Annotated in this window: 47 protein-coding genes and 1 pseudogene (2 of these 48 only partly in view); 23 read left to right on the top strand and 25 right to left on the bottom strand. The window is 70.5% G+C overall.

Translation table 11 applies throughout. From position 1 onward, the window contains the following. On the bottom strand, positions 1-161 hold the 5' end (the start) of the coding sequence (locus tag H566_RS0115155) for an NAD-dependent protein deacetylase (RefSeq protein ID WP_245591381.1). The gene continues 604 nt to the left of window position 1, outside the view; only the first 161 of its 765 coding nucleotides appear in the window; it begins with the start codon at positions 159-161; its stop codon lies beyond the left edge, outside the window. A 206-nt stretch (positions 162-367) separates the two neighbouring features. Beyond that, a complete protein-coding gene (locus tag H566_RS0115160; RefSeq protein WP_156924451.1) occupies positions 368-940 on the bottom strand; it encodes a hypothetical protein in 573 nt (190 codons plus the stop codon). 186 nt (positions 941-1,126) lie between these two features. On the opposite strand from H566_RS0115160, the gene H566_RS25495 reads away from it, so the two are divergent. Next, positions 1,127-2,299, top strand: coding sequence for a cation diffusion facilitator family transporter (locus H566_RS25495; RefSeq protein WP_051378819.1), 1,173 nt, complete (start codon positions 1,127-1,129; stop codon positions 2,297-2,299). 77 nt (positions 2,300-2,376) lie between these two features. On the opposite strand, the gene H566_RS29120 is transcribed toward H566_RS25495, so the two are convergent. The 4 genes from H566_RS29120 to atzD all read right to left on the bottom strand — a co-directional run bounded on the left by H566_RS29120 (position 2,377) and on the right by atzD (position 5,497). Then, entirely contained in the window at positions 2,377-3,219 is an 843-nt protein-coding gene (locus tag H566_RS29120; RefSeq protein WP_156924452.1) for a hypothetical protein, read from the bottom strand. Continuing rightward, complete coding sequence (locus H566_RS28480; RefSeq protein ID WP_084545145.1) at positions 3,158-3,628, bottom strand: phospholipase D-like domain-containing protein; 471 nt, start codon at positions 3,626-3,628, stop codon at positions 3,158-3,160. The genes H566_RS29120 and H566_RS28480 overlap by 62 nt, the downstream gene beginning before the upstream one ends. An 86-nt stretch (positions 3,629-3,714) precedes the next feature. Further along, positions 3,715-4,272 (bottom strand): hypothetical protein, encoded by a 558-nt coding sequence (locus H566_RS27600; protein ID WP_051378820.1) that lies wholly within the window; start codon positions 4,270-4,272, stop codon positions 3,715-3,717. Between the two features lie 133 nt (positions 4,273-4,405). Next, positions 4,406-5,497, bottom strand: a complete 1,092-nt coding sequence (gene atzD, locus H566_RS0115175) for a cyanuric acid amidohydrolase (RefSeq protein WP_028312100.1) — start codon at positions 5,495-5,497, stop codon at positions 4,406-4,408. Between the two features lie 95 nt (positions 5,498-5,592). Here atzD and H566_RS0115180 point away from each other — a divergent pair, with 95 nt between their 5' ends. Beyond that, positions 5,593-6,177, top strand: coding sequence for a rhomboid family intramembrane serine protease (locus H566_RS0115180; protein ID WP_034411880.1), 585 nt, complete (start codon positions 5,593-5,595; stop codon positions 6,175-6,177). 127 nt (positions 6,178-6,304) lie between these two features. On the opposite strand, the gene H566_RS0115185 is transcribed toward H566_RS0115180, so the two are convergent. The 4 genes from H566_RS0115185 to H566_RS0115200 all read right to left on the bottom strand — a co-directional run bounded on the left by H566_RS0115185 (position 6,305) and on the right by H566_RS0115200 (position 13,374). Then, positions 6,305-8,194 carry a potassium transporter Kup gene (locus H566_RS0115185; RefSeq protein WP_051378844.1) on the bottom strand — a complete coding sequence of 630 codons (1,890 nt, stop codon included), beginning with the start codon at positions 8,192-8,194 and terminating at the stop codon, positions 6,305-6,307. Positions 8,195-8,606: 412 nt separating this feature from the next. Next, a complete protein-coding gene (locus H566_RS0115190) occupies positions 8,607-9,047 on the bottom strand; it encodes an acyl-CoA thioesterase (RefSeq protein ID WP_028312103.1) in 441 nt (146 codons plus the stop codon). A gap of 5 nt (positions 9,048-9,052) precedes the next feature. Then, the gene (gene folE / locus H566_RS0115195; RefSeq protein WP_028312104.1) at positions 9,053-9,622 is read right to left on the bottom strand and encodes a GTP cyclohydrolase I FolE; all 570 of its coding nucleotides are present in this window, start codon (positions 9,620-9,622) and stop codon (positions 9,053-9,055) included. Positions 9,623-9,873: 251 nt separating this feature from the next. After that, complete coding sequence (locus H566_RS0115200) at positions 9,874-13,374, bottom strand: pyruvate carboxylase (RefSeq protein WP_028312105.1); 3,501 nt, start codon at positions 13,372-13,374, stop codon at positions 9,874-9,876. A gap of 389 nt (positions 13,375-13,763) precedes the next feature. On the opposite strand from H566_RS0115200, the gene H566_RS25505 reads away from it, so the two are divergent. Continuing rightward, positions 13,764-15,671: a glycoside hydrolase family 17 protein gene (locus tag H566_RS25505; RefSeq protein WP_051378821.1), complete on the top strand. Its 1,908-nt coding sequence runs from the start codon at positions 13,764-13,766 to the stop codon at positions 15,669-15,671. Here H566_RS25505 and H566_RS0115210 read toward each other — a convergent pair. Further along, entirely contained in the window at positions 15,584-15,982 is a 399-nt protein-coding gene (locus tag H566_RS0115210; protein WP_028312106.1) for a hypothetical protein, read from the bottom strand. The two genes, H566_RS25505 and H566_RS0115210, sit on opposite strands and share 88 nt — an antisense overlap. 197 nt (positions 15,983-16,179) lie before the next feature. Between H566_RS0115210 and H566_RS25510 the strand changes: the two genes are divergently transcribed. After that, a complete protein-coding gene (locus H566_RS25510) occupies positions 16,180-18,828 on the top strand; it encodes a glycosyltransferase (protein ID WP_051378822.1) in 2,649 nt (882 codons plus the stop codon). An 89-nt stretch (positions 18,829-18,917) separates the two neighbouring features. On the opposite strand, the gene H566_RS0115220 is transcribed toward H566_RS25510, so the two are convergent. After that, the gene (locus H566_RS0115220) at positions 18,918-19,394 is read right to left on the bottom strand and encodes an AtaL-like protein (protein ID WP_028312107.1); all 477 of its coding nucleotides are present in this window, start codon (positions 19,392-19,394) and stop codon (positions 18,918-18,920) included. 389 nt (positions 19,395-19,783) lie between these two features. Between H566_RS0115220 and atzF the strand changes: the two genes are divergently transcribed. The 5 genes from atzF (at position 19,784) to H566_RS25520 (ending at position 26,078) form a co-directional block, all read left to right on the top strand. Beyond that, complete coding sequence (gene atzF, locus H566_RS25515) at positions 19,784-21,949, top strand: allophanate hydrolase (protein WP_084545147.1); 2,166 nt, start codon at positions 19,784-19,786, stop codon at positions 21,947-21,949. A 115-nt stretch (positions 21,950-22,064) separates the two neighbouring features. Further along, positions 22,065-23,477: an AtzE family amidohydrolase gene (locus H566_RS0115230; RefSeq protein ID WP_028312108.1), complete on the top strand. Its 1,413-nt coding sequence runs from the start codon at positions 22,065-22,067 to the stop codon at positions 23,475-23,477. Positions 23,478-23,616: 139 nt separating this feature from the next. Beyond that, positions 23,617-24,012 carry an oxalurate catabolism protein HpxZ gene (gene hpxZ / locus H566_RS0115235; RefSeq protein WP_028312109.1) on the top strand — a complete coding sequence of 132 codons (396 nt, stop codon included), beginning with the start codon at positions 23,617-23,619 and terminating at the stop codon, positions 24,010-24,012. A gap of 174 nt (positions 24,013-24,186) precedes the next feature. Further along, on the top strand, positions 24,187-24,918 hold the full coding sequence (locus H566_RS0115240) for a GntR family transcriptional regulator (protein WP_028312110.1): 732 nt from the start codon (positions 24,187-24,189) through the stop codon (positions 24,916-24,918). Between the two features lie 23 nt (positions 24,919-24,941). Next, entirely contained in the window at positions 24,942-26,078 is a 1,137-nt protein-coding gene (locus tag H566_RS25520) for a hypothetical protein (RefSeq protein ID WP_051378823.1), read from the top strand. Between the two features lie 13 nt (positions 26,079-26,091). Here H566_RS25520 and H566_RS0115250 read toward each other — a convergent pair whose 3' ends face one another. Together H566_RS0115250 and H566_RS25525 are read right to left on the bottom strand one after the other, a co-directional pair. Next, positions 26,092-27,252, bottom strand: a complete 1,161-nt coding sequence (locus tag H566_RS0115250; RefSeq protein ID WP_028312111.1) for a methyl-accepting chemotaxis protein — start codon at positions 27,250-27,252, stop codon at positions 26,092-26,094. A gap of 184 nt (positions 27,253-27,436) precedes the next feature. Continuing rightward, a complete protein-coding gene (locus H566_RS25525; RefSeq protein ID WP_169732543.1) occupies positions 27,437-28,603 on the bottom strand; it encodes an MFS transporter in 1,167 nt (388 codons plus the stop codon). Positions 28,604-29,014: 411 nt separating this feature from the next. Between H566_RS25525 and H566_RS25530 the strand changes: the two genes are divergently transcribed. From H566_RS25530 to H566_RS25535, 4 genes are all read left to right on the top strand, one after another. Next, positions 29,015-29,476 carry a CidA/LrgA family protein gene (locus tag H566_RS25530; RefSeq protein WP_051378825.1) on the top strand — a complete coding sequence of 154 codons (462 nt, stop codon included), beginning with the start codon at positions 29,015-29,017 and terminating at the stop codon, positions 29,474-29,476. Further along, the gene (locus H566_RS0115265; protein ID WP_028312112.1) at positions 29,473-30,198 is read left to right on the top strand and encodes an LrgB family protein; all 726 of its coding nucleotides are present in this window, start codon (positions 29,473-29,475) and stop codon (positions 30,196-30,198) included. The genes H566_RS25530 and H566_RS0115265 overlap by 4 nt, the downstream gene beginning before the upstream one ends. 212 nt (positions 30,199-30,410) lie before the next feature. Continuing rightward, on the top strand, positions 30,411-30,776 hold the full coding sequence (locus H566_RS0115270; RefSeq protein WP_028312113.1) for a response regulator: 366 nt from the start codon (positions 30,411-30,413) through the stop codon (positions 30,774-30,776). Next, positions 30,773-31,858: a sensor histidine kinase gene (locus tag H566_RS25535; RefSeq protein WP_051378826.1), complete on the top strand. Its 1,086-nt coding sequence runs from the start codon at positions 30,773-30,775 to the stop codon at positions 31,856-31,858. Before H566_RS0115270 ends, H566_RS25535 begins: the two co-directional genes overlap by 4 nt. Before the next feature lie 75 nt (positions 31,859-31,933). Here H566_RS25535 and H566_RS0115280 read toward each other — a convergent pair whose 3' ends face one another. After that, the gene (locus tag H566_RS0115280) at positions 31,934-32,461 is read right to left on the bottom strand and encodes a DUF2867 domain-containing protein (protein WP_034411881.1); all 528 of its coding nucleotides are present in this window, start codon (positions 32,459-32,461) and stop codon (positions 31,934-31,936) included. 8 nt (positions 32,462-32,469) lie between these two features. After that, complete coding sequence (locus H566_RS0115285; protein ID WP_028312115.1) at positions 32,470-33,294, bottom strand: nitroreductase family protein; 825 nt, start codon at positions 33,292-33,294, stop codon at positions 32,470-32,472. Between the two features lie 183 nt (positions 33,295-33,477). Between H566_RS0115285 and H566_RS25540 the strand changes: the two genes are divergently transcribed. From H566_RS25540 to H566_RS0115305, 4 genes are all read left to right on the top strand, one after another. Beyond that, positions 33,478-33,861: a thioredoxin family protein gene (locus H566_RS25540; RefSeq protein WP_084545151.1), complete on the top strand. Its 384-nt coding sequence runs from the start codon at positions 33,478-33,480 to the stop codon at positions 33,859-33,861. Positions 33,862-34,107: 246 nt separating this feature from the next. Beyond that, positions 34,108-35,361, top strand: a complete 1,254-nt coding sequence (locus H566_RS25545; RefSeq protein ID WP_084545153.1) for an NAD(P)H-dependent flavin oxidoreductase — start codon at positions 34,108-34,110, stop codon at positions 35,359-35,361. A 196-nt stretch (positions 35,362-35,557) separates the two neighbouring features. Next, positions 35,558-36,421, top strand: a complete 864-nt coding sequence (locus H566_RS0115300; protein ID WP_028312116.1) for a hypothetical protein — start codon at positions 35,558-35,560, stop codon at positions 36,419-36,421. Between the two features lie 28 nt (positions 36,422-36,449). Continuing rightward, positions 36,450-36,650 (top strand): heavy-metal-associated domain-containing protein, encoded by a 201-nt coding sequence (locus tag H566_RS0115305; protein ID WP_028312117.1) that lies wholly within the window; start codon positions 36,450-36,452, stop codon positions 36,648-36,650. A gap of 160 nt (positions 36,651-36,810) precedes the next feature. Here H566_RS0115305 and H566_RS0115310 read toward each other — a convergent pair whose 3' ends face one another. Next, complete coding sequence (locus H566_RS0115310; protein WP_028312118.1) at positions 36,811-37,476, bottom strand: hypothetical protein; 666 nt, start codon at positions 37,474-37,476, stop codon at positions 36,811-36,813. A 271-nt stretch (positions 37,477-37,747) separates the two neighbouring features. Then, entirely contained in the window at positions 37,748-41,623 is a 3,876-nt protein-coding gene (locus H566_RS0115315; RefSeq protein WP_156924453.1) for an ATP-binding protein, read from the bottom strand. 253 nt (positions 41,624-41,876) lie between these two features. On the opposite strand from H566_RS0115315, the pseudogene H566_RS25550 reads away from it, so the two are divergent. Beyond that, a pseudogene (locus H566_RS25550) lies at positions 41,877-42,986 on the top strand (glycosyltransferase family 4 protein); the annotation flags it as partial. 3 nt (positions 42,987-42,989) lie between these two features. On the opposite strand, the gene H566_RS30135 reads toward H566_RS25550, so the two are convergent. The 4 genes from H566_RS30135 to H566_RS0115335 form a co-directional block, all read right to left on the bottom strand. Continuing rightward, complete coding sequence (locus tag H566_RS30135) at positions 42,990-44,309, bottom strand: phage holin family protein (RefSeq protein ID WP_245591375.1); 1,320 nt, start codon at positions 44,307-44,309, stop codon at positions 42,990-42,992. Positions 44,310-44,316: 7 nt separating this feature from the next. Then, complete coding sequence (locus tag H566_RS0115325) at positions 44,317-44,691, bottom strand: glycine zipper domain-containing protein (protein ID WP_028312120.1); 375 nt, start codon at positions 44,689-44,691, stop codon at positions 44,317-44,319. Between the two features lie 38 nt (positions 44,692-44,729). Further along, positions 44,730-44,933 (bottom strand): hypothetical protein, encoded by a 204-nt coding sequence (locus tag H566_RS0115330; RefSeq protein WP_028312121.1) that lies wholly within the window; start codon positions 44,931-44,933, stop codon positions 44,730-44,732. A gap of 143 nt (positions 44,934-45,076) precedes the next feature. Beyond that, entirely contained in the window at positions 45,077-46,471 is a 1,395-nt protein-coding gene (locus tag H566_RS0115335; RefSeq protein ID WP_051378827.1) for a CHASE3 domain-containing protein, read from the bottom strand. Positions 46,472-46,870: 399 nt separating this feature from the next. Between H566_RS0115335 and H566_RS0115340 the strand changes: the two genes are divergently transcribed. Both H566_RS0115340 and H566_RS0115345 read left to right on the top strand, forming a co-directional pair. After that, positions 46,871-47,416, top strand: a complete 546-nt coding sequence (locus H566_RS0115340) for a ferritin-like domain-containing protein (protein ID WP_028312123.1) — start codon at positions 46,871-46,873, stop codon at positions 47,414-47,416. A 123-nt stretch (positions 47,417-47,539) separates the two neighbouring features. After that, positions 47,540-48,181: a response regulator gene (locus H566_RS0115345; protein ID WP_034411882.1), complete on the top strand. Its 642-nt coding sequence runs from the start codon at positions 47,540-47,542 to the stop codon at positions 48,179-48,181. 226 nt (positions 48,182-48,407) lie between these two features. On the opposite strand, the gene H566_RS0115350 is transcribed toward H566_RS0115345, so the two are convergent. The 3 genes from H566_RS0115350 to H566_RS0115360 form a co-directional block, all read right to left on the bottom strand. Next, the gene (locus H566_RS0115350) at positions 48,408-48,851 is read right to left on the bottom strand and encodes a response regulator (RefSeq protein ID WP_245591376.1); all 444 of its coding nucleotides are present in this window, start codon (positions 48,849-48,851) and stop codon (positions 48,408-48,410) included. 363 nt (positions 48,852-49,214) lie between these two features. After that, a complete protein-coding gene (locus tag H566_RS0115355) occupies positions 49,215-50,906 on the bottom strand; it encodes an MFS transporter (protein ID WP_028312126.1) in 1,692 nt (563 codons plus the stop codon). Positions 50,907-51,302: 396 nt separating this feature from the next. After that, positions 51,303-52,367: an acyltransferase family protein gene (locus H566_RS0115360; RefSeq protein ID WP_028312127.1), complete on the bottom strand. Its 1,065-nt coding sequence runs from the start codon at positions 52,365-52,367 to the stop codon at positions 51,303-51,305. Between the two features lie 304 nt (positions 52,368-52,671). Between H566_RS0115360 and H566_RS0115365 the strand changes: the two genes are divergently transcribed. The 3 genes from H566_RS0115365 to H566_RS29715 form a co-directional block, all read left to right on the top strand. Beyond that, a complete protein-coding gene (locus tag H566_RS0115365; RefSeq protein ID WP_051378828.1) occupies positions 52,672-54,867 on the top strand; it encodes a patatin-like phospholipase family protein in 2,196 nt (731 codons plus the stop codon). Continuing rightward, positions 54,864-56,183 (top strand): VIT1/CCC1 transporter family protein, encoded by a 1,320-nt coding sequence (locus H566_RS0115370; RefSeq protein WP_084545156.1) that lies wholly within the window; start codon positions 54,864-54,866, stop codon positions 56,181-56,183. The genes H566_RS0115365 and H566_RS0115370 overlap by 4 nt, the downstream gene beginning before the upstream one ends. A 91-nt stretch (positions 56,184-56,274) precedes the next feature. Beyond that, positions 56,275-56,434 carry the start of a pentapeptide repeat-containing protein gene (locus H566_RS29715; RefSeq protein WP_028312130.1) on the top strand. It continues 1,709 nt past the right edge of the window, so 160 of the gene's 1,869 nt are visible here — the first part of the coding sequence; it begins with the start codon at positions 56,275-56,277; its stop codon lies beyond the right edge, outside the window.

Genomic DNA, 56,434 nt, shown 5'->3' on the forward strand with positions numbered 1-56,434 from the left:
GTCCAGCCGATCGCGCTGCGCGCCCAGTAGCGCGCGCGCACCAGCGGATCGCGCATGAAGTCGCGGAAATCGACCGGCGGCTTGCGCTTCCAGGCGCCGGCGGCGTCGCGGTAGTCGGGGATGCCGGAATCGGTGCTGACGCCAGCGCCCGTGAGCACCATCCAGCGTCGGCTGCGCGCGAAGGCGTCGCGCAGGCGCGCGAGTTCGAGCGCGGGATCGGCCGGCGCGAGTGGCGCGGCGACGGGCAGGCCGAGCGTGGCGGCGTCGATGGCGGGCGAGCGGGCGGGAGCGGCGCCGGTCGGGGCGGCGGCGGGTGGATCGGAGGTAAGCGGGTCGCGCATGGGGCTGGGGATCGAAGGCGTGGAGGTCAGCGCTTCGCGCCGGCGCTGCCGGCGTCGGGCGGCGTGCCGTGGCTGGCGCCGTCCTGCCTGATGCCGGCGCCGTCGTGGCGGGTCGTGCCGGGGCCAGGCGCGTCATGCCGCACGGTCGGCCGTTCGCGGCCGCGATGGCGGTCTCGCGGATCGACCACCACCGCCATCGGCGGCTGGGCCTCGGGCCGCGTCAGCAGTGCGTCGAGCTCGCGCTGGCGCTCCAACTCGGTGACGAGGCGGTCGCGGCCCGCGCTGCGCTGGTTGGCCGTGGACAGCAGCTGCTCGCCCGCGCGATGGCTGCTGGCGCCCGGCAGGGTCGAGACGATGTCGGCGCCGCGCTCGGGTTCGGGCGCGACGACGGCGGGCGCGGGCGCTGGCTTGCGCGCCTGCGTGGTGGCGGTCGCGCGCCGGGGCGGGTCATCGGTTGCGCGGGCGAGCGGTGGCGCGGCGAGCAGCCCGGCCAACGTGGCCGTGAGCAGCCCGGCCAACGTCGTCGCCAGCAGCAGCGCGCCGCGCGCCGTCGTGCCGCCGCGCCTGCCGGTCGCTGCCGGTTCCATCCGTCCGTCCATGCCTGCCTCCGCTCGTCTGTCTTCGTCCGCGTCGCGCCGGACCGTCCGCCGCGCCGCGCGCGCCGTCCGCCTGCCCGTGTTGACGATAGCGCGCCACCGCGCGGCATGAGACCGCGAACAGCGGCCTTCGTGCCGCGCCCGCCCGCTACCATTTCGGCCTCCCCAGCCAGCCCCAAGCGGTCAGCCATGCATGCCGAACTGCCCACCCACGCCCATCTGCCCGACGACGACCATGTGCGCCGCGTCGCCCAGCGCAGCACCCTCGTCAGCGTCGCCGTCAACGTGGTGCTCGCGACAGTGCAGGTGTTGATCGGCGTGCTCGCGCATTCGGCCGCGCTGGTGTCGGACGGCGTGCATTCGCTGTCCGACCTCGCGTCCGACTTCGTCGTGCTGCTCGCCAATCACCACAGCCGCCGCGAAGCCGACGAGGACCATCCCTATGGCCACCTGCGCTTCGAGAACGCTGCCTCGCTCGCGCTCGCGCTGCTGCTCGCCGCCGTGGGCGCCGGCATGCTCTGGGCTGGTGTGCACCGCCTGTTCGGCCCGCCGCCTGACCCGGCCCATGTGCCCGGCGGCGCGGCGGTGGCCGTGGCCGTCGTGGCGCTCGTCGCCAAGGAAGGGCTGTTCCGCTACATGCTCGCCGCCGCCCGCGGCGTGAAGTCGTCAATGCTCGAAGCCAACGCCTGGCATGCGCGTTCGGACGCCGCCTCCTCGCTCGTGGTGGCGCTGGGCGTGGCCGGCTCGATGGCCGGCTGGGGCTTTCTCGACCCGCTCGCCGCCGCGATCGTCGGCCTGATGATCTGCAAGATGGCCTGGGAATTCGGCTTCGGCGCCATCGCCGACCTGACCGACCGCGCCGCCTCGGCCGAGGAGGTCGCCGCCATCCGCGAGACGCTCCAGGCCACGCCCGGCGCCCGCGATCTGCACCGCCTGCGCACCCGCAAGATGGGCGACCGCGTGATCGTCGATGCCCACCTGCTCGTGGACCCGCTCATCAGCGTGAGCGAAGGCCATTACATCGCCGAAAGCGCGCGCCACCGGCTGCTCAAGGCGCATGGCGTGGTGGACGCCACCATCCACATCGACCCCGAAGACGACGTCATCGACGGGGCCGTCGTGAAACTGCCCGGCCGCGAAACGCTATTGGCCGAATTGCGCGACTGCCTCGGCGACCTGCCCGTCGATCTGGAAAAGACGCAATTGCATTATCTGGAGGGGAAGATCTGGGCGGATGTCTTCCTCAAGGGAATGGATGAAGGGAATGCGGAGGTGATTGCGGGGAAGGTGGAAATGGCGAAGGGGAGGGTGCTGGAGTCGGCGAATTTTGTGGCGATTAAGGTGTTGCAGGTGCGGGCGTAATCGCCACGTAAATGTTCTGGAAATGGTTGGGGAAATGCCCGGCAGCAAAACTGATGCCGGGTAAGAGCTTGATTCGCCTATTGGTCTTGATGTAGCTTTTTATTTAGTGCATTTGTCATTACCTCTCGAATTATCTTGGGGGATGCTTTTTCGGTCGCACTTAAAAATGCATGTTGTGTGACATTTTTTCTGTGGCGAGAGTTTGATAGCGCCAGCATTTCGTCGAAAAGATCCTCTATCCGTTCTTTGTTACTTATGTCATATGGCAAGTCAAAAAACTCATACTTGCTAAGTATGCGACCCAGTTTTAAGTCGTTGGCCAACAATTTTTCGCATTTTGCTTTAAATGAGTGGAAAGGGGGTGTTTCTGGCTGCTCAATCACGTTCAGGTCGCTTAGCGCCCTGAGATCATGCTCAATTGAGGACTCTATTTCGATGTGCTGCTCGTATAAGGCAGTTTCGAGTTCTTTCTTAAAATTCTGTGCGTCGCTGCTTTCATTTAATGACCGCGCAATGTTTTTTGGAATCCAGTGCCCAAGATGGGTTTCTATTCCGTAATTCTTAACCATGTTTGATATTTTGTCCGTGCATTCTGATGAATATTCAAACCTAAAATAACGCCGACTAATTGTTGCCGAGTCAATATCGAAGCCCATTTCCTTGAGTTCATTATTTCCAATCGTCTTTTTGCCTTGTTCATTAAGCTGATATCTAATTGCCAGATATTGTCCTAAACTGTCGGACCATTTGTGCGCAAACAACCCCTCATGAATGAGGGCAAGTTTGAATGCGTATTCATTGGCGCTGCGAAATTCGCCAATTTCCCTCACGTCAACGGTTCTTAAATTCTTAAGTTCATCAAGGAATTCTGCTACCGCGCCTGCGTCTTGCGTGTCGAGTAGGCTTTTCAATGTTTCCATTCTTGTTTTCTGTAAGCCCCGTGTGGGTCAGGTTTGCGGAGCCAATAGCAAGGCTGCCGCGATAAACTCCCCCATTCTTATCGTCGGACTTGATTGCATACCCTTTGCTATGAAAAAGCGTGGAGGTATCAACGGCAAGAATCTCGACATCGACGTTTCTTATGCATGATCGGATTCTGTTAAACTGCTTTTGCTCAATTGTTTGGGCTGATTTTCTATCGATAAAGAGAAATACCTTCTTGAGCTTTGCAAGCTTTTCCATCTTTCTCATTAGTGAAATGGCAGACTCTGTCGAAAAATAACATGATGTCAAATAAAGAGTGTGAAAGTATCTTTTGTCCACCCCCTTCATCAGCATGTGAATCAGTTTTTCTTCTTTGGTTTGCTTTGTGTTGAAGCTGGTATTCATCGGGGCTGTCTTTGAGAGTGGGGTGATTAGAAGGTATTGGGGAAATGCGCTGCTGGTGGTGTTCGATCTTTAATGTCTGAATCTTTTCAAACCTCCCTCCCATACCTCCGCAAATACGCCCGCCAATACATCTTCCCCTCGGGCGTAATGAACCCCCACCACTGGCTTTTCTTCCCCATCACGAACAGCGACCACGCCTCGCCGCCTTTCGGCACCACGAGCCGGTGCGCGGTCGCGGCGCTGCGCCTCACCATCGCGCCCGGCCCGCGCCAGAACACGCCGAGCCGCGCCGCCTCGGTCGCATGCGCGAGGCCGGCGGCGGTGTCGAGCGTTCCCAGCAGTTCGATGAGTCGAGCGGCCTCGGGCCGCAGCACGCCCGGCCGCGCCTCGGCGGCGCTGGTCACTTCCCAGTAGCCGCCGCGCAGTACCCAGCTCAGGTTCCACCACGGGTGGTCGTGCAGCGCGCGGTCGTGGTCGGAGCGCAGGACGTGGTGGATGCGCGCACCGAAGGGCGGCCAGGCCTTCTTGCGGTCGCAGCGCAGCAGCCAGCCGCGCTCCATGTAGTTGCCGATGTTGGGATAGGGCGAGCGGCGCGACCGGCGAATCAGCCAGTCGATGACAACGGCGGGCAGCGGGAGGCGCATGACACGGCGGGGAGTGGGCGGCGCGCCGATTCTGCCAGCCACCCGGGCGCGGCCATCGGCGGGAATGCGCCGGCCCTGCATGCGCTTGCAACGCGGCGGCCCGCGCGCCGCCGCCGTGGCCGTCGCCCCGCGCTCAGCCGAGCTTGGCGATGACCGCCACCGGCCCGCCGCCCGGCGGCCCCTGATGCTCGGCCCCGCCCGACACGTACAGCGTCGTCACGCCCACCACCGAGGCGATGACGGCGCCCGCCGCCGCGCGCGCATGGCGGGTGGCGTCGAGGTCGGCGTCGGACAGCATTGTGTGGCGCACGCCGCGCACATGGCCGGTCGGGTCGGCCTCGCACTTGGCGAGCACGTTGATGACCCGTTTCGGCGCATCGGCCTCGGGCACGCCCAGGTCGGCGAGGGCGCCGCGCACCGCGTCGGCGTCGATGAGGTCGCGCATCGCGCGGTGCGAGATGCCGTAGTCGCTGGCCGAGGCGGCGCTCATGCCGAACACGATCACGCTCACATGCTTCTGCTCGTTGCCGGCCGAGCAGGACGCGACCGACGAGTACATGGTGCGGGCGGCGAGCACGTCGCGCTCGCGCACGGCTTCGTCGGGCAGCTCGCCGAGGGCGATGGCCACGCCCAGCGCCGAGGCGCCGCGCGACCAGGCCATCGATTCGCGGGTCTCGAGCGTGACGGGCTTCTCGCCGAGGCTGCGCGCCGATTCGATGTCGGCCACGCGCAGCAGCGGGCACTTCACCTGCACGAAATGCACGTCGGCGGGGTTGTCGATGCCGGCGTCGGCGATGGCGGCGCGCACCGCCTCGGCCGTGGCCTGGATCTGCGCCATGCGGCCGACCTCGTGCGGTTGCAGCTCGCGCGTGCTGCCGATGCCGACCGCGAGCCGCTTGCCCTCCGGCGCGGCCTTGCTGGTCCAGCGCCGCGCGAACACCGTCATGTGCGGGCTGAGCACGCCTTCGGTGCCTCCCGACATGACGATGGCGATGCGGCGCGAGATGTCGGTGCGCGAGGCGTGCATCGCGTCGGCCAGCAGCGCCGACACGGTCTCGACCGCGTATTCGCGCGTGAAGTCGTTGACCAGCCCGGTACCTTCGGTCTTGCCCAGGATCGCTACGATCTCGTCCGCGCGTACCGTGCCACGTGCGAGCAGCTCGGCCAGCCCCGTCACGTCTCCGGGGCCGCGCATCGGGATGCGGAAGACGTCAACGCTCTGCATGTCGCCTCCGCTTCACGGTGCCCGCCCCGCTCGCCGCGATTGCCCTGCCTGCCGGCACTTCGGCCGGTCCACTTCTTCCTGACGCGATCCCTCGCATGCCTGTCGTTCCTTCGCTCATCGCCATCAATGTCCTGCTGTTCTTTCTACAAGGCTCGCGTGGCGACTTGATGCTGTTTGCGTTGTGGCCGATCGAAGCAGGATTCCTGCCGTGGCAGCTCGTCACCAGCGCATTCCTGCACGGAAGCCTCACGCACCTGGCCTTCAACATGTTCGGCCTGTGGACCTTCGGCCGCGAGCTGGAGTCGCTGCTGGGGGCGCTGCGCTTCCTCACGCTGTATTTCGCGAGCGTGGTGACGGCGGCCGTCGTGCAGCTGGTGTTCGTGGCGATCGCCGGCTCGCATTCGTACACGCTGGGCGCGTCGGGCGGCGTGTTCGGGCTGTTGCTGGCATGGGCGGCCTTCTTTCCCGAATCGGAGATCGTGCCGATCTTTCCGCCCATCCCCATCCGCGCGCGGGTGTTCGCGGCGATCTACGCGGTGATCGAGCTGGTGCTGGGTGTGACCGGCACGGCCCAGGGCGTTGCCCATTTCGCGCACCTCGGCGGGATGCTGGGTGCGTGGCTGCTGATCCGGCGCTGGGAATGGCGTGCGCGCGAGGCGCGGCGCAGGCGGCTGGGGTGAGGCGGGAGAAGGCCGGCGTTTCCGGGCCGGCCGGCGTGCCCGGGCCGAGGACGGCGCGGACACGAGGCCCGGCAGGGCGCCGGGCCGGCGGGCGGCGGCATCGCGCCGCGCCGCGCCCGCCGCGCGCTCAGATGTCGATCTGGCTGCCCAGCTCGACCACGCGGTTGATGGGGATCTTGAAGAAGTCGGTCGCGAGCGCCGCGTTCGACTGCATCCACGCAAACAGCTTCTCGCGCCACATCGCCATGCCGGGCATGGACGTGGGCACGACGGTCTGGCGCGACACGAAGTAGGACGTGTCCATGAGGTCGTACTCGAAGCCGAGCTTGCGCGCGGCGGCATGCATGATCTCGTCCACGTCCGGGTCTTCCTTGAAGCCGTAGCAGGCCTCGACCCGTGCGAAGCCCTGCTGCATCGGCGCCACCGTCACGCGCTCGTCCGCGATGGTGTGGGGCACGTCGAGGATGCGCACCGTCAGCAGCAGCACGCGCTCGTGCAGCACCTTGTTGTGCTTGAGGTTGTGCAGCAGCGCGGCGGGTACCGCGTCGCCGATGCTGGTCATGAACACCGCCGTGCCCTGCACGCGCGGCGGCGGCCCGGCGGCGATGGCCTCGACGAAGGCATCGACCGGGATGCTCAGCTCGCGCAGACGCTCGAACAGGATCTGCCGGCCGCGCTCCCAGGTGGCCAATACCGTGAAGGCCGCCGCGCCGATCACGAGCGGGAACCAGCCGCCGTCCGGGATCTTGATGGCGTTGGCGACGAAGAAGCTCAGGTCGAGCAGCAGGAACACGAACACCAGCCCGCGCGCGTACAGCTTGCGCACGCCCCAGACCCGGCGCAGCACCACGTACACGAGGAAGCTCGTCATGCACATCGTCGTCACCACCGCGATGCCGTAGGCCGAGGCCAGCGCCGACGAGCTCTTGAACATCAGCACCAGCGCGATGACGCTCACCAGCAGCGAGTTGTTCACCAGCGGCACGTAGATCTGGCCGATCTCGCGCTCGTTGGTGTGCTGGATGCGCATGCGCGGCAGGTAGCCGAGCTTGATGGCCTGGGCCGTCATCGAGAACGCGCCCGAGATCATGGCCTGCGAGGCGATCACCGTCGCCACCGTCGAGAGCAGCACGAGCGGCAGCGTCGCCCACTCGGGCACCGACAGGAAGAAGGGATTGCGGATGGCCGCCGGATGCTCCAGCACCAGCGCGCCCTGGCCAAAGTAGTTGAGCAGCAGACCTGGCATGACGAGCACGAACCAGCCGATGCGGATGGGCCGCGCGCCGAAGTGGCCCATGTCGGCATACAGCGCCTCGGCGCCCGTCAGCACCAGGAAGACCGAGCCGAGCACCAGCACCGACGCGAAGCCATGCTCATGCAGGAAGGCGATCGCATGCCAGGGCGCGATGGCCACCAGCACCGACGGATGCTCGATGATGTTGAAGATGCCGATCACGCCGAGCGTGGTGAACCACAGCACCATCGCCGGCCCGAAGAAGCGGCCGATCACGGCCGTGCCGTGCTTCTGGATCGCGAACAGGAAAATGATGATCGCGATCGTGATGGGCAGCACCCAGCGGTGGAAGCCGGGCTCGACGATCTCCAGCCCTTCCACCGCCGACAGCACCGAGATCGCGGGCGTGATCATCCCGTCGCCGTAGAACATCGACGCGCCCACGAGGCCGAGCGCCGCGAGCGCCCAGCGCGTGCGCGGCTGGCCTTCGGTGCCGCGCAAGGCGAGCGCCGCCAGCGCGAGCACGCCGCCTTCGCCGCCGTTGTCGGCGCGCATGACGAAGATGACGTACTTGACCGAGACGACCAGCACCATCGCCCAGAACAGCAGGCTGAGGATGCCGTAGACGTTGGCGGTGCTGAGGTCGATCCCGTGCTCGGGATTCATGCATTCCTTGAAGGCGTACAGCGGGCTTGTGCCGATGTCGCCGAACACCACGCCGAGCGCGGCGAGCAGCAGCGGCGCGAGCTTGCCCTCGCCGTGATGACCGCCGGGTTCATGCATCTGCACCGGGCGGGCGCAGGCAAGCTGCTCCGAGGACGTGGGCACCGGATTGCCGTCGGACGCCGTGACGCTGGCGGTGTCGGCGCGCGGGCCGCGTTCCGAAACTGACATGGAAGAGTCTCCTGATCTGGTCGCCGGCGGGCGTGCCCGGCCGGTTCAGCGCGGATTGTGCTTTCCAGCAGCCTTTCCGCCCGACGACTGAAACAAGGATTGTCTGCCTCGCCGCGCGAGCCGCGCATGCCCCCGTTGCGCCCGGCGCGAAGCCAGCATGCGATTGCCGATGGGCGGCGCCGACGTAAGGGAGGAGAAGGGTTGAGCGCGGCAGGCGGCGCCATGCGGACCCGCCTCGCCGGTCGAGCGGGCCGCCGGCGCCATCCGCCGCGCACGGGCGGTGGGTGGAAGACGGCGCCGCTCAACGCAGCCGCAGCGCCTCGAATGACGCGCGCAGCTCGTCGGGGATGGGCATCGAGCGGCGCGTCTCGACATCGATGAGCACCATCACGTTCTCGGCCGTCGCGGTGCAGCGGCCGTCCTCGAACACGCCCTGCACGATGGTGAGCGAGCTGCGCCCCACCGCCGACACCGCGCTGCCCACCTCGACCGTGCCGGGCCAGTGCATCTCGGCGCGGTAGTCGATCGCGAAGCGCGCCAGCACGAACACGCCGCGCTCGGGCCGCAGGTCGGCGCCGACCAGATCCTTGAGGAAGTGGGCGCGCCCCGTCTCGCAATAGGCCGCCGTCGCCAGGTTGTTGATGTGGCCGAGCTTGTCGGTGTCCGAAAAGCGCAGCGTGTCCTGCGACCAGTGCGGATAGCGGTCGCGGTTGGCCAGATCGGCGGGCGAGGGCGCGCTCATCGGCCTCAGGCCTTGCTGTTGACGAGGTTGAGGAACTCGGTGCGCAGCGCGAGGTTGGTCTGCAACTCGCCCAGCAGCGCCGAGGTCACGGTTTCCTCGCCCGGCGTGCGGATGCCCCGGCTTTCCATGCACAGATGGCGGCAGCGGATGACGACGCCGACCGAGCGCGGTTGCAGATGCTCCATGAGCGCATTGGCGATCTGGATCGTGAGCCGCTCCTGCACCTGGAGCCGGCGCGCGAACACCTCGACCAGCCGCGTGAGCTTGCTCAGCCCGACGATGCGGCCCTTGGGCGTGTAGCCGATCGCCACCTGCCCGAAAAAGGGCGCGAGGTGATGCTCGCAATGGCTGTACACCGGGATGTTCTTTACGACGATCAGCTCGTTGTATTCCTCGGCGCCGTCCTCGAAGACCTTTAGCACCTCGCCCACGTCGGCGTCATAGCCGGCGGTCCAGTCCTTCCAGGCCTTGGCGACGCGATGGGGGGTTTCGAGCAGGCCTTGGCGGTCGGGGTCCTCGCCGATGCTGCGCAGGAAGCGCCGCCAGTCTTGTTCTGAGAAATGTTCGTGGGACATCCCGCGCTCTTTCATGTCTTTGGGTGTTTCTGACTCGGGCCAGTCTAGACCCTCGGGGGCGGCGGGAGTTTCCAAGTCCCCGCTTCCGGCAGGTCTCGGGCGATTGAATTTCCCGATGGCGGCGATGGGCACCGGCTGCCGGCAGCATGAAAAAGGGCGGCTGCCCGTCGGCAAGCCGCCCTTCATCCGCGCCCGCTGGACGGGTCTTGCGACCCGCAGGCGGACATGCCGGTGCTGGTCGGCGCGTCAGCTCATGCGTACTCGACTAGCAGGTCGCGCGCCGAGATGGTCTCGCCCGACTTCACATGCACGGCCTTGACCGTGCCGTCACGGTCGGCGCGGATCTGCGTCTCCATCTTCATCGCCTCGATGGACACGAGCGGATCGCCCGACTTCACGGCCTGCCCCGGCTTGACCGCGACCATCACCACCATGCCCGGCATCGGCGCGGGCACATGGGCGGCGTTGCCCGGATCGGCCTGGACGTGGCGGTTGGCCTTGGCGGCGCCGGCCTTCTCGATCTTGAGCACGCGGGCCTGGCCGTTGAGCTCGAAGAAGATCTTCGTGCCTTCGCCGTCCTCGCTCGGCGCCGTGCCCTGCATGCGGATGATCAGCGTCTTGCCCGGATCGAGGTCCACCGAGATCTCGTCGCGCTCGGCCATGCCGTAGAAGAAGGTCGGACTCGGCAGCACGCTCACGTCGCCGTACTGGCGCTGGTGCTCGGCGTAGTCCTTGAACACCTTCGGGTACATCAGGTAGCTGGCGAGGTCGGTGTCGCTCACGAGGCGGCCGGCGGCCTTCTCGGCGTCCTTGCGGGCGGCGGCGAGGTCCACGTCGGGCAGGGTGTCGCCGGGTCGGTAGGGCTCGGGCGGCTCGGCCTTGAGCACCTTTTCGGAAATTTCGCGCGGGAAGCCGTCGGCCGGGAAGCCCAGCTCGCCCTTGAACAGCGAGATGACCGAATCCGGGAAGGCAATCTCGCGGTTCGGGTCGAGCACGGCCTTGGGCGTGAGGTCGTTGGCGACCATGAACAGCGCCATGTCGCCGACCACCTTGGACGTGGGCGTGACCTTGACGATGTCGCCGAACAGCCGGTTCACGTCGGCATAGGCCTGCGACACCTCGGGCCAGCGCTGGTCGAGGCCCATGCTGCGGGCCTGCTCGCGCAGGTTGGTGTACTGGCCGCCGGGCATCTCGTGCTTGTAGACGTCGCTGGTGCCCGAACGGATCTCGCTTTCAAACGGCGCGTAGATCTTGCGCACGCCTTCCCAGTAATGGCTGATGGCCTGGAGCGAGTCGCGGTCGATGCTCAGGTCCTGGCAGGGGTCCTGGGGCGTGCCTTCGAGCGCGGTGACGATCGAGCCGAGGTTGGCCTGGGAGGTGAGGCCGCTCATCGAGTCGAGCGCGCCATCGACGGCGTCGGCGCCGGCCTCGATCGCCGCGAGCACCGAGGCGGCCGCCGCGCCGCTCGTGTCATGGGTGTGGAAGTGGATCGGCAGCCCGGTCTCTTCCTTGAGGATGCGCACCAGCTCCTTGATCGCGCGCGGCCGCGCGACGCCGGCCATGTCCTTGATGCCGAGGATGTGCACGCCGGCGGCCTGCAGCTCCTTGGCGATGCGCACGTAGTACTGGCGGTTGTACTTGCGCGTGCCGTCGAACAGGTCGCCCGTGTAGCAGACCGCGCCCTCGCAGAGCTTGCCGGTCTCGCGCACCGCGTCGATCGCGACGCGCATGTTGCGCACCCAGTTGAGCGAGTCGAACACGCGGAACACGTCGATGCCTTCCTTCGCCGCCTGCTGGACGAAGTAGCGCACCACGTTGTCGGAATAGTTGGTGTAGCCGACCGCGTTCGAGCCGCGCAGCAGCATCTGGAACAGCACGTTCGGCACCGCGGCGCGCAGCTGGGCAAGGCGCTGCCACGGGTCTTCCTTGAGGAAGCGCATCGCCACGTCGAAGGTGGCGCCGCCCCAGCATTCGAGCGAGAACAGGCCCGGCAGCATGCGCGCGTAGTAGGGCGCGATGCGGGTCATGTCGATCGTGCGCATGCGCGTGGCGAACAGGCTCTGGTGCGCGTCGCGCATCGTCGTGTCGGTGAGGAGCACGCGCGGCTCGTCCAGCATCCATTGCGCGAAGCCCTCGGCGCCGAGGTCTTCGAGCAGCTGGCGCGTGCCGGTGGGCGGCGGCACGGTGAGGTCGCAGCCGGGCAGGCCGCGCGGCATGACGATGTGGGCGTGCGACAGGTCGGGCTTGGCGCGGCCCTTCATGTCGGGCTGGCCGTTGACGATGACCTGGCCCACGTAGCCGAGCAGCTTGGTCGCGCGGTCGCGCCGCTTCTTGAACTTGAACAGCTCGGGCGTGCTGTCGATGAAGCGCGTGATGACCTGGCCGGAGACGAAGTCCGGATGGTTGATCACGTTCTCGACGAATTGCAGGTTGGTCGCCACGCCGCGGATGCGGAACTCGCGCAGCGCGCGGTCCATGCGGGTGATGGCCTCGCGCACGCTCGGCGCCCACGCGGTCACCTTCACGAGCAGCGAGTCGTAGTAGGGCGTGATGACCGCGCCCGGATAGGCCGTGCCGCCGTCGAGACGCAGGCCGAAGCCGGCCGCGCTGCGGTAGGCGGTGATGCGGCCGTAGTCGGGCGTGAAGCCGTTCTCGGGGTCTTCGGTGGTCACGCGGCATTGCAGCGCATGGCCGTTGAGGCGGATGTCTTCCTGCTTCGGCACCGGGCAGGGCGGGCGGCCTTCCGTGCCGACGAGGTCGCCGATCATCGCGCCTTCGCTCACGCGGATCTGGCTCTGCACGATGTCGATGCCGGTCACTTCTTCGGTGACGGTGTGCTCGACCTGCACGCGCGGATTCACCTCGATGAAATAGAAGGCGCCGGTGTCGGCATCCATCAGGAACTCGACCGTGCCCGCGTGCGTGTAGCCGACGGCGCGGCCGAGCTTGAGCGCGGCTTCGCACAGGCCCTGGCGCTGTTCTTCCGTGAGGTAGGGCGCGGGCGCGCGCTCGACCACCTTCTGGTTGCGGCGCTGCACCGAGCAGTCGCGCTCGAACAGGTGGACGAGGTTGCCGTGCTTGTCGCCGAGCAGTTGCACTTCGACGTGGCGCGCGCGGCGCACGAGCTTTTCCAGGTACACCTCGTCATTGCCGAAGGCGCCGGCGGCCTCGCGGCGCGCGACCGGCAGCTGCGCTTCCAGATCGGCCTCGGTCTCGATCACGCGCATGCCGCGCCCGCCGCCGCCCCAGCTCGCCTTGAGCATCACCGGATAGCCGACGGTCAGCGCCGCCGCCTTCGCACCCTCGATGTCGAGCGGCAGCGGATCGGTCGCGGGCATGACGGGCACGCCGGCGGCCACCGCCGCATTGCGCGCCGCGACCTTGTTGCCGAGCGTCGTCATCACTTCGGGCGTCGGCCCGATGAAGATCAGCCCCGCCTCGGCGCAGGCGCGCGCGAAGTCGGGGTTCTCGCTCAGGAAGCCGTAGCCGGGATGGATCGCATCGACCTTCGCCAGCTTGGCGATGCGGATGATGTCGTCGATGTCGAGATAGGCCGCGAGCGGCTTTTTGCCCTCGCCGACGAGATAGCTCTGGTCGGCCTTGAAGCGGTGCAGCGCGAAGCGGTCTTCATGCGAATAGATCGCGACCGTGCGGATGTTGAGCTCGGCCGCCGCGCGCATCACGCGGATCGCGATTTCGGAGCGGTTGGCGACGAGGATGGACTGGATGCGTCGCGTCTGGGGCGCGTTCAAGGGGGTCTCCGGTGGTGGGGCGTGGGTGGGCTCGCGGCCGTGCGTAGCCGTATGTCTCGGCATGTTTCACGAATGGTAATGCGACGTATGAGGCCGGCAGATACCGCATCACGGAAATCAGCTTCGTAATTCGGATTGCGGAAAACACGTAGCGGCCGGGGCGGATTCGCGTTCGGGTGAATGCGGATGGCGGCTGTGGGCTTGATGGCGGGCGGGGTTAGGCGCGGTGCGAGGAGCAGGCCGGGCGGACCCGCGAGCTACCGAAGGCAGCGAGGGCAGCCGGCCTGCAAGGCCGGCCGCGCCAGTCGCCCCCCGCCCCGCCTTACCTCCACCGACCGCCGTCCCGTCAGGCACACTCCGCGCGCCCCAACCCCTCCTCCGCAGACCTCATGCCTTCGATCCGCCTGCGCGTCTTCCTTCTCCTGCACCTCGCGGCCCTGCTCGCAGTGCTTGCCTATGTCTGGCATACCAACCGCCTCATTGACGTGCCGCCGTTCGCGCGCGAAGCCGGCGAGAAATTCCAGTGCACGTCCTACGCGCCCTACCACAAGCCCGGCCAAACGCCCTTCGCCAAGGGCTTCGTCGTGCCGCCCGAGCAGATCGACGAGGACCTGGCGCATCTGTCGGAGATGTTCGGCTGCGTGCGCACCTACTCGGTCGATCAGGGCCTCGACAAGGTGCCGGAATACGCGCGCAAGCACGGCATGAAGGTGCTGCTCGGCATCTGGATCGGTCAGGAGGAAGCCAAGAACCAGACCGAGATCGACCATGCGATCGAGGTCGCCAATGCCAACGCCGACGTGGTGAGCGCGATCATCGTCGGCAACGAGGTGCTGCTGCGCCGCGACCAGCCGGAGTTCCGCCTCAAGGGCTACATCGATTACGTGCGCGAGCGCACCAAGGTGCCGCTCACCTATGCCGACGTATGGGAGTTCTGGCTCAAGCATCAGGCGATGGCGCCGGCGGTGGACTTCATCACCGTCCACATCCTGCCGTTCTGGGAGGACATCCCGGTTCACATCGACGACGCGATTCCGCATCTGGACGAGACGATGGCCAAGGTCGAGGCCGCCTTTCCGGGGCGCGAGCTGATGATCGGCGAGGTCGGCTGGCCGAGCGAAGGCCGGCGCCGCGAAGGCTCGGTGCCGAGCCTCGTGAATCAGGCGACCTTCGTGCGCGCGCTCGCCGCGCATGTGAAGGAGAAGGGCTGGCGCTACAACCTGATCGAGGCGATCGACCAGCCGTGGAAGCGGCTGAGCGAGGGCACGGCGGGCGGCTACTGGGGCTTCTACACGGTGGAGCTGGAGCGCAAGTTCGGCTTCGACGGGCCGGTGGCCAACCGGCGCGATGCGGAGCAGGTGGCGATCAGCGCGGCGATCGGGCTGGCGCTCGGGGCGTCGCTGCTGCTGGGCGGGTTCAATGCGGCGCGGCGCTTGCGGCGTGATGCGGGTGGCAGCGCGACGGGCGTCGGGGCTGACGCGGCCGGTTCGGCGAGCGCGGCCGAATCCGGCGTCTCCGGCGCGCCCGCGCCGCTCGCGCTCGCCATCGCGGGCGGCGCCTTCGGTGCCTTCGCCGGCGCGATGTTCTGGCTCCAGTACAGCCATGCGCTGCTCGCCTACCGCAATCCGATGGAATGGCTGAGCCTCGGCGGCGTGATGCTGCTCGGCCTGCTGCTCGGGCTGGTGACGGCCCAGGCGCTTGGTCAGGCAGCGAGCGGCGTGGACGAGGCCACGCTCGCGGCGCTGGCGCCGGGCAGCGCGGCCGGGCCGGTCACGCCCGATTTCGGCATCGGCGGCGCGTCCCAGCACGCGGCGCAGATGGCCGCCGGCGGCCGTGCCGAGTCGGCGCCGCTGCCGGTCACCGGCATGGTCGAGGGCATGCGCGCGCGCACGCCCTTGCAGATGGTGGCGCGGCTGCGCGCGCTGATCCTGTTCGGCGGCGCGGTCGGCGCGCTGCTGCTCGCCACCGATCCGCGCTACCGCGACTTTCCGTGGGAGCTGTACGGCGTCGCGGCGCTCGAATTCGGTCTCGCGCTGCCGCTCGCGCTCGGCGCGCGCTGGCCGCGCATGAGCCGGGCCGAGATCGGCTTCGGCCTGCTCATCGCCGTTTGCGGCGTGGTGCGCTGGGTGATCGAGCCGAACAATCCGGTCGGCTTCGGCTGGATGACGGTGTGCCTGCTGCTCGGCCTCGGCGGCCTGGGCGGGCCGGCTCAGGCGAGGGCGTGGCTCGCGGGCGCGTCGGGCGCGCGCAGCACGGCCGCCATGCCGAGCACCGCGCCCACGGCCGACAGGTCGTAGCAGTACAGCACCAGGCCGGCGGCGCCGATCGCCATCGCGATCCAGCCCAGCGCCGGGCGGCCGAACGCAAAGCCCAGCGCGCCGGCCGCCAGCGCCAGCCAGCCGAGCCGGTTCTCGATGAAGAACAGCGGCAGCAGCGCCCGCGCCTCGCAGGCCGCGCCCTCGGCCTGACGCGCGCAGGCCACCGCCAGCTCGTCGTTCTGCATCAAGCCGTAGCGCACGGCGCAGGCGGCGGCGATGACGGCGCCGATCACGGCAAGGGCGCGCCACGGGAGCTGGCGCAGGCGGGCGGGCGAAAAGGGCGAGGGCATCGGGGGTTTCGGGCGGGTTTCAGGCCGATACAAAGCGGCGGTGACGGGGATGGACGGCAGCGCAACATGCGCCCGCGTCCGGTTGCGATGGGCGGCGCGATTGTGCCGAAAGCCCTGCTTTATAGTCGCAACCCGCCGTAAGACGGGGCCTGCACGCTGCCCCGCCGCGACCTCGTCACGAGACCCGTCACACCCTCATGAATCCCTCGATTCCCAAGCCGCGCAGCCGGTTCCGCCGCGCGGTGACTGCCTTCCTGATCGCCGCAATCGTCGCGGCCGTCAACTTCGGCATCTGGGCACGCCTCAACCGCGACGCCGTCTTCCCCGACTACGACTCCGGCGAGATCCGAGGCTTTGCCTACAACGCCTACCGGCGCGACCAGAGCCCGTTCACCAAGGTCTATCCGAGCGACGAGGAGATCGAGCAGGACGTCAAGCAGATGGCGACGCAGACCTCGCGCCTGCGCCTGTATTCATCGCTCGAACTGCCGCACATCCTCAGCGCCGCCGCCGACGCCGGCCTGCGCGTGACCACCGGCGCTTGGCTCGACCGCAACCTCGAACAGAACGAGCGCGAACTGGCCGCCGCCATGCAGGCCGTGCGCCGCTACAACAACATCGACGCGGTCATCGTCGGCAACGAGGCCCTGCTGCGCGGCGACCTGACGGTCGAGCAGCTCATCGACTACCTCGACCGCATGCGCCGCGCCACCAGCAAGCCGGTGACGACCACCGAGCCCTGGCACATCTGGCACAAGTACCCCGAGCTGGTGAAGCACGTCGACATGATCGGCGTCCACCTGCTGCCCTATCACGAGGGCGTGCCCATCGAGCGTGGCGTCGATCAGGCGCTCGACCGCTATTTCGAGATCCAGAAGGCCTATCCCAAGAAGCGCATCGTCATCGGCGAAACCGGCTGGCCCAGCAAGGGCCCGATCCTCGGCGCCGCCGTCCCGTCGATCGAGAACGAGGCGCGCTACATCCGCGAGTTCATGACCGTCGCGGCCGAACGCAAGCTCGACTACTACCTGATGGAGGCCTACGACCAGCCGTGGAAGGTGGATGTCGAAGGCTGGGCCGGCCCCTACTGGGGCGTGTACAACGCCGACCGCGAAGCCAAGTTCCCGCTCATGGGCAAGGTGCGCGAGGACACCAACTGGGTGAACAAGGCGCTCGCCTCGTCGCTCGTGGCATTTGTGTTCATGTTCATCGCGAGCTACAAGTTCAGCGACTTCCGCTGGGGCGGCCGGCTCGCGTTCAGCCTGATGGTGCAGATCTGCGTGACGGGCGCGGTCATCGCCATCGCCACGCCGGTCGATTACTACCTCTCGACCCGCGACTCGGTCGCGCTGTGGGCGCTGATCATGGCGTCGATGGCGACGGTGGCCGTGTTCCTGAGCAACGGCTTCGAGTTCGCCGAGGTCATGTACCGCAAGCACTGGAAGCGCCAGTTCAGCCCGCAGATACCGCTCGACGCGAGCCAGGAACCCTTCGTGAGCGTGCATCTGGCCTGCTGCAACGAGCCGCCCGAGATGGTCATCGCCACGATGGACAGCCTCGCCGCGCTCGAATACAGCAACTATGAGGTGCTCGTCCTCGACAACAACACCAAGGACCCGGCGCTGTGGAAGCCGCTGGAGCAGCGCTGCAAGGAACTGGGCCCGCGCTTCCGCTTCTTCCACCTCGACAACTGGCCCGGCTTCAAGGCCGGCGCGCTCAACTTCGGCCTCAAGCAGACCGATCCGCGCGCCGACGTGGTGGGCGTGGTCGATGCCGACTACGTCGTCACGCCCAACTGGCTGTCGAGCCTCGCGCGCCACTTCCTCGAGCCCGAGGTGGCCGTGGTGCAGGCGCCGCAAGCCCACCGCGACTACGAGACCCAGCCCTTCCGCCGCATGTGCAACTGGGAGTTCGACGGCTTCTTCCGCATCGGCATGCACCACCGCAACGAGCGCAACGCGCTGATCCAGCACGGCACGATGACGCTGGTGCGCCGCCCTGCGCTCGACGCCGTGGGCGGCTGGGGCGAATGGACGATCTGCGAGGACACCGAGCTGGGCCTGCGCCTGCTGGAAGCCGGCCTCGACGTGCGCTACGTGGACGAAATTCTTGGCCGCGGCCTGACGCCGAGCGACTTCGCCGCGCTCAAGAGCCAGCGCTTCCGCTGGGCCTTCGGCGCGATGCAGATCCTCAAGGGCCATTTCAGCCGCCTCATCGGCCGCGAGCCGACCAAGCTCAACCTTGCCCAGCGCTACCACTTCCTGACCGGCTGGCTGACGTGGTTCGGCGATGCGCTGCAGGCCGTGTTCGCGACCGCCTCGCTCATCTGGACCATCCTGATGCTGCATGCGCCGCGCACCTTCTCGCTGCCGGTGGTGTCGCTGATCGCGCCCGTCGTGGCGCTGCTGCTGGTGAAAGCGGTACTCGGTCCGATCCTTTACCGCGCCCGCATGAAATGCAGCTGGTGGGACATCTTCGGCGCCTCGCTCGCGAGCCTGGGGCTGTCGCATGCGATCGCGCGCGGGATCATGGCCGGGCTGGTCAAGCGCAAGGGCGAGTTCGTGCGCACGCCCAAGGGCTGGAAGGAGAAGGGCGGTCTGCTGTCGATGATCGCGCCCATCCGCGAGGAGCTGTGGTTCATGGCCGCGCTGTGGCTCGGCGCGGCGGTGCTCATCCACGTGCGCGGCCCGCAGAACATGGAAGCCAAGATCTGGGGCGCGATGCTGGTGCTGCAATCGCTGCCCTACATCGCGGCGCTGGGCTGCCAGATCGCCGCGCTGTGGCCGGACAGCAAGCCGGCGGAGACTCAGCCGGAAGCGGTGGGGACGGGGCAGCAGCCGGCGTGAAGGCGCTTGCCGCGTGAGCCGCTGTGGGCGGTTGGCGTATAACCCGCATTTCAAGGGCAGCTTCGGCTGCCCTTTTTGTTGCCGATGGATCAGTGCGCCAGCATCTGCCGGATGCGACTGACCATATCCAGATCCGCCGCCTGATATGCCTGTTCCCGCAGCCCCACCAGCATCGCGTCCGGCTCGGGCTGGCCCGCCGCCGGCTCGGTCTCGTACACACAGCGCAGGAAGAGCTGTTCCTCGTCCGGCGCCTCGATCGTCATCGTGAGCAGGCTGCGGCCGAAGGCGGCGCTCGCGAAGGCCTCGATGCGCATGCGCTGCTCGGGCTCGGCCACGACCATGTCGCTGACCTTGAACGGCCCGAAATCCAGCACCCGGCTCAACCGCCAGCCGCCGTCATTGCCATGCGGCACGCGTTCGCCGATTCGCGCGCCTTCGAGGCCGATGGCGAACTCGGCGGGAAATTCGGCCCGCCGCACCAGGCCGGCCCAGAGCTGGGCGCGGCTCAGCGGCTCGATGAGCGGGTTGGCGGGGTCGTTGATCTGGATGAGGTGTTCGAAGCGCATGGGCCGATGCTAACCGGCCGGGCCTCCCGACCAGGACCGCGCAGCGGTCCCATCAGCCGCAGCAACTTCACAAGGCACGAAGCGGGGAGGGCAGCGGGCGCGGGGCTTCTGGCGTGCCGAGCGAACGAGGTAGACGACGGCGAACCGCGCAGCGGTTCAGGGCTGCCTGTCTGAGCCTTGCCGCAGGCAAGGCGAGTTGGCAGCCCGGGCCGTCGGGCTACCGAAGGCAGCGAGGGCAGCCCTGCCCACCGGGCAGGGCCACGCCAGCCGCCCCGCGCCCGCTGCCCTCCCCGCTCCGCGCCGTTCCCTGAATGAAACAGCCAGCCCATTGGCACGCCCATTGCTGTCCACAAACTTGCATACAAGAACACCTTCGTGGAGCGAGCCCGATGCCAACCCCCGCCAGCCAGACCCGCCTTCCCCCCCTCGACCCGACGCAGGCCCGCACCGGCTACGCCTACATCACCCTCATCGAGCCGCCGCTCGCCGCCGATCCGCCCGTCACGCCCGCCGACGCCCCGCTCGCCGGCAAGCGCCTCGCCGTGAAGGACAACATCGATGTGGCGGGCGTGCCGACAACCTGCGCCTGTCCCGACTACGCCTACACGCCCGCGCACCATGCCGATGCAGTCGCGCGCCTTCTGGAGGCGGGCGCGGTCGTCGTCGGCAAGACCAACCTCGACCAGTTCGCCTGCGGCCTCAACGGCACGCGCTCGCCCTGGGGCGCGGTCGCCAACGCCTTCGACGTGCGCCATGTGTCGGGCGGATCGAGCAGCGGCTCGGCGGTCGCGGTCGCGCTCGGCGAGGCCGATCTCGCCTTCGGCACCGACACCGCCGGCTCCGGTCGCGTGCCGGCCGCGTTCAACAACCTGGTCGGCTTCAAGCCCACGGTCGGCGCCGTCAGCACGCGCGGCGTCGTGCCCGCGAGCGCGAGCTTCGATTGCGTGAGCGTGTTCGCGCCGACGGTGGCCGACGCCTGGGACGCGATGTGCGCCCTCTACGACGCCGATGCCCGGCTCGACGCCCGCCCGCTGCCCGCCGCGCCGCGCGTGTACGTGCCCGAGCTGCTCGACCCGACCGTCTGCGAGGCGAGCCGCGCCGGCTTCGCCGATGCGCTCTCGACGCTCGCCGGCCTCGGCTGCGAGCTGCAACCGCTTGACGACGCGCCGCTCGCCGAGGTCGCGGGCTGGCTGTACGAGACCGCGCTCGTGGCCGAGCGCTACGAGGCGATCCGCGATTTCTTCGACCGGCAGAGCGAATCGGTGATGGAGCCGGTGCGCGGCATCGTCGCGCGCGGCCGCGAGCAGTCGGCCGCCGACCTGCTCGAAGTGCAGGCCAAGCTGGCCGAGGCGCGCACGCGCCTGAACAAGCTCTGGGATGGCGCCGACGCGCCCGTGGCCCTGGCGGTGCCGAGCGCGCCCTTCCTGCCGACGATCGACCAGATGCTGGCCGACCCGGTCGAGCAGAACCGCCGCCTCGGCCGCTACACCAATTTCGTGAACCTGCTCGGCTGGGCGGCGGTGGCGGTGCCCGCGAGCATCCGCGCCGACGGCCTGCCCTTCGGCATCACGCTGATCGGCCCGGCCGGCGCCGACGCCCGCCTCGCCGAGCTGGCCCAGCGCTTTCATCACGCGGCCGACGCGCGCCATGCCCTGGGCGTGGGCGCGACGGGCCGGACGCTGCCGCAGGCGCGGCCGCTCGGCTGGCCGGCCGGCATGCCGGGGCGCGGCGAGATCGCGCTGGCCGTGGTCGGCGCGCATCTGACCGGGCTGCCGCTCAACTGGCAGCTCGTCGAGCGCGGCGCGCGGCTGCTGCGCACCACGCGCACCGCGCCGCATTACCGGCTGCATGCGCTGCCGGGCACGGTGCCGCCCAAGCCGGGCCTCGTGCGCGTGCCCGGCGCGGGCGCCGAGATCGAGGTCGAGGTCTGGGCGCTGCCCGAGGCCACCGTGGGCAGCTTCCTGGCGCTGATCCCGGCGCCGCTCGGCCTCGGCACGCTCGCGCTGGAGGACGGCAGCACCGTGCACGGCTTCCTGTGCGAGGCGCACGCGGTCGCGGCCGCGCCCGACATCTCGGTCTGGGGCGGCTGGCGCGCCTGGATCGAGGGCGGAAAGCTGCTGCCCGGCGACACCGCCGGCACGCAGCGCGAGGCCGAGGCGGGCGGCGACGCGGCGACGGCCTCGGCCGGCCCGGACGGCGCCGCCGTCGCGGGCTTGGCCGGCGCGGTCGTGCCCGGCCTTGCTACCGGCGGCCAAAGCGCCGATGCCGCTCCGGCCCCGGTCGCCGCCGTGCCGGTCGCCGATGAACTCGCCACGCCCGCCGCCGGCCCCGCGCCGGTGCCCGTGCCCGGCCTCGCGCCGGCCGTGCCCGACGCCACCGCCACCGCGCGCGCCAACGCCGTCAGCGCCGGGCTGATGCTCAACGGCTTCATCCTCGGCGCCGAGGCCGAAGCCCGCGTGCGCGCCCAGTTCGAGCTGATCGCCCGCCTCTACGACACGCTCGAAGACGAACCGCTCGACCCCGGCGACGAGCCGGCGCCGGTCTATCGCCCCTGACCGCGGCGCGCCCGGCCTGCGCGCCGGGCCTCGCCCCCGCCGTCGTCGCGCGCCGTGGCCGGCCCGTGCGACGGCACCCTCCGTCCTTCCCGTCTCACCGCACCGGAGCCGCGCCATGTCCGACGCCGACCGCCCCGACCCGTTCGCCAGCGCCCGCGACATCGCCGCCGCCGTCGCCTCCGGGCGCTGGACCGCCAGTGCCGTCATCGAGACCACGCTCGCCCGCATCGAGGCGCATGACCGCGCGCTCAACGCCTTCACCCTCGTGACCACGGCGCGCGCGCGGGCGGCCGCCGCGATGATCGACGCGCGCCGCAAGGCCGGCGAGAAGCTGCCGCCGCTCGCGGGCGTGCCCTATGCCGTCAAGAACCTGTTCGACCTCGCGGGCGAAGTCACGCTCGCGGGCAGCCATGTGCTCGCCGGCGAGCCACCGGCCGACCGCGACGCGGTGCTGGTCGAACGCATGGACGCGGCCGGCGCGATCTGCGTCGGCGCGCTCAACATGGACGAGTTCGCCTACGGCTTCACCACCGAGAACAGCCACGCCGGACCGAGCCGCAATCCGCACTCGCCGGCGCACTCGGCCGGCGGCTCGTCGGGCGGCTGCGGCGCGGCCGTGGGCGGCGGGCTGGTGCCGATTTCGCTCGGCTCCGATACCAACGGCTCGATCCGCGTGCCGTCGTCGTTCTGCGGCATCTGGGGCCTCAAGCCCACGTACGGCCGGTTGCCGCGCACCGGCAGCTATCCCTTCGTGTACAGCCTCGACCACCTCGGCCTCTTCGCGCGCACGGTGGAAGACCTCGCGCTCGCCTACGACGCGATGCAGGGCCACGACGCCGGCGACCTCGCCTGCGCCGAGCGCCCCGCCGAGCCGGCGCTCGCCCGCCTCGCCGAGGGCGGCGCGCTGCGCGTGGGCGTGCTCGGCGGCTGGTTCGCCGACCAGGCCGGCGAGCAGGCGCGGCGCGCGGTCGCGCTCGCGGCCGGCGCGCTCGGCGCCACCGAGACGGTGGTCGTGCCCGGCGCCGAGGCCGGCCGCGCGGCCGCCTTCCTCATCACCGCGAGCGAAGGCGGCGAGCTGCACCGGCTGCATCTGCGCGAGCGCTACGACGACATGGAGCCGCTGTCGCGCGACCGGCTCGCGGCCGGCGCCCTGCTGCCCGCCGCCTGGGTGCAGCGCGCCCAGCGCGTGCGCGCGCAATGGCGGCTGCGCATGCTCCAGGCCTTCGAGCGCTTCGACCTGCTGCTCGCGCCGGCCACGCCCATCCCGGCGCCGCGCCTGCCCTGCGAGACGGTGGTCATCAACGGCCGCACGCTGCCGGCGCGGCCCAACATCGGGCTGCTCACGCAGCCGATCTCCTGCATCGGCCTGCCGGTCGTGGCCGCGCCGGTCGAGACCGGCGACACCCTGCCGCTCGGCGTCCAGCTCATCGCCGCGCCCTGGGCCGAGGTCACCGCGCTGCGCGCCGCGCGCAAGCTCGAACAGGCCGGCATCGCGCTCGCGCGGGCGGTGCCCGAACCGGCGGAATGAGCGCGCCGCCCGCCGGTGCCGACTCGATGAGCATCCCGCCCGCCCGTACCGGCTGAATGCGCATGCCGCCCGTGCCGGCGGATGACGGACCGGCCAGACCCGCACCGCCAACCGCGCCTTCCCGCCCGAGGAACCCGCCATGTCCGACGCTCCCGCCTGCAACCTGCCCGACGTGCTCACCGAGGTGACGGCCGCCTTCGAGCGCTACGAGCGCGCCCTCGTCGGCAACGACATCGCCACGCTCGACGCGCTGTTCCACGCCGCGCCGACCACCGTGCGCTACGGCGCGACCGAGAACCTCTACGGCATCGACGAGATCCGCGCCTTCCGCGCCGCGCGTTCGCCGGCCGGGCTCGCGCGCCGGCTGCGACGCACCGTTATCACGAGCTGGGGCCGCGACTTCGCGGTCGCCAGCACCGAATTCATCCGCGAGGGCGATGACCGCATCGGCCGCCAGCAGCAGACCTGGGTGCGGTTTCCTGATGGCTGGAAGGTGGTGGCGGCACAGGTAAGCTGGCTGGCTTCGCCGGCCTGATGCGCGCCGGCCGAACGGTGGATGCGCCGCCATGGCCGGCGTCACCGTCGGTCCGCGCCCGCCGTCGCGGCGTCCGCGCGCGGGCCGCGCGACAGGGCCAGCGGCGCCTGCCGCGACCCACGGGTCGGCGGCCCACCGCGCATCGGCCCGCCGCCGCGCAGCTCCAGCATCGCCATGACCGCTTCCTCCCCGCCTTCCCCCCCGGTTGATCCGGCCGCCCCGCCCGCCAAGCTCTCGCGTGCCGACGAGGTGCACGCGCGCCTGCGCGACGACATCTTCGAATTCCGCATGCCGCCCGGCGAACGCTTTACCGAAACCCAGATCGCCGAACGTCTCGCCGTGTCGCGCACGCCGGTGCGCGAGGCGCTGATGCGGCTCCAGACCGAGGGCCTGGTGCGCGGCTACTTCCGCAGCGGCTGGGAGGTGGTGCCGATCGACTTCAACCGCTTCGACCAGCTCTACGAGCTGCGGGCGCTGCTCGAAGGCCATGCGGCCGAGGTCATCGCTGGCGCCGCCCCGCCCGAACGCGAGGCGGCGCGCGCCGCGATGCTCGACCGGCTGGCGGACATCTGGTGCCGCCCGCCCGAGGCGCGCGAGCGCGAAACATCGGTGCTGGCGCGGCTGGACGAGAGTTTTCATTCCGGATTGATCGAGGCGGCCGGCAATGCCGAGATCGCGCGCGTGCACGCCGAGGTGACGGACCGCATCCGCATCATCCGCAGGCTCGACTTCGGCTATGCCCAGCGCATCGCCGCCACCTATGACGAGCATGCGGCGATCGTGCGGGCGCTCCAGCGGCATCGCGGCGATCAGGCGGCGCTGCTGATCCGCGCCCACATCCGCCAGAGCCAGGCCGAGGTACGCAAGATCACGCTGCACCGGCTGCACAGCTTCGGCGCGCGCTGACCGGCGCAACCCAGGGATTTCGCATGGACAAGCTTGATCGGCGCGCGCGGCGCGCCCTGGCCGGCGGGCTGATGCTCGCCACCCTCGCACTCGGTGCCGGCGCGGCCGGCGCGGTCGGCACGGCGGCTCTCACGGGCGGCGAGTCCGCGCCGTCGGTCGCGCCCGGGCGCGGTGTCGATGCGCTGCTGCCCCAGGGCGGCGCAGTCGATCTGGCGCCGGCGCGCGCGCTCGCGGCCCGGCTCGCGGCCGAGCTGGCCGAGCGCTGCCCGCTCGCGCCGCCGTCCGACGTGGCCGCGCTCGATGCCTGCCGCAACGCGATGTTCCACGGCTCGGCGCTGCGCGAGGCGCTCGCGCCCGAGGTGCTGTGGGGCCGCGACGGCAAGTTTCCCGGCACGCCGCTGGCGGCCACCGGCCTCACGCGCTTCTCGCCCGAGGCGCTCACGGCCATGTACCTGCCGCTGTTCATGTTCAACGGCCGCTGGTCGGTCGAGTACGTGGCGACGGCGGGCCGGGCGCGCATCCGGCTGGAGGCGGCGTTCCGCAACCGGCTCGCGCCGGGCGAGTTCCCGTATCCGTTCTGGCATGACGCCTCGAAGTGGAGCGCCTACGAGAACACGCATGCCCTGCTGCTGTGGCTGACGCCGGGCCAGCCGAGCATTGAGGTGGCGCAGTTCACCTGGCGCGGGCCGGAGGCGGTCGGCGCGCGCATCGACCCGCTGCCGACGCCGGGCTTCGAGGGCCGCTGGATGTGGACCGACGCCGCCGGCCAGACCCAGCCCAAGGTGACGCTGTTCGACAGCCTGTACAGCCCGGCCAATCCGTTCAGGAAGCGGGTGGACGCGAGCTATCGCGGCCTCGCGCTGGCGCTGCGCGAGGGCGACTGCCTCGGCTGCCATTCGCCCGAGAACAAGGGCGGCATGCAGCGCCTGCTGCTGCTCCAGACGCCGCTGCACGCGGCCGGCAACATCGATGCGGTGCTCGATTCGGTGAAGCGCGATCGCATGCCGATCGACAACTACGGCAACGAGACGCCGCTGGCCGCCGCCGCGCGCCGCAAGCTCATCGCCCAGGGCGAGAAGTTCGCGGCCGAACTCAGGGCCGCGCGGGCCTGGGAGGCGGCGCATCCGGCCGCGCCGGCCAGGGTGGCGACGGGACAGTGAGGGTTGGCGCGGGTCAGTCTTCGCGGCCGAGGTCGTGGCGCAGATGGACCTGCGGCGGCGTGAAGCAGGCGCCGGCGCGCGCGGGCATGACGCCGGCCACGGGGCCGGGCGCGGAGGCGGCGGGCGCGTCGTCGGCCATGCAGGCGGCGCGCGCGGCGGCGTCGAGGTCGGCCAGCCGCTGCTGCCAGCGGCATTCATCGGCCATGAGGGTCGCGGCCTGGGCCAGCCGGCGCGCGTCCTCGGCCACGCTGGCGATGGCATTGCCCGGGCCGGCATGGCGCGCGGCCTCGACGGCGGCATTGAGCGCGAGCAGGTTGCCCCGGAAGGCGAGCGCCTCGACCGCGCCGGTGAAGTCGGCCGGCTGGGGCGGCGGCACCGCGCCGTGAGCGGCATTGCCGGCGGCCATCGCGCAGGCGCTGGCCATCGCGTTCGCCATCGCGGTGGCGCTGGCCTGCTCGACCGGGCTGCCCGAGAGGCGCAGCCGCTCCACCAGTTGCGCCAGCAGCCGGATGTCGGCCAGCGCGCGGCGCTCGACCACGAAGGCGATCGCAAGGCTCGGCAGCAGCGCCATGCCCAGCGCCACCAGCAGGCCGCGCAGCCAGCCCCGGCTCGCGGTCAGCACGGCGAGCGTGTCGTCATGGCCGACGGCGGCCAGGCTGTCGGTCAGCTCGACCGCGCGGCGTTGCAGCCGATCGGCCTGGCGCTCGGTCGAGGCCATGAGCGTGGCCAGCGTGGCGGCGTCGGGCGCGAGGCGGTTGTCGAGCAGGTCGTCGAGGGTGGCGCGGTAGGGCCGCAGATCGAAGCCGAAGCCGCGCACCACGTCGGCGCTGGCGGCCGGCAGGTCGGCCTCGTCGGCGAGGGCGGACAGGGCTTCGGTCGCACGGGCGAGGCCGGCGCGCGCGGCCTCGCGCGACTTGGCGAGATCGGCGGCGGGCTGGTCGGCGGCCAAGCCGAGCGCGACGCGGCGGGCGGCGGTCTGGCTGTCGGCCAGCGCCGGCGCCACGCTGGCGCCAAGCCGCAGCGCCGACAGGTTGCGCTCGACCGCGTCGGCGGCGTGCGCGGTTTCGTGGTCGAGCACGTGGAGGGCGGCGAGCGACACCGAGCCGAGCGCCGCTATGGCGACCAGCGGCGCGAGCAGCAGCTTGGCGCGCAGGGAGATTCGGGCGACGAGCATGGGAGTGGGGCTTGTTCTGGAGGTGGCCCCATCTTCGGTGCCGCGCCGCGCGTCCGGCGGGCGGAGCATGGCGGGTGGCGAGTGGCAATTCGCATCCGCCGTGCCCCTCAAGTTCCGGGCGCGGCTGCCGTCAGGACCGGGCTGGTCTGGCCTGATGCGCCGTCCGCCGGTCCCGCTGCCCGGCTCAGCCCGGCGCCCGCGTCGGTGCCCAGCGCGTCCACGCCAGCAGGCTGCCGCCCGCCTGCGCCGCCAGCACCATCGCGATCACGCCCTGCCAGCCGAAGTGCCGCCACAGCACGCCGCCCAGCAGCGCGCCCGCCGTGCCGCCCGCGTAATACACGGCGTTGTAGAGCCCCGAGGCCAGCGACCGCCCCTCGCGCACATTGGCCGCGACGAAGCTGATCGCCACCGTCTGCGCCACGAAGGTGGCCGTGCTGGCAAAGGCCAGCCCCACCATCACCCACAGGAAATCGGGGATGAGCGTGAGCACCGCCCCCAGCGCCCCGCCGCCCAGCGCCAGCACCAGCGTGCCCCGGTAGCCGAGCGGCCCGAGCAGCCGGTTGGTGAGCGGCGCCGCCATGAAGCCAAGCAGGTAGATGGTGAACACATTGGCCAGCGCCGCCGGCCCGTAGCCCCAGGGCGGCCCGGCCAGCAGCAGGTTGACGTAGGTGAACACGCCCACTTGGCAAAGCAGCACGCAGAAACCCACCGCGCAGGCCGCCAGCAACCGGCCGTTGCGCGCATGCCCGGCCAGCCCGCGCAGCGCCACGTTCACCTGCCGCCGCGCCACGAAGCGCCGTGACGCCGGCAGCAGCTTGAGCACCACCACGCCGCCCAGCGCATTGAGCAGGCCCAGCGCCACGAAGGCCGCGCGCCAGCCCGCCAGCTCCGTGATCTGCCCGGTCAGGAAGCGGCCGAGAAAGCCGCCCAGCACGCAGCCCGCCACATAGGCGCCCATCGCGGCGGTCATGCGGCCGTGCTCCAGCTCCTCGCCGATGTAGGCCACGATCACCACGGTGATGCCAGGGATGAACAGCCCCTCGGCAAAGCGCAGCGCCACCACCTGCGGCAGCGATTGCGCGAAGCCGATCGCGATGGTGGGCAGCGCCACCGCCAGCATCGACCCCGCCACGAAGTGCTTGCGCCCGAGCGCGTCCGAAACCATCCCCGTCAGCGGCGACAGCAGCGCCACCGCCATCACCGTCGCCCCGACGGTCGCGCCCACTGCCGGCGCCGAGGCATCGAAGGCCCGCATCAGGTCGGGCAGCACCGACTGGATCGAATAGACGTTGATGAAGGCGAACACGCCGATGAGGCCGAACAGCCAGCGCGCAGGGGAGGGAGCAGACATCACCGGATTGTCGCGCCGCGCCACGCTGCCGGTCGGTCGTGAAATCTGTGGATAAGTTTCTGAGCGATTGGGACCAAGTCCCGACCCGAGCCGAAACGGCCGGAATCCATCCTGCGCCATCCACAGAACCCGGCAGCGATTCACCGGGAGTTGTCAGTAGCCCCAAGTGCTTGAACCCAAAGCCGAAGCCGAAGTTATCCACAGAAACAGTGACCGATCATCATCAGCTTCAATTCAAAACTGAAACTGCTTCATAAGGACAACGACGCGCAAAAGCCGCCCCTTGCGGCAGTGTTGTGGCTTCGCGCCGGGCTGTAACACCGGCATGTCAGGCGCCGGGTATCGCCGGTTGCGGGCGGCATGCTTGCTGCCTTTTCGGCCCACCGGGCTTATCCACAGGAACGGGAAACGATGGTTGCCAGCCTTGTCGTGCTGCTCGTCTATCAACTGGTCGGCGAGGTCACCGTCCGCTTCTTCGGGCTCGATCTGCCGGGGCCGGTGCTGGGCATGGCGCTGCTGCTGCTCACGCTGATGGCGCGGCGGCGCCTGTCGGTGCCGTTCGCAAACACGACGCGCGGGTTGCTCGACCATCTCGGGCTGCTGTACGTGCCGGCCGGCGCCGGCCTGATCTCGCAGATCGACCGGCTCCAGGGCCACTGGCTCGGGCTGATCGCGACGGTGGTCATCAGCACGGTGCTGACGCTGGTGGTCTGCGGCTGGACGATGCAATTGATGATGCGATGGACCGGCACGGCGGAGGACGGCGGGTCGGTCGCGGGAACGGTGGACAACTCCGCGACGACAGCGGCCGCCGCGCCGGGCGGTCAGGCCGCCTCGCGCGCCGCCGGCCCGCTCCCCGGAGACCGCGCATGAGCACGACCCGCCTGTCCGAAATCTGGATCTACCTCGCGCCGACGCCGCTCGATGGCCTGCTGCTCACGCTCGGCGCCTATCTCGCAGGGCTGTGGATATTCGAGAAGTCCGGCCGGCGCGCCTGGCTCAATCCGGTGTTCATCGCGATCGGGCTGGTGATCGCGGTGCTCGCGGCCACGCGCACGCCCTACGCCACCTACTTCGAGGGCGCGCAGTTCGTGCACTTCCTGCTCGGGCCGGCGACGGTGGCGCTGGCGGTGCCGCTCTACGCCAACGTGCTGTCGGTGAAGCGGCTGGCCGTGCCGGTGCTCGTCACCGTGGTGGTGGGCGCGGTGTTCGCCACCGTGTCGGCGCTGGCGATCGGCTGGCTGTTCGGGCTCGACCGCACGCTGCTGCTCACGCTCACCACCAAGTCGGTCACGACGCCGGTCGCGATGGGCATCACCGAGCGCATCGGCGGCATTCCGTCGCTGGCGGCGGTGATGGTGATGTTCACCGGCATGAGCGGCATCGCCTTCGGCCTCGCGTCGCTGCGGCTGGCGCGCGTGAGGCTGCCGCAGGCGCTCGGCTTCGCGATGGGGCTGGGCTGCCACGGCATCGGCACCGCCGAATCGCTGCGCGTGAACCAGACGGCCGGTGCCTTCGCGGCGCTGGCGATGGGGCTGACGGCGATCGTCACGGCGCTGTTCGTGCCGGCGCTGGTGCGGGCGCTGGGCATCTGAGGGCGAGGCGGCTGCTTCGGCTTGCGCGGCCATGCGCGCCGGCGGGGACGCGAGCCGCGCGCTCCGAGGGCCGTTGCCGCGCCGCGGATGACGGCGCGCGCCGCCACCTTTCCAGCCGCCGCGCCGACGCCGCGCGGGCGCGCGTCGTGCATGCTTGCGGCTGAATGCGATCGATTGTCGATCGCGCCGGCCGCTGCGCACCTTCGCCGCCCATGTCCGCTCCGCACACCATCCTGATCGTCGAGGACAACGCCCAGATCCGCGACACCCTGGCCGACCTGCTCGCGGCGCCGACGCGCCGCGTGGTCGGCTGCGGCGACGGCCGTGGCGCCTTCGACTTCCTCGCGCGCTCGACGGCCGACCTGCTCGTGACCGACATCCGCCTGCCCGACATTTCCGGCCTCGACATCGCGCGTCATGTGGTGGCCGGCGCGCCCGACTTTCCGGTCATCGTCACGTCGGGCTATGCGCTGCCGCCGCTCGACTTCGGCCGCCGCGTGCACACGCTGCAGAAGCCCTTCGACATCGACGAGCTGGAAGCGCTGATCGACCGCCTGCTCGGCGTGAGCCCGCAATGAACGTCGTCGATGCCGAGGGCGTCGTCCAGGCCGTCCTGGCGCGGGTGGCGCGGGTGCGCGGCTCGGCCTGGCGCAGCTACGGTCTGAGCCTGCTGCTGTTCGGCAGCGCCCTCGGCATCCGCTTCGCGTGCGACAACGCGCTGCCCAACGGCTTTCCCTTCCTCACCTTCTTCCCGGCCATCGTGCTGAGCGCCTTCCTGTGCGGCTGGCGGCCGGCGCTGGCCTGCGCCTTTCTCTCGACGCTGTCGGCCTGGTACTGGTTCATCGAACCGCGCCAGACCTTCACGGTGAATGCGCAGTCGGGGGTGGCGCTCGGCTTCTTCATCGTGGTGGGGCTGGTGGACATCATCGTGATCGAACTGATGACCGACGCGCTCGGCCGGCTGCGCCGTGCCCAGGCACGCACCGACGAGCTGCTCGACCAGCGCACCGTGCTGTTCCACGAATTGCAGCACCGCGTGGCCAACTCGCTCATGCACGTGAGCACGCTGCTCGCGCGCCAGCGCAAGCGGCTCGCGCACAACGACGAGGCGGCGGCTGCGCTGGCCGACGCGCGGCTGCGCTTCGACGCGATGTCGCGCATGCACCGGCGGCTCTACGACCCGCAGGTGTTCGACCAGCCGCTGGCCTCGGTACTGGAGGCGCTGTGCGCCGACTTCCTGCTGGCCCAGGGCCGGATCGGGCTGCGCTGCGAGGTGGTGGCGGTGGACGTGCGCTTCGGGCTCGACCGGCTCACCACGCTGGCGCTGCTGCTGCTGGAGCTGATCACCAATGCCGTCAAGCACGGCTTCGGCGCCGAGGGAACCGGGCTGATCGAGGTGCATGTGACCTGCGGCGGCGATGGCTCGGTGGTGCTCTGCGTCGAGGATGACGGGCGTGGCGTGCCCGCCGGCTTCGATCCCGACGCCAGCGAGGGGCTGGGCATGCGCATCGCGGCCGGCCTCGCCCGCGCGCTCCAGGGCGAGCTGGAATACCGTCCGCGCACCGCCGGCGGCACGGCCGTGAGCCTGCGCATCCCGCTCACGGCGGAAGACCGGTTGCCCGCCAGCGAAGGCGGAACGGTGCCGGCGCTGGCGGGCTGAGGCGGCGAGCCATGCCAGCCGGCGCGGCGGCCGATGGCCCGAGGCCGCGGCGGGTGCTCCGCCGACGGCCGCGCCTCAGTCCGGCGCGCCGATGCGCTCCAGGAAGGCCGGCGCGATGCGCCGGTGCAGCGGTCGTACCAGAAGCATGTAGAAGCGCCCGAGCCGGTTGCGCACATGCACGACCGTCGTGGTGACGAGCATCGCGCCACCCTCGGCCAGCGCCGTCCGCCGCAGCGACATCACCACGCGCAGATGGCGGTCGTCGTCGCCGAGCAGCACCTCGTCGGGCGCCACCGACAGCAGCGTGAAGATGCCCACGCGCTCGCCGGGCCGGTAGCTGTCTGCCGGGCGCCGCAAGGTCGGGTCGAAGCCGCCGAGATCCTTCAGGCCGACCAGCCGCGCGAGCCGGTTGCGCAGTGCCATCAGCCCGTCGACCCAGGCTGGCGTGCGGCGCGCGGCGGCGAGGAAGAGTTCGAGCGGGCCGGCCTCGGCATCGGCCACGCGGATCATCCAGGCATCGTGAAAGTGCGCGCCGGGCAGCAGCGCGGCGATGGCGCTGCCCTCGGGCACGGGGCAGAGGCGGGCGGATTGGCGGGTAGGCATGGCCGGCCTCAGCGCATCAGGAAGCCGAGCGCTTCGAGCTTCTGGCGCAGCAGGTCGCGGCCGGTGAGCGCGGCCGCGTCGGCGATACGCTTGACGCTGTGCGGCGTCCACTTGTGCGCCTTCATGCCCTGCGACGTGTAGAAGCCCTGCATCGTCGCGTCATAGGCGTCGATGACGGCGTCCTGGGCGTCGAGGTCGTAATGCTCGCGGTGCAGCACGGCGGCTTGCGGCAGACGCGGCTTGACGGCGCCGGCCCTGGCCGGCGTGCCGACGCACAGGCCGAACACCGGCGTGACGAGCGGCGGCAGCTTCAGTTCGGCCGCGACCTTGTCGAGCTGGTTGCGGATGCCGCCGATGTACACGCTGCCGAGCCCCATCGACTCGAAGGCGGCGACCGCGTTCTGCGCCGCGAGCGCCGCGTCGATCACGCCCACCAGCAGCATCTCCAGATGGTCGAGCCCTTCGGACGGGCTGCCGGCGCGCTCGGCGCAGCGGCGCAGGCGGGCCAGGTCGGCGAGCCAGACGAGGAAGGTCGGGCAGTCGCTCACATGCTTCTGGCCGCCGGTCCAGTCGGCCAGCTTGGCCTTGGTCTCGGGCGCCTCGACGGCGACCACGCTCCACACCTGGAGGTTGGACGAGGTGGCGGCCGATTGCGCGGCGGCGATGCCGGCTTCGAGCGCGCCGGCGGGCAGGGCGTCGGGCAGGAAGGCGCGCACCGAGGCGTGGCCGAGCAGGCTGTCGAGCACGGCATTCCAGGGCGCGTCGGCGGCGATGGCGGGCGCATCGGCGCCGTAGCGTGCGTCGAGCAGGTCGAGCGGGGAGGGAGTGGTCATGGCGTTCTTTGCGCGGAAGTTGGCGGAGCGGCCGCAAGTTTGGCGCGGGTTAGCATGCGGCGGACTGCCGGCCCGTATCGGCCCGTCGCCGCGCGAGGGTCAGCGGCCATGTCCGCAAGTCCGCCGTCACGCCCGCAAGACCGTCACGCCCGCACGAGCCCGTCGTTCCGCCCCGAAAAACAAATGAGCGCCTCCTCTCCCGCCCTGCATGTGGTCTGCCTTTGCGCCGAGTGGTGCGGCACCTGCCGCGAGTACCGGCCGCTGTTCGACGCGCTCGCCGCGCGCCATCCCCACGCGCGCTTCGGCTGGATCGACATCGAGGACGAGGCCGACCGCATCGGCGATCTCGACATCGAGAACTTTCCGACCGTGCTGCTCGCGCGCGAACTGGACGGCCGCTTGCAGCCGGTGTTCTTCGGCACGGTGCTGCCCCACATCGAGCTGCTCGCGCGCCAGATGCAGGAGGCGCGCGACATGGCCGCCTTGCAGGCCGGCGGCGCGCACGGGCTGGACGCGCGCGAGTTCGCCTCGCTTCAGGCGCTGGTGGCGGAGCTGGCGCGCGGCTGAATCGGCGGTGCGCCAGCTCCGCGCCATCGCGAGCCGGGCGGTCGGGCCTGCGCGGGCGGTGGCGGCGGGCGGGCGCGGAGCGCGGCTTGCGCCTGTCGTCCAAAGTCCACTTGTTTCGTCGGCAATTGCGCCACGTCAAGCCGGCCACCGGGGTGGGTCGCTAGGGTCGGCGGCGCCGCTTCCGGGCAGATCCGCCCCGGTGCCGACCGCTCTCCGCCGGTCGCGCCGTCTCCGCCGGCACTCCCCATGAATCCCCTCGATACGCCCGTGCTTACCTCCATCGCGCCCGATTTCGTCGCCCCGTTCTTCGCCAGCGGGCTCAAGTCCCTGACCCTGGGCGGACGCGAGCTGCTGCCGATCGTGCAGGGCGGCATGGGCGTGGGCGTGTCGGCGCACCGGCTCGCGGGCACCGTGGCGGCGGCGGGCGGCGTGGGCACGCTGTCGTCGGTCGATCTGCGCCGCCTGCATCCCGACCTCATGGCCGCGACGCGCACCCTGCCGCCGGGCGAGGACACCAAGCGCGCGATCGACGCGGCCAACCTCGTGGCGCTGGCCCGCGAGATCCGTGCTGCGCGCGAGTTGTCGCAGGGGCGCGGCCTCCTGGCCATCAACGTGATGCGCGCGATCAGCGCCTACGCGGCGCACGTGAAGCACGCGCTCGAATGCGGCATCGACGCGGTGGTGGTGGGCGCCGGCCTGCCGCTCGACCTGCCCGACCTCGCGGCCGAGCATCCCAAGGCGCTGCTCGTGCCCATCCTGTCGGATGCGCGCGGCGTGGCGCTCGTGGTGAAGAAGTGGGAGCGCAAGCGTCGCGCGCCCGACGCGATCGTGATCGAGCATCCGGGCAAGGCCGCCGGGCATCTGGGCGCCGCCAAGGTGGCCGACGTGAACGACCCGCGCTTCGACTTCGAGCGCGTGATTCCCGAGACCGTCGCCTTCCTGCGCTCGGCCGGGCTGGAGCATGTGCCCGTCATCGCAGCCGGTGGCGTGCGCAGCCATGCCGAGATCGCGCAGCTCCAGTCGCTGGGTGCGGCCGGCGTCCAGCTCGGCACGCCCTTCGCCGTCACGCGCGAGAGTGATGCGGCGGCGCAGTTCAAGGCCGTGCTCGCGGGCGCCCGGCCCGAGGACGTGATCGAGTTCACCAGCGTGGCCGGTCTGCCGGCGCGCGCGGTGCGTACGCCCTGGCTGGAAAAGTACCTGCTCGCCGAGCCGCGCCTGCAGGAGCACGCGCACCAGAAGTCGCGCTGCACCAAGTCCTTCGACTGTCTGGCGCAATGCGGCCTGCGCGACGGCCAAAAGACCTGGGGCCAGTTCTGCATCGACCACCAGCTCGGCCTCGCGCTCGACGGTGACGCCGACAAGGGCCTGTTCTTCCGTGGCGCGGGCACGCTGCCCTTCGGCGCCGACATCCGTCCGGTGGCCGACCTCCTGCGCCATCTGCTCACGCCGGCCGGCGGCGCGTCCGGCGTGGTGGCCGACGAGGCCGTGCCGGCGGCCTGATGCCCGACCGCGGATGCGGCGGTTGCCACGTGGTGAAGTCTGTCGCTGGCGTACATTCGCCGGCTTCGCGCCGTCGGCGCGCCGACCCTCCATGCCGTTTCCGCCTCGCATGAAAGCTTCCGCCGCCCGCCTCGTTCCGCCGGTTTCTCCGGTGCGTTCTTCCCTCGCTCCTGCCGCGATGCCGGCTTTCCCGCGCATGAGCTCGCCCGCCGGCACGGCGCGGCCGGCGCGCGTTCGCCGTGTGGTGGCGCTCGTCGGAGCGCTCGGCATCGGCGCAGCCGCCATGCCGGCGTGCGCGGCCGATGCCGAGCGTCCCGTCATCGCCGCCGACACCCTGCTGGTGGGCATTGCCGAGCGGCGCGGCGTGCGTGAGGGCTATCTCGACCTGCTCGCCAGCACCGGCCTGCTGCTACGGCCGGCGCCGGTCAACGGTCCGAGCCTGCTGCAAGGCCAGGACAGCGATTCGCGCCGTCTGCGCCGCGCGCCCGAGCGCGTGATCGTCGCGAAGTCGGCCGATCTCGCCGTGAGCGTCGGTCCGTATGAATCGGCCGCCAGCGCCACCGCCGCGCCCGACGATCGCGGCCATTACGTCGCCGTCTGGCGCACCGATGATGACGGCGCCTGGAAACTCCAGGTCGATGCCGCCCTGCCGCACGGCGACGCCCCCGGCGCGGTCGATGCCGTGGCCGGCCTGCCGCTGCTCGCCTGGGCCGCGCCCGCCGGCAGCTGCGATGCCAACGCCCTCGGCAGCGCCGAGCGCCAGGTGGTCGATGCGCGTGCCGGCGGTGCCGGCGCGCCCGCGCGGCTCTATGCCGCCGACGCCGTGGTGCTGCGCAGCGACCTCGCCCCGGTCGCGCCCGCGAGCGCGCCGCGCGCCGGCCCCAACTGGCGCGACGCCCAGATGCGGGGCACCTGGGTCGCCAAGTCGCAGGACCTCGCCGTCATGACCGGCCTCGTGCGCACCGACGGCAACGAACGCGGTTACGGCTTCCTTCATGCCTGGAGCTGCGAAGGTGGCAGCTGGAAGCTCAAGCTCGATCTCGAAAACCTGCCGCGCTGACGCGGCCCAATCCAGCGGAGAACGGACGATGGAACATCGAATCACGGTCGGCGGCATGACCTGCCAGGGTTGCGCGCGCTCGGTCACCAATGCGCTGCACGGCGTCGATCCGGCCGCCGAGGTGGTCGTGCATCTCGACACCGGCACGGTCGAGATCAGCAGCGACCTGCCGCGCGCCACGCTCGCCGCCGCCATCGACGACGCGGGCTACGAGGTGGAAGCCGGCTGATCGGCCGACGCCCAGGCCATGCGACCGCGCCGGCCCGCACCCTCGCCCGCTTCCCAACCGGCACGTCACATCCAGCGCCACTCGCCATCCAGCAAAACGCCGGGTCATGCCCGGCGTTTTTCATTTGCAACTCCCGCTTCCGGCACAAGGCCGGACCGGCTCACACCGGCTTGGCCGGCGCCACCGGATAGTCGAGCACTTCCAGCCCCACGGCCTCGAAGGCGCGCACGCGGCGCGGCTTGCCGAAGCGCAGGTTCTGCGACGGGTTCTGGAACCAGCCCACCACCTGCTCCAGCTGGGGCGCGAGGAAGAGGAACAGCGCCACCAGGAAGGTGCGCGGCACCTGTTCCTCCCACAGGCCATGTTCCTTGAGGTACTCGGCCGAGGCGGTCGCGGCCTTGGCCATGTCGTACTCGCCGTCGATGATGGCCATGACCGGGAAGCCGAAGGCGCCGTTGGGCGCGGCCACGTCCAGCCGCACTTCGAGGCGGCGGGCGCGGCCGTCGACCTCGGGCGTCTGCACCGGACCGGAGGCGCCGAGGATGCGCCAGCCTTCGCGGCCTTCGAGCCAGCAGCGCACGAAGCCCGGCGCGCCGATCACGCCTTCCTCGGGCTCGTCGATGCTGTCGGCCTGGGTCCAGACCACCGGCATGCGCGTGAGGATCGCGAATTCATGCGCATCGGAACGGGCGTCGATCGGCACGCTCTCGAAGAACTGCTTGTACGCCGCATCCACCCCGGCTTCGGGCATGCGGTTGCGCTGGAAGGAAACAAGGCGCGCCGCGAGCTCGGGACGCGTGAGGGCGAAGGTGAGGGGATCGGCCATGGCTCAGGTTTGCTAAGAGTTTTTCCTAGTCTCGCATGATGACGCGCCGGCGTGCATCGGCTTGGCTGCACGTTAGTCGGCATTCGCTGCCGTTGGTCGGGCTGCGGCTGGAACGGGCGTGCGACCGGTCGATCACGCGCGCCGGACGACATGATGCGCCGACCGGCGGCGACGGCTCGTCGCGCGGCGATCTGCGGTTGGCGGCTCGTCCGGCCGGACGACACGCGCGATGGGGCGCGCCGTCCGCGGCCGGACGCTGCCGCCAGCCGGCTCAATGCGCCATCTCGGCACCGGGCGCGGCCTCGGCCGTGAGCCAGGCCTGGGCTTCGGCCACGACCGCGCGCAATTCCGACAGCAGCAGTCCGTTGGGCGGCAGTGCGTCGGGAGGCAGGGTCATGGGCACGACGCCCCGGGTTGATTCGCGCCAGGTCGCTTCCCAGGCGAGGCAGGCGCGGTGCAGCCGGGTGGCGCCGATCTGGGCCGACAGGCCCTTGAGCGTGTGGACGGCGCGCGCCACGTCGGCGGCGCCGCTTTCGGGCGTGAGCGGCAGGCCGCCCGCATAGGCCTGGACGAAGCCGTGCAGCACGCGCGCGTACAGGTCGCGCATGCCGCCCACGAGACGCAGACCGGCATCGGCGTCGAGCCGCGCCGCGACCGCGCCTTGCAGCAGCGAGGTGATGACCGGCATGTCGGCATAGGCGGGCGGGCGCGTGATGAGCCCGGCCGGCCGCGAACCCGGCTTGCCGAGGCCGGCAAAGTCCGCCACCGCGCGCTCCAGCAGCGCGAAGTCCACCGGCTTGGTGAGGTAGGCGACCATGCCGGCTTCCTGGGCGCGCCGGCGCTCGTCGGCGAGCGCGTGGGCGGTGAGCGCGATGATCGGCAGCCGGGGCTGGAGCGCGCGGATGCGGCGCGCCGCCTCGATGCCATCGAGTACCGGCATCTGGATGTCCATGAGCACGGCGGCGTAGCGGCCGCCGTCGCCCTCGATGCGTTCGACCGCTTCCTGGCCGTTCTCGGCGAAGTCGAGCGTGGCGCCGGCGCGGCCGAGCATCTCGCCCACCATGTCCCGGTTGAGCGGGTTGTCCTCGGCCAGCAGCAGGTGCAGGCCGGCGAGCAGCGGTGTTTCGGGCGTGCTGCGCGTCTCGGCCTCGTGGCGCGCGAGCAGCGAATGCACATGGCGCGCGCGCAGCGGCGTGGCCAGGGTGCGGGCCGCGAAGGGCAGGCCGGCAAGCGCCGGCGCGACCGCGCCCGAGGCCACCAGCAGCACCAGCTCCGCGCCGGCGGCGACGCACTGGCGCGCGAGGGCTTCGAGCCGGTCGCGCGCGAGGCCGGCTGGCGCGATGACGAGATCATCGCGTCGTGGCCGGGGCGCGCGGGCGTGGCCCGGGCCGGCGGGCGAGAGCAGGGCGGTGAGGATGCCGGTGCTGGCTCTGCCGCCGGTGCCGGAAGTCGGCGCCGCCGCGTCGCCGGGCGCGGCCAGTTCGGCCTCGTCCAGCGTCAGCACTTCGAGTCCGCGCGCGCCGAGCCAGCGGCTGACCGGCGCCACGTTCGCGGGCGGCAGCGCGGCCAGCAGCACGCGCCGGCGCGGCGGTTCCGGCGTGTGCGGCGGCGGCACCTCGGTCAGCCCCGGCAGGCGCACGGTGAAGCAGCTGCCCCGGCCGATCTCGCTTCTCACCTCGATGCGCCCGCCCATGAGCCCGACCAGCCGCTGCGAGATCGCCAGCCCGAGGCCGGTGCCGCCGAAGCGCCGCGTGAGCGAACCGTCGCCCTGCTCGAAGGGCGAGAACAGCCGCGCCAGATGCTCGGGCGCGATGCCGATGCCGGTGTCCTCCACCTCGGCCACGAGACCGCCTTCGGGGCCGGCGCGACGCAGCCGCACCGTCACGCTGCCGCGCTCGGTGAACTTGACCGCGTTGGTCACGAGATTGAGCAGCACCTGGGTCAGCCGCAGCGGATCGCCGATCACGCGTCGCGGCAGCGCCGGGTCTTCGTCGACGATGAGCGCGATGTGGCTGGCCGAGGCGCGGTCGGCCGCGATCTCGACCACCTGATCGACCGGATCGCCCAGCTCGAACTCGATGCGTTCCAGGCTGAGGCGGTTCTCCTCGATCTTCGACAGGTCGAGCACGTCGTTGACGAGCGCGAGCAGCAGCGCGCCCGACTTCTCGATGCGCTCCAGATAGGGCCGCACGCCGTCCTCGACGCCGAAGGGCACCGAGCGCAGCGCGAGCTGGGTGTTGCCGATCACCGCCGCCAGCGGCGTGCGGATCTCGTGGCTCATGTTCGCGAGGAAGTTGCTGCGCGCCTGGGCCAGCTTGCGTGCCTCGGCCAGGGCGCGCGTGTGTTCGAGCAGGCTGTCGTTGAGCAGGCGGCGCTCGGTGGTGTCGGTGTGGATGCCGGCGATGCCGGTGGCGCGGCCGTCGGCGTCGCGGTCGTAGGCGCGCCCGCGCAGGAAGACCCAGCGCCAGCTGCCGTCGGCGCCGCGCATGCGGTGCTCGACCGCGAGCCGGGCGCTGCGGCCCTCCACATGTTCGAGCAGGGCGGCGCGCAGCGCGGGCAGGTCGTCGGGATGGGTGAGCGCGAGCAGCGCCGCGAGGTCGAAGGCGAGGCCGGGCGGATGGCCGAGGCTGGTCAGCAGGCTGTCGCCGCAGAAGATGCGGCCGCTGGCGATGTCGAGATCCCAGTAGCTGTCGTCGCTGCCCTGGAACACGCGTTCCAGCCGCCACCAGCTGTCGCGCAGCGCGGCCTCGGCGGCCTTGGCCTGGGTGAGGTCGTAGGCTTGGAGCACGAAGTGCAGCGGCCGGCCGTCGCTGCCGCGCACCAGCGAGGCGGCGATGGCGGCGGGCAGCAGGCTGCCGTCGCGGCGGCGCAGGCGGATCTCGAACTCGCCGGTCGGCACGGTGGCGCGCGTGCCGCCTTCGACGAGGGGATCGCGCGGATCGGCCGGCGCGCTGCCGGCGCGCGGCTGCACCGGCCCGCGCGTGACGCGCCGCAGCAGCCGGCGCAGGCGCGCGCGCAGCCGGGGCACGTCGCGCGGCTGCACCGCGTCCAGCGGACGGGCGAGCAGGGCGACGCGCGGACGGTCGAGCATGCGGCACAGCGCGGGGTTGACCTCGATCGCCCGGCCGTCGAGGCCGACCAGCGCCATGCCGATCGGCGAGTCGTGCATCGCGCCGCGAAAGCGCTCCTCGCTCTCGGCCAGATGGCGGTGCTTGTGGCGCATGCCCGCGAACAGATAGGCGATCGCCAGCGGCGGCAGCGACACGACCGCGAGCGTCATTGCCAGGTAGAGGAAGGCATCGTGGCGCTCGGCGCCGAAGGGGCTGCCACCGAAGGCGGCGAACACCGTGGTCTGGATCGCCAGCGTGAGCACGCAGGTGGCCAGCACGCTGAAGCGCAGGGCCGCGATGCCCAGCGGTATCTCGACGATCATCAGCCAGTGCGGCGCATGCGAAGTGGCGATGGCCGCGATCGCCACCACGACGATCAGCGCGAACACCAGTTCGAGCCCGCCCTCGCGCGCGCCGCCGCGCCCGTCCCCCGTCGCGCGGCCGAACAGCCGTGCGACCTGCACGCGCGACAGCGAGATCGCCAGCGGCACTAGGGTGGTGATGAGCAGCGCGTCGCTCGCCCACCAGAGCTGGGCGGCGGCCCAGCCGTCGATCTTCCAGATCACGCCTGCCGCGATGCCGGCAATGACGGCGCCCGGCACGGCGCAAGGCCCGCCGACGATGATGAAGGCGGCGATGCGGCGCTTCGGATCGCTGGCGTTGCGCGCGTCCACGCCCAGCAGCGCGAACACATGACTGGCCAGTCCGATCGTGATGGCCTGAGCCAGCGCCCAGGCCAGCGCCAGCGCCAGCGGCAGCAGCCCGGCAAGGCTGGCGGCGACCTGGGCCAGCCCGATGGCGGCGAGGCCGGCCGCCAGCAGGGGGCCGCGCCCGTCATGCGCGCGGCGCAGCAGCGCGCCGAGCACGAAGGCCTCGGGCAGCAGCGTGGGCACGAGCGCGCCGGTCACATGGGCCTGGCGCAGCGCGAGCAGCGAGATGCCGAACACGAGGAAGAACAGCGCCAGCGCCGGCCCCGCCGCGCGCGCACGGGACTGCGCGTCGGGCGCGGTCGGCCGCGCGAGGGGCGGAGCGGACATGGCGGCGAGCACGCCGGCCGGACGGCCAACGCACGAAAGGGACGATGCCGGCGAGTATCGGCAGCCACCCGCGCGGGTGGTGGGCCGAACATCGCGCGGAATGCCCGGCAGCTTTCGGCATCCGTGGGCGGCGGCGGTTGGCGCCGGGGCGCGGGTTGGCGAAGGCGGCCCGCGGCGCCGCGCGGCCGGCTTCACCGCCGCGTCATGGCCGCGTCATGGCGCTGCCGCGAAGCGGTTCCAGAGTCGGCGGCCCATGAACATCCTGCTCGTCACCGACGCCTGGGAGCCGCAGGTCAACGGCGTGGTCCGGACCTGGACCGAGGTGCTGCGCGAGGTGCGCGCGCTCGGCCTGCGCGTGGAGGTGGCAGCGCCCGGCGACGGCCCCACCATGGCCGCGCCGACCGAGCCCGGCGTGCGTCTGAGTCTCGCGCCGGCGCGCGTGCTCGACGCCGCGCTGGCTCGCCTGCCGGGCGGTCGGCCCGATGCGCTGCACATCGCCACCGAGGGGCCGCTCGGCCTCGCGGCGCGGCTGCGCGCCGTGCGTCAGGGCTGGCGCTTCACCACCTCGTATCACACGCGCTTTCCGGAGTACCTCGCGGCGCGGCTCGGGATTCCGGCCGCGCTCGGGCATGCGGCGCTGCGCTGGTTCCACCGACCGGCGCGCCGCGTACTGGTGCCGACCGCGACCATGCGCGACGAACTCGCGGCACGCGACTTCCGCCATCTGCGGCTGTGGTCGCGCGGGGTGGATGAGGCGCTGTTCCATGCCGGCGGCGAGCCGGGCATGGCGACATCGCCGGGACCGGGCGCGCCGATATCGCCCGGCGTGCCGCGCGAATCACGCGACGCGCTGCCCGATCGGTTCGGCGAGCTGCCGGAGGAATTCGCCGCGCTGCCGCGCCCGATCTTCCTGAGCGTCGGACGCATCGCGCGCGAGAAGAATCTCGACGCCTTTCTCGACCTCGACCTGCCGGGCAGCAAGGTGGTGATCGGCGGCGGGCCGGAGCTGGCCCGGCTGCGCGCGCGCCATCCCGCAGTGAGCTGGCTCGGGCCGCGCGCTCATGCCGAACTGGCTCGCTACTACCGCGCGGCCGATGTGTTCGTGTTTCCGAGCCGCACCGACACCTACGGCCTCGTGATGCTGGAAGCGATGGCCTGCGGCTGCCCGGTCGCGGCGTTTCCGGTGACGGGACCGGTGGATGTGGTGGGTGCAGGCGGCGTGCTCGATGCCGACCTCGGCGTGGCCTGCCGCGCGGCGCTGCGGCTCGATCGGGCGGCGGTGGCGGCCTCGGCCGCCGGCCGCACCTGGGAAGCGACCGCGCGGCAATGGCTGGCGGCGCTGGTGCCGCTGCTGCCGGTGCCGGCGTCAGCGCGGCGCGATGCCGTCGTCGGCGGTCGCGGGTGCGATCGCCTCGGTTTCGGCCTCGGCGGCGCGGGCGCGCGCCTCGGCCCGGTCGGCCTTGTCGTGCGCGATGGCGCCGATGTCGTCGGCCAGGCCGGCGATGCGATCGGCGGCGCGCTCGACCATGCCGGCGCCGCCGGCGATCACGCTGGCACCGGCGGCGGTGCCGGCCGCGACGATGGCGGAGGCGGGCAGGTCGGCGACCGGCGTCCCTGTGCCTGAATTCCTGCCCGAGGTCCCGACACCCGCGTCTGTACTCCCAGTCCGGACGCCCGTGTCTGTACTCCCGATATCCGAGGCAGGGACGGTGGATGGTTCGGCGGATGGCCGGGCGACGACCGGCGGATCGAGCGTCGCGTCATCGAGCGTCGGGCCGGGCCGGCGTGTTGTCGAGCGTACGGCGCGTTCAGCCAGCACCAGTCGGCCGGCCGACGCGCCGACCATCAGCCAGAGCCGGGCCCGGCGCGACAGGCCAAAGGCATCGACGGCGAGGCCGACGGTCTCGGTCAGCAGGTCGGGAGGCGCGGCCGGGATGGGCGCGGCGGTGGTCGGAGGAGCAGCCGGGTGGTCGGCGCCGGTCGGGCCCGCTCCCGGCATGCTGGGCGCGGCTTGTTCGTAGTGCGCCGCTTCGTCGTAGGCAGCGGCCGGCTCTGGCTCAACCGGCTCGCGCGCGACCCGGCGCCGGCGTTCGAGTTCGGCCTCGATCGCGTCAGCCACGCGGCGGTTGAAATCGTCATCGTTGCCAGTGGCCGGGATTGCCGCGGCAAGCGGATGGGGCGCCAGCGCGGCTGCACCACGCGCCGCGTTGGCCGCCATCGCGCCGGCAAGCTCGGCGCCGGTGGCGGTGTCGGCGCCGGGTGTTGGGGCGGTGGTGGAGGCGCCCGCCGAGCGGCGCAGGAATTGCCGCAGCAGCGCCGAGGGCGTGAGGCTTTCGGCCACCATCTCGCGCAGCTTCACGCCAAGCTCGATGGTCAGGCTCTCGCGTTCGCGGTCGGCCCACATGAGGGCGCCGATGCCGCCAACCAGCAGGGCCAGCGGCGTCGCCACGGCCAGCGCCACGCCGGCCCAGGTGTCCCAGAGCAGCACGATGGCGACGACGATCAGGCCGATCAGCCCGAGCGTCGCCACCACCGCGCCCACGCTGGCGACCACGCCGCGCATCACCATCAGCCGCATGTCCTCTTCGGCGGCCCGCAGCAGCAGGCGCGCGAGGCGGGTGGCGGCGGTCTCGGCCCGGTGCAGCGGCGAAGCCTCGGCTCGGGCGGTGTGGGGATCGCGCGGCATGCCGGCCTCAGTCGCGGCCGCGCAGCAGGGCGAACAGCACGCCCAGGGCGAAGCCGGCGCCAGCGGCCACCGCGACCGATTGCAGCGGCTTGTCGCGCACGATCTCGCGGGTGTTCTGGGCACCCTGCTCGGCCAACGCGCGGGCGCTTTCGACCTTGGCGCGGGCGAATTCGGTCGTGACCTGAGCCAGCGCGGCGGCGCGGTCGCTCATGACCGTGGTGCCGTCGGCGATGCGCTCGCGCAATGCCAGGAGTTCCTCGCTCGACGCGCTGGCGATGTCGGACAGCAGCTGCTCGAAGTCCTTGGCGATGCGGCCGGCGGCGGCCGATTCGCTGGCGGCGGTGGTGGTGCGGGCGCGCAGCGACGATGCGATCGAACTCATGGCTTTCTCCTTCGGTTGGTTGGGGCTTGCCCCCGGAATCAGCTTCTTCCGGCCCGGGGTTGCCGGTCTTGCGCATGCTCAAGCACGCCGACGACGAGATCGCTCACGAAACTCATGAGCGCCATCGCGACGAACACCGCGAGCAGCCAGGTCACGCCCACCGAGGCGAGCAGCGACCCGCCCACGCACAGCAGCGCGGCGAGAATGGCGATCATCAGGAACACGACGACGTGGTACAGCATGGGCTTCTCCTTGCTGGCGCGCCGTCGGCTTCGCGGCGTGGAGGAAGTGTCGTCGCGGGGCGCTGCCCTACCTGTGGGCCCGTCGGTTCCGGTTGTGTCGCAGTGTTACGCGCCCCGCTGTCGGCGCAGGACTACAGCTGTCATCAGGGCCGCAGGGCGGTCGGCGCGACTTCCGGATTGGTGCGCGCCGGCAGGCAGGCCGCCACGCGCGTGCCGCGTCGCGGCGCCGACTCGACCTTGAGCCGGCCGCCCAGGCTCATCAATCGGTACTTCATCCCGGCCAGACCGTGGCCGGCCGTCTCGGCCAGCAGCGCGGTGTCGAAGCCGATGCCGTCGTCCTCCACCACGAGCTGCACCTCGCCCTCGATGCTGCGCAGCGACAGCCGCACATGGCTCGCGTTGGCGTACTTGTAGATGTTGGTGAAGGCCTCCTGCGCGACGCGGTAGAGCGCGAGGCCTGAGCTTTCATCGACGCTCACCGTCGGTTCGATGTCGAGCGCCAGCTCGCCGCCGAGGCGCTGGCGCTGCTGCTCGGCATAGCCCGTGAGCGCGGGCACGAAGCCGAGCGAGGTGAGCGTGGACGGGCGCAGGTCCTCGATGATGCGGCGCTTGAGCGCGACGCCGTGCTCCAGCAGTTCCTTCAGGCTGCGCAGCCTTGCAAGCGCTTTCTCGTCGGCGCCCTTGAGCCGGCCGGTGGCGGCGGCGAGGTCGAACTTGGCGGCGGTGAAGATCGCGCCCAGCTCGTCGTGCAGCTCGCGCGACAGCCGTGCGCGCTCGTCCTCGCGCGCCGATTGCAGATGGCTCGCGAGCCGGATGAGTTCGGCGGTGCGCTCGGCGATGCGCACGTCGAGCTCGTCGCGTTCGCGCTGGATGGCGCGGCGCTGGCGCTCCGACTCCTGCGCCATGCGCTCGCTGTGGCGCAGGAACAGGCCGAAGCTCAGCAGCACGAACACCGTCGCGAAGGCGATGCCGAGCCGGGCCCAGCTCGCGGTGCGTTCCCAGTCGCGCGTGATGGCCTGGAGGCGCTGGTCTTCGTAGGCGAGCAGGCGATCCACGCCGTCACGCACGGCTTGCATCTTCTCGAGGCCGACGTCGGTGCGGATGACGTCGGTCGCGGCCTCGCCGTTGCCGCGTTGGCGCAGCCGCAGCGACACGTCCAGCTCGCTCATGCGCGCAGCCGCCGCGCGCGCTAGCGGCACGTACAGGCCCTGGCCGGCCGCGTCGTTGAGATAGTGGTTGCGGCAGATGTTCATGCTGCGCACCGCCGTGTCGATCGCGTTGCGGTAGGGCGCGAGATAGCGCTCGTCGCCGGTCAGCACGAAGCCGCGCTGGCTCGACTCCGCATCGACGAGCGAGCCGGTGATGGCTTGGAGCGTGCGCTGAATCTCCAGCCGCTCGGTCACTTTCGACGAACCCTTGGCGGCCTCGTGATGGCTGTACTCCGACAGCGCGAGCAGCACGAGCGACAGCGTCGCGCACACGAACAACCCGCGCGACAGCGCACGCCCGCGCGGCGGCTCGGCCAGGGGCGCGGGCATGCCGGCAGGGATGGGGCCATCAGAGCGGCGGCGCCGGAACAGAGCCGGCAGGAGACGGGCAAGAAACTGGGGCATCGGCCGGGAGGCGGTGTACGGATACCGGCGAGTGCTCGGGGCACGGCGGGTGGCGGAACGGCAAATGTAGGAATGGGCCGACGGCGGCTTGCGGATGCCGCTTGCAGGCGGCGCCCGTCGGGCTGCCGACAATAGGCCCATCCACTTCGCGCTGGCAAGCCGCCACGCGGCGCCGACAGCCGGTTGATGCTGCCTTGAAAAGCGCCACGCCAAGCTGACGCGGGAAGGGACGGTGACCGCGTGTAACACCCCCGTCGCCATCGGCGGCGACCGGTGAACATGGCGATGGGCCACCTGGATTCACGACGAAACGAGGAGCCGACGATGACCTTGTTGCACGCGAAGCGCCCTGGCCTGACCGATCGCAACACGCTGCGCGCAGAAGCACGCCGCAGCGTCAGTGATGGTGCGGTGACCGTCGCCTACGGCGCCGACCGCGAGGCGGTGATCGCGATGCTGCAGAACGCGCTGGCCACGGAACTGACCTGCGCGCTGCGTTATCGCCAGCACCACTTTGTCGCCAAGTCGCCTGTGTCGCCGGCGATCAAGAACGAATTCCTGGAACACGCCAACGAAGAACAGCAGCACGCCGACCAGATTGCCGAGCGCATCGTGCAACTGGGTGGTGCGCCCGATTTCAACCCCGCGAGCTTCGCGGCGCGCTCCGATGCCGAATACGTTTCCGGCACCGAACTGCGACAGATGCTCATCGAGAACCTCGTAGCCGAAAGGATTGCCGTCCAGGCCTACACGGAAATGATTCACGCGATCGGCGAGAGTGATCCGACTACGCGTCGGCTGCTCGAATCGATCCTCGCGAAGGAAGAGGAGCACGCGGACGAACTGTCCGATCTGCTTCCCCGCGAGTGAAGGTCGGACCTTCGCGTTCCCACTCCTGCGGCGCCCCGTCCCCCGACACTGGGGCGCATTTCGGGTACGCTCGACTCAGGTCAGGCGTACCCGTCTTTTTTTCCGCCACACGCTGAGAGCCACATGCCGATCCGTATCCGAGTCGCCATCTGCGACGACCACGCGATTGTCCGTGCCGGGTTCCGCCAGTTCATCGCCGACCAGGCCGACATGGAAGTCACGGCTGAAGCCGATACAGGCCGCGCCGCGCTCGACATTGCCCGTTCGGGCAGATGCGATGTGCTGCTGCTCGACATCTCGATGCCGGGGCAGAACGGTGTCGACACCCTGCGCGCAATCAAGGCCGGCCAGCCCGAGCTGCCGGTGCTCATCCTCTCGGGCTACCCCGAGGAGAACTACGCGCTCAGCCTCATGAAGATGGGCGCCAGCGGTTACCTGCGCAAGGACGTCGATCCCGACGAGGTGCTGCGCGCGATCCGGCTCGTGGCCCAGGGCCGGCGCTACGTGAGCCAGGCGGTTGGCGAGATGCTCGCCGCCGGCATTGACGACCCGGATGCCGCGCCTCCGCACACGAAGCTGTCCGATCGTGAGCAGCAGGTCTTTCTCCGGCTCGCCAAGGGCGAGACCGTCACCGGCATCGCCGAGGCGCTCAACCTGAGCGTCAAGACCGTGAGCACCTATCGTGCACGACTGTTCGAGAAGCTGAGCCTGCAATCGAACAGCGAACTCACCTACTACGCCATGAAGCAGGGCCTCATCGAGTGAGGTCGGCAGGGCGTTCGGATGCACGCATGGCGTGCATCAAGCTAGGCTGATGCAAACGCTTGCAGCATTCGCGTGAAGCCAAATTAGAAGGACTGACGACACAAGCGACAAGGGCCGGTGATGACGACGCATCACCGGCCCTTGTCGCTTGTGCGCAGCCCCGCTCGGTGGATGGACCGAAGGATCCGTCGCACGGGCTGCGCCACAACCGCGCCGTCAGGCGGGGTCAGTCATTGCCGCCAGCGCCCAGACGGTCGCGCAGGTAGTCGGTGAGATCGTCGATCTCGCCCGACTTGTCGAAGAATGCATCGGCGCCGAGTGCGAGGCAGAGGTCGCGCACTTCGGGGCCGGCTTCGTTGGTAAGCACCAGACGCACCGCGCGTCGGTCGCTGCCGGGCCGCTGGCCGAGCCACGTAAGCACGCCGATGCCGGTACCCTCGCGCAGCCACAGGTCGAGCACCAGCACATCCCAGCGGTTCTGCGAGAGCCATTGCTTTGCGTCGGCCTCCGTCTCGGCATAACCGACGACCTTCACATGCCTGACTTCTTCGAGCAGCGGGATGAGTCGATCGCGGATGACCGGGGAGTCCTCCACGATGAAAATTCTGAGCGCGGCATCTACCGCCATGATGTTGTGACGCTCCATCTGGGCTACATGCACCGTCTGCATGCCGACTCCCGCCTAGTCTCGCGTGCGCCTTCAGGCTGTTGGCTCCGGCATCACCGGTGGCCTCACGCATCTTCGCTCATTCCATCGCCCGGCATGAATTGTCCGGACGGCCTGCCGACAGGACTGATCGATTCAACCCCGGGGAGCTCGATCGCATGTCGACTCCGATTGTCCGCGCAGTCGGCCGTCGGCGATGACGGATGAGCCGGCAGCATCCCGTCAGCAGGCCGCTCGCACGACCGTAGGAAAAGACCTACAGGTTCCTTGGGAATGCTCCTCGCCTTTTCCCGCGCCGTCGTGCCCTGCCATGCAAGCAAAAAAGGGAGCCGAAGCTCCCCTTTCTGCCTGGGCTGGGGCCGAGGCTCAGCCGCGCATGCCGACGCGTTCGTCGTTGATGTCGACGTCCTTGGTCTCGCGCACGAACAGCAGGCCCACCACGAAGGTGATGCCGGCCACGACGATCGGGTACCAGAGGCCGTGATAGATGTTGCCGTTGGCCGCCACGAGGGCGAACGAGATGGTCGGCAGGAAGCCGCCGAACCAGCCGTTGCCGATGTGGTACGGCAGGCTCATGGAGGTGTAGCGGATGCGGGTCGGGAACATCTCCACCAGCATTGCCGCGATCGGGCCGTACACCATCGTCACGTAGATCACGAGGATGGTCAGCAGCACCACGAGCATCGGCTTGTTGATCTGCGCGTCATCGGCCTTGGGCGGATAGCCGGCGGCCTTGATCTCGGCGCCGAGCGTCTTGGTGAACTCGGCGTTCCTGGCCTTGAAGGCGCTGCCGTCGAGCGGCTCGCCGTCGAAGCTCTGCACCGACTTGTCGCCGATCTGCACATTGGCGAGCGTGCCCGCCGGCGCCGGCACGATGCTGTATGACACCGAGGACTTGGCCAGCGCCGAGGCGGCCACGTCGCAGCTCGACGCGAAGTTGGGCTTGTTCGGGTTGGCGAACAGCTCGAACTGGAAGTGGCAGCTGCCCGGGTCGGCCACGATCGTCACGGGCGACTTGGCCTGCGCGGCTTCGAGCGCCGGATTGGCGTAGTGCGTGATGGCCTTGAACAGCGGGATATAGGTGAGCGCCGCGATCAGGCAGCCCGCGAGGATGATCGGCTTGCGCCCGATGCGATCCGACAGCGAACCGAACACCACGAAGAAGGGCGTGCCGATCAGCAGCGACAGCGCGATCAGGATGTTGGCCGTGGCCGAATCCACCTTGAGCGACTGCGTCAGGAAGAACAGCGCATAGAACTGGCCCGTGTACCAGACCACCGCCTGGCCGGCCACGAGACCGACCAGCGCCAGGATCACGATCTTGAGGTTGCGCCACTGACCGAAGGACTCGCTGATCGGCGCCTTCGAGGTCTTGCCTTCTTCCTTCATCTTCTTGAAGGCGGGCGATTCGCTCATCGACAGGCGGATCCACACCGAGATGCCGAGCAGCAGGATCGACACGAGGAAAGGCACGCGCCAGCCCCAGTTCTGGAACGTTTCTTCACCCAGTGCGGTACGCACGCCCAGGATGACCAGCAGCGACAGGAACAGGCCCATCGTCGCGGTGGTCTGGATCCAGGCTGTGTAGGCGCCGCGCCGGCCGGCGGGCGCATGCTCGGCCACGTAGGTGGCGGCGCCGCCGTACTCGCCGCCGAGCGCTAGACCCTGAAGCAGCCGCAGCGCCACGAGGATGATCGGCGCCGCGATGCCCCATGAGGCATAGCTCGGCAGGATGCCCACGATGAAGGTGGACATGCCCATGATCAGGATCGTGACCAGGAAGGTGTACTTGCGCCCGACCAGATCACCGATGCGCCCGAACACCAGCGCACCGAACGGCCGCACCGCGAAACCGGCGGCGAAGGCCAGCAGCGCGAAGATGAAGGCCGAGGTCTCGTTGACGCCCGAGAAGAACTGCTTGGAGATGATGGCCGCGAGCGAGCCGTACAAATAGAAGTCGTACCACTCGAACACGGTGCCGAGCGACGACGCGAAGATGACCTTCTTCTCCTCGCGGGTCATCGGCGCTGCATTGCCCATCGGGATTGCCGCTGCCATGGTTGTCTCCTCCACTTGCGGATTGCCGGGTGGACCCCGGTTTCGGCCGATTGGGCATGGGGCGGTTTACGCGAGGCTTACCGTTTTCAGCGCGCGAAGGCTATGGTCCGGTCCTGATGTGCGACTGCAATAACGCGCTCCTCCCCATGTGAAGTCGGCGTCAAAAATGAAAGTTCATGCAGTTCGTGCTGCGTTCGCACATGGACCGAAGCGGGTCAGGATTTACACCAAGCCCGGCTTGTGCTGAGGCGCATGCCTCGCCCCGACGGGGGAGGGCGCGGGGGTGTCTCGCACGCTGGTGTCGGCCCGATGGGGCCTGGCAGCCTGGCCCGGCGGGGGCGGCACGGAGCGCGGTTCAGGCGGTACGCCGGCGCCGGTCTGGTGGCGGTCCGGCGCTCAGCAGGAGGTCGATCGGCTGACCACCTCGCGCGAGGTCCGGCGCGACGGCCCCAGGCCGGCCCAGGCCGGGCGCTTGAACAGCCAGCGCAGCGGCGTCGGACGCGTGATGCGCTCCAGCGCGAAACTCGCGCCGATCGACAGCAGCGTCACGCCGCCCACCAGCGCGAGCGGCGGCAGCGCGAGGCCGGCACGGTCCCAGGCCAGCAGCAGGAAGTGGATCGGCAGCGAATGCGCGAGATACACGACGATGGAGTTGCGCCCGCAGTAGGCCAGCCAGCCGAACAGCGCGAACCGTGCCGTCAGCGCCGCGACGGTCACGGCCACCAGCGCGCCACCCAGGCTCAGCAGCAGGTGCACCGGCGACATCTCGGCATAGCCCGGCGCCTTGAGCGTGGCCCAGGCATTCACCGCCGCCCAGGCGGCGATGCCCGCCAGCGCGATCAGGGGCCGCCGCCCTGCGGCCTGGGCAAGGGTGCCGATGCGGCCCGCGAGCAGCCAGCCGATCGCGAAGAACACGAAGCGCTCGGCGGTCGCGTCGATGAACAGCACGCCCGATTGCGGATCGGCCAGGTTGATCGCGGTCGCGCCGATGAGGATGGCCGGCGTGCTCGCGCCATTCATTAGCTTCGCCAGCACGTAGAACACCGGCAGCATCAGGATGAACCACAGCGGCCCCGGATCCGTGAACGCATGGGCGAAGAAGGCGCCCACCGCGCGCAGGCCCGACGGCCCGTCGCGCCATTCGCCGAGCAGCAGGTACTCGATCGCGCACCACAGGAAGAAGAAGTACCAGAAGTGAACCAGTTTCTTGTCGAGGTAGTGGCGCCACGGCCGGTCGATGACCGGACCGAGCAGCAGGCCCGAGATCAGGAACAAGCCCGGCAGCCGCATCGTCTCCGCGAAGCTCATGAGGGTGCCGACTGGACCCGGCGGCAGTCCGTACTGCCACATCTGGAGGCTGACATGCAGCACGACGATGAGCAGCACGCACAGGCCGCGCGCGTTGTCGATCCAGTCGATGCGGTTGTTCGAGGCCTTGGCGGACGGGGCAGTTGCCGACATGCGTGACTCCCGTGGGTCGAGCCTCGGTTCGCCGCATGAAAAGCGTGAACTAGCTCACGGTTGCTAAAAATAAGTAAGAAAAGCGCCACGTAAATACTAGGTCATTTGACTAGAAATTCCTAGACAAGCTTTCGCATGACCCTCAGCGGACCGGCGCCGGCGGCAGCCGGCGACGACGAGCGGAGCAGCGGTCGGGGATGGGTCGCGGCAAGTCTGAGAAGCTTTCACCCTCGCTTCGCCACCCGCTCCCATGACGCTTCGCTGCTCGACTTCCCAGGCTTTCGGCCGACTTGCGGTTTCCTTGATGGCCTTGTTGCCTGGCGGAATCGCGCCCGTTCGCGCGCAGGCGGCGGCCGACGCGCCCGAGCGTCCGCGCATCTGCCTCGTGCTGTCGGGCGGCGGCGCGCGCGGCGCGGCGCATGTGGGCGTGCTGAAGGTGCTGGAGGAATTGCGCGTGCCCGTGGACTGCATCGCCGGGACGAGCATGGGCGCCATCGTTGGCGGCGCGTATGCGTCGGGCACGACGGTGGCCGAGATGGAGGCGCGGCTCGGCAGCCTCACGACCGAGGCGCTGTTCACCGACGATCCGCCGCGCCCCGAGCGCTCGATGCGGCGCAAGGCCGACGACGCGCGCATGTTCTTCGGCCCCGAGCTGGGCGTGGATGTCGAGCGCGGCCTGCGCCTGCCCAAGGGCGTGGTGTCGGGCACGGCGCTGGAGGCGGTGCTGCGCCGGCTGGTGCACAGCGGCGGTGTGAGCCGCTTCGACCGCATGCCGATCCCGTTCCGCGCGATCGCCACCGACATCGAGTCCGGAAAGATGGTGGTGTTCGACAAGGGCGACGTGCCGAACGTGATGCGCGCCAGCATGTCGGTGCCCGGCGTGGTGGCGCCGGTCGAGATCGACGGCCGCGAGCTGGTGGACGGTGGCCTCGTGCGCAACCTGCCGGTGGACGTGGCGCGCGAGATGGGCGCCGACGTGGTCATCGCGGTCAACCTCGGCACGCCGCTCATGACGCGCGAGCAGATCAACTCGGTGCTCGACGTGTCGGGCCAGATGATCAACATCCTCACCGAGCAGAACGTGCGCGCCTCGCTGGCCGAGCTGACGCCGCGCGACGTGCTGATCTCGCCGGCGCTGGGCGGCTTCTCGGCCGGCGACTTCACCGGCGCGGCCAGGGCGGTCGCGATCGGCGAGGCGGCGGCGCGCGAGCAGGCGGCGCGGCTGTCGGCGCTGGCGCTCGATGCCGGCGCCTGGGCCGGCTGGCGCGCGCGCTTCGCGGCCGTGCGCGCCTCGGCGCCCAGCAACCGTGCCGAGCCGGTGGCCGAGGTGCGGGTGGAAGGCACCGAGCGCGTCAACCCCGAGGTGCTGCTGCGCGCCGTCGGCACCCGCGTCGGCCAGCCCTTCGACCAGCAGGTGATGGATGCCGACCTGCGCCGGCTGTACGGCTGGGGCGATTTCGAGCGCGTCGGCTTCAAGGTCGAGCCGGGCGCGGCCGGGCCGGTCGTGACCTATGACGTGAGCGAGAAGAGCTGGGGGCCGGACTACCTGCGCTTCGGCCTCGGCCTACAGAGCGATTTCTCGACCGATTCGTCGTTCAACCTGCTTGCGAGCTATCGCCGCACCTGGCTCAACAGCTATGGCGCCGAATGGCGCAACGACGCCCAGCTCGGCCGTCACAACCTGCTGCAATCGGAATGGTTCCAGCCGCTGGACCTGGACCGGCGCTGGTTCATCGCGCCGCGCGTCGAGGCCTCGCTGCGGCCGCTGGTCATCTACATGAACGACACCCGGCTGTTCCGCTACAGCGTGAGCGAGCGGCTGGCGGGGCTGGACCTGGGCGTGGACGCGACGCCGGCGGTGCAGGCACGCCTCGGCTTCGTGACCGGCGTGCAGCGCTACACGCTCGATACCGGTCAGTTTCCGGGCGTGCCGCGCAGCGTTGCCGGCCATGTCGGCGGGCTGAGATTGCAGCTGCGCGCCGACACGCTCGACAACCGCCAGTTCCCGTCGTCGGGCCAGGCCGCGAACCTGACGCTGTTCAGCGCCCGGCGCGCGCTCGGCGACGAGACCGACTTCAACCGCTGGGAGGCCGAGACGCTGTCCACCGCCTCGGTCAGCAGCCATGCCTTCTCGCTGCGGCTGCGCGCGGGCGGCAAGCTGGGGCCCGATCCGCTGCCCTTCGCGTCGCAGTTCCGGCTCGGCGGCTTCATGAACCTGTCGGCCTGGGGGCCGGACCGCTTCTACGGCGCGGCCTACGAGACGGCCGCGATCACCTGGGCCGACCGGGTGCTGGAGATTCCGCTGCTGCGCGGCGCCTGGGCCGGCATGGCGCTGGAAGCGGGCCGCATGCGCCATGCGCCGATCGGCGACGACAGCGGGCTGCGCAAGTCGCTCGCGCCCTTCGTCGCGGTGGACAGCCCGCTCGGACCGGTTTATTTCGCGCTCGGTTTCGCGCCCGGCGGCGAACGCGCCGCCTACATCACGCTGGGATTGCCATGACCTCCTCTTCCGACAACAAGCTCGCCGCCACGGCGGCCGACGGTCCGCCGATCGCCGCTGACGCCGCCGCCGACGGCGCTCCGCCCCTTACGCCTCCCCGGGCGGCCGCCACGCCGCCCGCCTCCTTCGCCGATCGCGGGCGCTGGCGCGCCAACCTGGGCGACGAGCTCGACTCCGCCGCGCTCTACGACGCGCTCGCGGGCGTCGAGCCGCATCCCGAGCGCGCCGAGGTCTTCCGCGAGCTGGCCCGGGCCGAGCGCGCCCACGCCGATTTCTGGGTACGTCGGCTGGAGGCGGCCGGCGAGAAGGTGGCGCCGCATGTGCCTTCGTGGCGGGTGCGGGTGACGGGCCGGCTCGCGCGCTGGTTCGGCGTCGGCTTCGTGCTGCCCTCGCTCGCGGCGGCCGAATACGCCGACCGCAACAAGTACGCGAACCAGCCCGACGCCGTGGCCGCCGGCCTGTCGGCCGAGGAGCAGCAGCACGCCTCGGTGCTGCACGCGGCCGGGCGCGGCGACATGCGCGCGGTGGCGATCGCGCGCGGCGAGCTCGCGCCCGACGTGGCGCATCTGCCGGCCGCGTCGCCGAGCGCGCGCGGCATGACCGGCGAGGAGATCGTGCGCGCCGAGCGCTGGCATCGCGGCGCCTCGGGCAACGATCTGCGCGCGGCGGTACTCGGCGCCAATGACGGCCTCGTCTCCAACTTCTGCCTCGCGATGGGCGTCGCGGGCGCGGGCGCCGACGGCCGCACGCTGCTGCTGACGGGCGTGGCCGGTCTGGTGGCGGGCGCCTGCTCGATGGCGCTCGGCGAATGGCTGTCGGTGCTCAATGCGCGCGAGGCCGCGCAGTCGCAGATGGCGAAGGAGGCCGAGGAGATCGCCAACACGCCGCATGCCGAGCAGCGCGAGCTCGCGCTCATCTACCAGGCCAAGGGCATCGCGCGGCACGACGCCGAGCGCGTGGCGGCGCAGATCATGGCCGACAAGGACGCCGCGCTCGAAACCCTGGCGCGCGAGGAGCTCGGCATCGACCCGGCCGAGCTGGGCGGCAATCCGGTGAGCGCGGCGGCCATCAGCTTCGGCCTGTTCGCGGCCGGCGCGCTGGTGCCGATCCTGCCCTTCATCTTTGCCGGCGGCCCGAAGGCGATCGCCGCGAGCGTCGCGCTCACGGCGCTGGCGCTGTTCGGCATGGGTGCCGTCACCTCGTTGTTCAACGGCCGCACGCTGCTGTATTCGGGCACGCGTCAGGTGCTGGTGGCCGGCCTCGCGGCGCTCGTCACCTGGGGCGTGGGCGCGCTGTTCGGCGTCGCGACGAGCTGAGGCGCGCCGGCCGGACGAATTGCCCCGGTCTTGTGACATATCGCACGCGGCGGGACAGTGCGGCTCCCGCCCGCCGCCGGAGGCCGCCGCGATGTCCGATCCCGTCACCCCGCCCGTCGCACCCGAGTCGCCGGCATCTGCCGCGCATCCGGCGCCCGTCACCGCGTCGCCGCCCGCGTCCGCGGCGCCTGCCCGGGCCACGACCGAGGCGGCCCAGCCCGAAGTCGCGCGCGCCCTGCTCGAAAGCGCCA

It is taken from the genome of Derxia gummosa DSM 723 (assembly GCF_000482785.1).
GTDB lineage: Bacteria > Pseudomonadota > Gammaproteobacteria > Burkholderiales > Burkholderiaceae_E > Derxia > Derxia gummosa.

Bases quoted from the DNA above. Each gene is read 5' to 3' on its own strand.
- H566_RS0115160 (WP_156924451.1), bottom strand. From the start codon at position 940: ATGGACGGACGGATGGAACCGGCAGCGACCGGCAGGCGCGGCGGCACG.
- H566_RS25495 (WP_051378819.1), top strand. From the start codon at position 1,127: ATGCATGCCGAACTGCCCACCCACGCCCATCTGCCCGACGACGACCAT.
- H566_RS29120 (WP_156924452.1), bottom strand. From the start codon at position 3,219: ATGGAAACATTGAAAAGCCTACTCGACACGCAAGACGCAGGCGCGGTA.
- H566_RS28480 (WP_084545145.1), bottom strand. From the start codon at position 3,628: ATGAATACCAGCTTCAACACAAAGCAAACCAAAGAAGAAAAACTGATT.
- H566_RS27600 (WP_051378820.1), bottom strand. From the start codon at position 4,272: ATGCGCCTCCCGCTGCCCGCCGTTGTCATCGACTGGCTGATTCGCCGG.
- atzD (WP_028312100.1), bottom strand. From the start codon at position 5,497: ATGCAGAGCGTTGACGTCTTCCGCATCCCGATGCGCGGCCCCGGAGAC.
- H566_RS0115180 (WP_034411880.1), top strand. From the start codon at position 5,593: ATGCCTGTCGTTCCTTCGCTCATCGCCATCAATGTCCTGCTGTTCTTT.
- H566_RS0115185 (WP_051378844.1), bottom strand. From the start codon at position 8,194: ATGCATGAACCCGGCGGTCATCACGGCGAGGGCAAGCTCGCGCCGCTG.
- H566_RS0115190 (WP_028312103.1), bottom strand. From the start codon at position 9,047: ATGAGCGCGCCCTCGCCCGCCGATCTGGCCAACCGCGACCGCTATCCG.
- folE (WP_028312104.1), bottom strand. From the start codon at position 9,622: ATGTCCCACGAACATTTCTCAGAACAAGACTGGCGGCGCTTCCTGCGC.
- H566_RS25505 (WP_051378821.1), top strand. From the start codon at position 13,764: ATGCCTTCGATCCGCCTGCGCGTCTTCCTTCTCCTGCACCTCGCGGCC.
- H566_RS0115210 (WP_028312106.1), bottom strand. From the start codon at position 15,982: ATGCCCTCGCCCTTTTCGCCCGCCCGCCTGCGCCAGCTCCCGTGGCGC.
- H566_RS25510 (WP_051378822.1), top strand. From the start codon at position 16,180: ATGAATCCCTCGATTCCCAAGCCGCGCAGCCGGTTCCGCCGCGCGGTG.
- H566_RS0115220 (WP_028312107.1), bottom strand. From the start codon at position 19,394: ATGCGCTTCGAACACCTCATCCAGATCAACGACCCCGCCAACCCGCTC.
- atzF (WP_084545147.1), top strand. From the start codon at position 19,784: ATGCCAACCCCCGCCAGCCAGACCCGCCTTCCCCCCCTCGACCCGACG.
- H566_RS0115230 (WP_028312108.1), top strand. From the start codon at position 22,065: ATGTCCGACGCCGACCGCCCCGACCCGTTCGCCAGCGCCCGCGACATC.
- hpxZ (WP_028312109.1), top strand. From the start codon at position 23,617: ATGTCCGACGCTCCCGCCTGCAACCTGCCCGACGTGCTCACCGAGGTG.
- H566_RS0115240 (WP_028312110.1), top strand. From the start codon at position 24,187: ATGACCGCTTCCTCCCCGCCTTCCCCCCCGGTTGATCCGGCCGCCCCG.
- H566_RS25520 (WP_051378823.1), top strand. From the start codon at position 24,942: ATGGACAAGCTTGATCGGCGCGCGCGGCGCGCCCTGGCCGGCGGGCTG.
- H566_RS0115250 (WP_028312111.1), bottom strand. From the start codon at position 27,252: ATGCTCGTCGCCCGAATCTCCCTGCGCGCCAAGCTGCTGCTCGCGCCG.
- H566_RS25525 (WP_169732543.1), bottom strand. From the start codon at position 28,603: ATGTCTGCTCCCTCCCCTGCGCGCTGGCTGTTCGGCCTCATCGGCGTG.
- H566_RS25530 (WP_051378825.1), top strand. From the start codon at position 29,015: ATGGTTGCCAGCCTTGTCGTGCTGCTCGTCTATCAACTGGTCGGCGAG.
- H566_RS0115265 (WP_028312112.1), top strand. From the start codon at position 29,473: ATGAGCACGACCCGCCTGTCCGAAATCTGGATCTACCTCGCGCCGACG.
- H566_RS0115270 (WP_028312113.1), top strand. From the start codon at position 30,411: ATGTCCGCTCCGCACACCATCCTGATCGTCGAGGACAACGCCCAGATC.
- H566_RS25535 (WP_051378826.1), top strand. From the start codon at position 30,773: ATGAACGTCGTCGATGCCGAGGGCGTCGTCCAGGCCGTCCTGGCGCGG.
- H566_RS0115280 (WP_034411881.1), bottom strand. From the start codon at position 32,461: ATGCCTACCCGCCAATCCGCCCGCCTCTGCCCCGTGCCCGAGGGCAGC.
- H566_RS0115285 (WP_028312115.1), bottom strand. From the start codon at position 33,294: ATGACCACTCCCTCCCCGCTCGACCTGCTCGACGCACGCTACGGCGCC.
- H566_RS25540 (WP_084545151.1), top strand. From the start codon at position 33,478: ATGAGCGCCTCCTCTCCCGCCCTGCATGTGGTCTGCCTTTGCGCCGAG.
- H566_RS25545 (WP_084545153.1), top strand. From the start codon at position 34,108: ATGAATCCCCTCGATACGCCCGTGCTTACCTCCATCGCGCCCGATTTC.
- H566_RS0115300 (WP_028312116.1), top strand. From the start codon at position 35,558: ATGAGCTCGCCCGCCGGCACGGCGCGGCCGGCGCGCGTTCGCCGTGTG.
- H566_RS0115305 (WP_028312117.1), top strand. From the start codon at position 36,450: ATGGAACATCGAATCACGGTCGGCGGCATGACCTGCCAGGGTTGCGCG.
- H566_RS0115310 (WP_028312118.1), bottom strand. From the start codon at position 37,476: ATGGCCGATCCCCTCACCTTCGCCCTCACGCGTCCCGAGCTCGCGGCG.
- H566_RS0115315 (WP_156924453.1), bottom strand. From the start codon at position 41,623: ATGTCCGCTCCGCCCCTCGCGCGGCCGACCGCGCCCGACGCGCAGTCC.
- H566_RS30135 (WP_245591375.1), bottom strand. From the start codon at position 44,309: ATGCCGCGCGATCCCCACACCGCCCGAGCCGAGGCTTCGCCGCTGCAC.
- H566_RS0115325 (WP_028312120.1), bottom strand. From the start codon at position 44,691: ATGAGTTCGATCGCATCGTCGCTGCGCGCCCGCACCACCACCGCCGCC.
- H566_RS0115330 (WP_028312121.1), bottom strand. From the start codon at position 44,933: ATGCTGTACCACGTCGTCGTGTTCCTGATGATCGCCATTCTCGCCGCG.
- H566_RS0115335 (WP_051378827.1), bottom strand. From the start codon at position 46,471: ATGCCCGCGCCCCTGGCCGAGCCGCCGCGCGGGCGTGCGCTGTCGCGC.
- H566_RS0115340 (WP_028312123.1), top strand. From the start codon at position 46,871: ATGACCTTGTTGCACGCGAAGCGCCCTGGCCTGACCGATCGCAACACG.
- H566_RS0115345 (WP_034411882.1), top strand. From the start codon at position 47,540: ATGCCGATCCGTATCCGAGTCGCCATCTGCGACGACCACGCGATTGTC.
- H566_RS0115350 (WP_245591376.1), bottom strand. From the start codon at position 48,851: ATGCAGACGGTGCATGTAGCCCAGATGGAGCGTCACAACATCATGGCG.
- H566_RS0115355 (WP_028312126.1), bottom strand. From the start codon at position 50,906: ATGGCAGCGGCAATCCCGATGGGCAATGCAGCGCCGATGACCCGCGAG.
- H566_RS0115360 (WP_028312127.1), bottom strand. From the start codon at position 52,367: ATGTCGGCAACTGCCCCGTCCGCCAAGGCCTCGAACAACCGCATCGAC.
- H566_RS0115365 (WP_051378828.1), top strand. From the start codon at position 52,672: ATGGCCTTGTTGCCTGGCGGAATCGCGCCCGTTCGCGCGCAGGCGGCG.
- H566_RS0115370 (WP_084545156.1), top strand. From the start codon at position 54,864: ATGACCTCCTCTTCCGACAACAAGCTCGCCGCCACGGCGGCCGACGGT.